This is a genomic window from Ruegeria sp. BHSA118 (assembly GCF_059613405.1).
Window position 1 is genome coordinate 1 of record NZ_JBXWSM010000028.1, and the last position, 48,618, is coordinate 48,618.

The 48,618-nt window shown below is 59.6% G+C and carries 39 protein-coding genes and 1 pseudogene; 25 read left to right on the plus strand and 15 right to left on the minus strand.

Annotation, left to right across the window (positions count from 1 at the left end; translation table 11 throughout):
- Positions 1–138: pseudogene (locus AC2FNN_RS10465) on the minus strand (MFS transporter); the annotation flags it as partial.
- 128 nt (positions 139–266) lie between these two features.
- On the opposite strand from AC2FNN_RS10465, the gene AC2FNN_RS10470 reads away from it, so the two are divergent.
- The 3 genes from AC2FNN_RS10470 to yaaA all read left to right on the plus strand — a co-directional run bounded on the left by AC2FNN_RS10470 (position 267) and on the right by yaaA (position 3,474).
- Positions 267–554, plus strand: a complete 288-nt coding sequence (locus AC2FNN_RS10470) for a YggT family protein (RefSeq protein ID WP_005980077.1) — start codon at positions 267–269, stop codon at positions 552–554.
- 76 nt (positions 555–630) lie between these two features.
- Complete coding sequence (gene recQ, locus AC2FNN_RS10475; protein WP_496758422.1) at positions 631–2,670, plus strand: DNA helicase RecQ; 2,040 nt, start codon at positions 631–633, stop codon at positions 2,668–2,670.
- A gap of 33 nt (positions 2,671–2,703) precedes the next feature.
- Positions 2,704–3,474, plus strand: a complete 771-nt coding sequence (gene yaaA, locus AC2FNN_RS10480) for a peroxide stress protein YaaA (protein ID WP_496758423.1) — start codon at positions 2,704–2,706, stop codon at positions 3,472–3,474.
- Between the two features lie 90 nt (positions 3,475–3,564).
- Here the strand turns inward: yaaA and AC2FNN_RS10485 are convergent, their stop codons facing one another.
- Positions 3,565–5,823 (minus strand): response regulator, encoded by a 2,259-nt coding sequence (locus AC2FNN_RS10485; protein ID WP_496758424.1) that lies wholly within the window; start codon positions 5,821–5,823, stop codon positions 3,565–3,567.
- Positions 5,824–5,939: 116 nt separating this feature from the next.
- Between AC2FNN_RS10485 and AC2FNN_RS10490 the strand changes: the two genes are divergently transcribed.
- Together AC2FNN_RS10490 and pbpC are read left to right on the plus strand one after the other, a co-directional pair.
- Positions 5,940–11,366, plus strand: coding sequence for an alpha-2-macroglobulin family protein (locus tag AC2FNN_RS10490; protein WP_496758426.1), 5,427 nt, complete (start codon positions 5,940–5,942; stop codon positions 11,364–11,366).
- 36 nt (positions 11,367–11,402) lie between these two features.
- Positions 11,403–13,439 carry a penicillin-binding protein 1C gene (gene pbpC, locus AC2FNN_RS10495; protein ID WP_496758427.1) on the plus strand — a complete coding sequence of 679 codons (2,037 nt, stop codon included), beginning with the start codon at positions 11,403–11,405 and terminating at the stop codon, positions 13,437–13,439.
- On the opposite strand, the gene AC2FNN_RS10500 is transcribed toward pbpC, so the two are convergent.
- From AC2FNN_RS10500 to AC2FNN_RS10515, 4 genes are read right to left on the minus strand one after another with little or no spacing between them, the layout of a single operon-like run.
- The gene (locus tag AC2FNN_RS10500; protein WP_496758429.1) at positions 13,436–15,478 is read right to left on the minus strand and encodes a hypothetical protein; all 2,043 of its coding nucleotides are present in this window, start codon (positions 15,476–15,478) and stop codon (positions 13,436–13,438) included. The two genes, pbpC and AC2FNN_RS10500, sit on opposite strands and share 4 nt — an antisense overlap.
- The gene (locus tag AC2FNN_RS10505; RefSeq protein WP_496758431.1) at positions 15,475–18,237 is read right to left on the minus strand and encodes a DUF4159 domain-containing protein; all 2,763 of its coding nucleotides are present in this window, start codon (positions 18,235–18,237) and stop codon (positions 15,475–15,477) included. The genes AC2FNN_RS10500 and AC2FNN_RS10505 overlap by 4 nt, the downstream gene beginning before the upstream one ends.
- Complete coding sequence (locus AC2FNN_RS10510; protein WP_496758433.1) at positions 18,234–19,109, minus strand: DUF58 domain-containing protein; 876 nt, start codon at positions 19,107–19,109, stop codon at positions 18,234–18,236. The genes AC2FNN_RS10505 and AC2FNN_RS10510 overlap by 4 nt, the downstream gene beginning before the upstream one ends.
- Positions 19,106–20,113: an AAA family ATPase gene (locus tag AC2FNN_RS10515; RefSeq protein ID WP_496758434.1), complete on the minus strand. Its 1,008-nt coding sequence runs from the start codon at positions 20,111–20,113 to the stop codon at positions 19,106–19,108. The genes AC2FNN_RS10510 and AC2FNN_RS10515 overlap by 4 nt, the downstream gene beginning before the upstream one ends.
- A gap of 64 nt (positions 20,114–20,177) precedes the next feature.
- Between AC2FNN_RS10515 and AC2FNN_RS10520 the strand changes: the two genes are divergently transcribed.
- Positions 20,178–20,753: a DUF1285 domain-containing protein gene (locus AC2FNN_RS10520; protein WP_496758436.1), complete on the plus strand. Its 576-nt coding sequence runs from the start codon at positions 20,178–20,180 to the stop codon at positions 20,751–20,753.
- Here the strand turns inward: AC2FNN_RS10520 and AC2FNN_RS10525 are convergent.
- Positions 20,736–21,704, minus strand: coding sequence for a DMT family transporter (locus AC2FNN_RS10525; RefSeq protein ID WP_496758437.1), 969 nt, complete (start codon positions 21,702–21,704; stop codon positions 20,736–20,738). The genes AC2FNN_RS10520 and AC2FNN_RS10525 overlap by 18 nt on opposite strands.
- Before the next feature lie 158 nt (positions 21,705–21,862).
- Here AC2FNN_RS10525 and AC2FNN_RS10530 point away from each other — a divergent pair, with 158 nt between their 5' ends.
- A complete protein-coding gene (locus AC2FNN_RS10530; RefSeq protein ID WP_496758439.1) occupies positions 21,863–22,618 on the plus strand; it encodes a hydroxypyruvate isomerase family protein in 756 nt (251 codons plus the stop codon).
- 74 nt (positions 22,619–22,692) lie between these two features.
- Entirely contained in the window at positions 22,693–22,923 is a 231-nt protein-coding gene (locus AC2FNN_RS10535) for a DUF2798 domain-containing protein (protein ID WP_496758440.1), read from the plus strand.
- A 20-nt stretch (positions 22,924–22,943) separates the two neighbouring features.
- Here AC2FNN_RS10535 and polA read toward each other — a convergent pair whose 3' ends face one another.
- From polA to AC2FNN_RS10550, 3 genes are all read right to left on the minus strand, one after another.
- Positions 22,944–25,742 (minus strand): DNA polymerase I, encoded by a 2,799-nt coding sequence (polA, locus tag AC2FNN_RS10540; protein WP_496758441.1) that lies wholly within the window; start codon positions 25,740–25,742, stop codon positions 22,944–22,946.
- Between the two features lie 70 nt (positions 25,743–25,812).
- Positions 25,813–26,283: a hypothetical protein gene (locus AC2FNN_RS10545; protein ID WP_496758442.1), complete on the minus strand. Its 471-nt coding sequence runs from the start codon at positions 26,281–26,283 to the stop codon at positions 25,813–25,815.
- A gap of 82 nt (positions 26,284–26,365) precedes the next feature.
- Positions 26,366–26,542: a zinc-finger domain-containing protein gene (locus AC2FNN_RS10550; RefSeq protein ID WP_496758443.1), complete on the minus strand. Its 177-nt coding sequence runs from the start codon at positions 26,540–26,542 to the stop codon at positions 26,366–26,368.
- Between the two features lie 87 nt (positions 26,543–26,629).
- On the opposite strand from AC2FNN_RS10550, the gene AC2FNN_RS10555 reads away from it, so the two are divergent.
- Entirely contained in the window at positions 26,630–27,622 is a 993-nt protein-coding gene (locus AC2FNN_RS10555) for an ABC transporter ATP-binding protein (protein WP_496758480.1), read from the plus strand.
- Here the strand turns inward: AC2FNN_RS10555 and AC2FNN_RS10560 are convergent.
- Positions 27,619–28,083 carry a DUF1203 domain-containing protein gene (locus AC2FNN_RS10560; RefSeq protein WP_496758445.1) on the minus strand — a complete coding sequence of 155 codons (465 nt, stop codon included), beginning with the start codon at positions 28,081–28,083 and terminating at the stop codon, positions 27,619–27,621. The two genes, AC2FNN_RS10555 and AC2FNN_RS10560, sit on opposite strands and share 4 nt — an antisense overlap.
- 110 nt (positions 28,084–28,193) lie before the next feature.
- On the opposite strand from AC2FNN_RS10560, the gene AC2FNN_RS10565 reads away from it, so the two are divergent.
- The 3 genes from AC2FNN_RS10565 to AC2FNN_RS10575 all read left to right on the plus strand — a co-directional run bounded on the left by AC2FNN_RS10565 (position 28,194) and on the right by AC2FNN_RS10575 (position 32,645).
- Entirely contained in the window at positions 28,194–31,112 is a 2,919-nt protein-coding gene (locus tag AC2FNN_RS10565) for an error-prone DNA polymerase (RefSeq protein ID WP_496758447.1), read from the plus strand.
- A gap of 46 nt (positions 31,113–31,158) precedes the next feature.
- Positions 31,159–31,572, plus strand: a complete 414-nt coding sequence (locus tag AC2FNN_RS10570; protein ID WP_496758449.1) for a group III truncated hemoglobin — start codon at positions 31,159–31,161, stop codon at positions 31,570–31,572.
- 134 nt (positions 31,573–31,706) lie between these two features.
- A complete protein-coding gene (locus AC2FNN_RS10575; protein ID WP_496758450.1) occupies positions 31,707–32,645 on the plus strand; it encodes a DMT family transporter in 939 nt (312 codons plus the stop codon).
- A gap of 8 nt (positions 32,646–32,653) precedes the next feature.
- On the opposite strand, the gene AC2FNN_RS10580 is transcribed toward AC2FNN_RS10575, so the two are convergent.
- Both AC2FNN_RS10580 and AC2FNN_RS10585 read right to left on the minus strand, forming a co-directional pair.
- The gene (locus AC2FNN_RS10580; protein ID WP_496758482.1) at positions 32,654–33,370 is read right to left on the minus strand and encodes an NYN domain-containing protein; all 717 of its coding nucleotides are present in this window, start codon (positions 33,368–33,370) and stop codon (positions 32,654–32,656) included.
- Between the two features lie 92 nt (positions 33,371–33,462).
- Positions 33,463–34,575, minus strand: coding sequence for an S-(hydroxymethyl)glutathione dehydrogenase/class III alcohol dehydrogenase (locus AC2FNN_RS10585; RefSeq protein ID WP_496758451.1), 1,113 nt, complete (start codon positions 34,573–34,575; stop codon positions 33,463–33,465).
- Between the two features lie 130 nt (positions 34,576–34,705).
- On the opposite strand from AC2FNN_RS10585, the gene AC2FNN_RS10590 reads away from it, so the two are divergent.
- Positions 34,706–34,996, plus strand: coding sequence for an I78 family peptidase inhibitor (locus AC2FNN_RS10590; protein WP_496758453.1), 291 nt, complete (start codon positions 34,706–34,708; stop codon positions 34,994–34,996).
- A gap of 66 nt (positions 34,997–35,062) precedes the next feature.
- A complete protein-coding gene (locus tag AC2FNN_RS10595; protein ID WP_496758455.1) occupies positions 35,063–36,715 on the plus strand; it encodes a Y-family DNA polymerase in 1,653 nt (550 codons plus the stop codon).
- 3 nt (positions 36,716–36,718) lie between these two features.
- Here the strand turns inward: AC2FNN_RS10595 and AC2FNN_RS10600 are convergent, their stop codons facing one another.
- Positions 36,719–37,444 carry an SDR family NAD(P)-dependent oxidoreductase gene (locus tag AC2FNN_RS10600; protein WP_496758457.1) on the minus strand — a complete coding sequence of 242 codons (726 nt, stop codon included), beginning with the start codon at positions 37,442–37,444 and terminating at the stop codon, positions 36,719–36,721.
- A gap of 193 nt (positions 37,445–37,637) precedes the next feature.
- Here AC2FNN_RS10600 and AC2FNN_RS10605 point away from each other — a divergent pair, with 193 nt between their 5' ends.
- Genes AC2FNN_RS10605 through AC2FNN_RS10625 form a run of 5 tightly spaced genes read left to right on the plus strand, consistent with a single transcriptional unit; the run spans position 37,638 to position 41,844 of the window.
- Positions 37,638–38,969, plus strand: a complete 1,332-nt coding sequence (locus tag AC2FNN_RS10605) for an NAD(P)/FAD-dependent oxidoreductase (RefSeq protein ID WP_496758459.1) — start codon at positions 37,638–37,640, stop codon at positions 38,967–38,969.
- Positions 38,923–39,468 (plus strand): hypothetical protein, encoded by a 546-nt coding sequence (locus AC2FNN_RS10610; protein WP_496758461.1) that lies wholly within the window; start codon positions 38,923–38,925, stop codon positions 39,466–39,468. The genes AC2FNN_RS10605 and AC2FNN_RS10610 overlap by 47 nt, the downstream gene beginning before the upstream one ends.
- On the plus strand, positions 39,468–40,691 hold the full coding sequence (locus AC2FNN_RS10615; RefSeq protein WP_496758463.1) for an MFS transporter: 1,224 nt from the start codon (positions 39,468–39,470) through the stop codon (positions 40,689–40,691). The genes AC2FNN_RS10610 and AC2FNN_RS10615 overlap by 1 nt, the downstream gene beginning before the upstream one ends.
- Positions 40,688–41,305, plus strand: a complete 618-nt coding sequence (locus AC2FNN_RS10620) for a DUF3833 domain-containing protein (RefSeq protein ID WP_496758464.1) — start codon at positions 40,688–40,690, stop codon at positions 41,303–41,305. The genes AC2FNN_RS10615 and AC2FNN_RS10620 overlap by 4 nt, the downstream gene beginning before the upstream one ends.
- Positions 41,302–41,844, plus strand: coding sequence for a DUF3833 family protein (locus AC2FNN_RS10625; RefSeq protein WP_496758466.1), 543 nt, complete (start codon positions 41,302–41,304; stop codon positions 41,842–41,844). The genes AC2FNN_RS10620 and AC2FNN_RS10625 overlap by 4 nt, the downstream gene beginning before the upstream one ends.
- Before the next feature lie 29 nt (positions 41,845–41,873).
- On the opposite strand, the gene AC2FNN_RS10630 is transcribed toward AC2FNN_RS10625, so the two are convergent.
- Positions 41,874–42,098: a hypothetical protein gene (locus AC2FNN_RS10630; RefSeq protein WP_496758468.1), complete on the minus strand. Its 225-nt coding sequence runs from the start codon at positions 42,096–42,098 to the stop codon at positions 41,874–41,876.
- Between the two features lie 815 nt (positions 42,099–42,913).
- On the opposite strand from AC2FNN_RS10630, the gene AC2FNN_RS10635 reads away from it, so the two are divergent.
- The 6 genes from AC2FNN_RS10635 to AC2FNN_RS10660 all read left to right on the plus strand — a co-directional run bounded on the left by AC2FNN_RS10635 (position 42,914) and on the right by AC2FNN_RS10660 (position 48,398).
- Complete coding sequence (locus AC2FNN_RS10635) at positions 42,914–44,047, plus strand: Fic family protein (protein ID WP_496758470.1); 1,134 nt, start codon at positions 42,914–42,916, stop codon at positions 44,045–44,047.
- Positions 44,048–44,418: 371 nt separating this feature from the next.
- Positions 44,419–45,603 (plus strand): site-specific integrase, encoded by a 1,185-nt coding sequence (locus AC2FNN_RS10640; RefSeq protein WP_496758472.1) that lies wholly within the window; start codon positions 44,419–44,421, stop codon positions 45,601–45,603.
- Positions 45,604–45,711: 108 nt separating this feature from the next.
- On the plus strand, positions 45,712–46,380 hold the full coding sequence (locus AC2FNN_RS10645; protein ID WP_496758474.1) for a hypothetical protein: 669 nt from the start codon (positions 45,712–45,714) through the stop codon (positions 46,378–46,380).
- Positions 46,381–46,482: 102 nt separating this feature from the next.
- Positions 46,483–46,707: a helix-turn-helix transcriptional regulator gene (locus AC2FNN_RS10650; protein ID WP_171116851.1), complete on the plus strand. Its 225-nt coding sequence runs from the start codon at positions 46,483–46,485 to the stop codon at positions 46,705–46,707.
- 133 nt (positions 46,708–46,840) lie between these two features.
- Positions 46,841–47,065, plus strand: a complete 225-nt coding sequence (locus AC2FNN_RS10655; protein WP_496758476.1) for a hypothetical protein — start codon at positions 46,841–46,843, stop codon at positions 47,063–47,065.
- Between the two features lie 181 nt (positions 47,066–47,246).
- Positions 47,247–48,398 carry a hypothetical protein gene (locus tag AC2FNN_RS10660; RefSeq protein ID WP_496758478.1) on the plus strand — a complete coding sequence of 384 codons (1,152 nt, stop codon included), beginning with the start codon at positions 47,247–47,249 and terminating at the stop codon, positions 48,396–48,398.
- Positions 48,399–48,618: the final 220 nt, after the last annotated feature.

Consider the following 48,618-nt stretch of genomic DNA (forward strand, 5'->3'; position numbering starts at 1 on the left):
AGTGGTGAAATACCCGGCGGCGACGCCAGCGAAGTAGGGGCCAAAGACAAAGGTGACCAGAAGGGTGTGATAGGGCTGGCTGGCCCAGTCAAAGAACCACCAGCCCCAGATGCGCCTGCGCTTGGATATTTCTGCCATCTCTGCCCCTGTTTATCGTTGCGATTATATGACTGGGCTTTAATTCAAATCGCAAGCGTTGAGTGCCAGACACTTGCTCTTTGTCGCTATGGTGCTTAGGTCTCGGCCAACAAGAATACGGAGAACCCATGCTGTCGCTGATCCAAATCCTGCTGCTGATCCTGGACATTGTCTGGTTCATCATCCTGGCCCATGTGATCATGAGCTGGCTGATCAACTTTCAGGTGCTCAACCTGCACCAACAGCTGGTCGCGCAAATCTGGTACGGGCTGAACCGCCTGTTAGAGCCTATTTATGGCCCGATCCGGCGTATCCTGCCCAATATGGGCGGTCTGGACCTGACGCCGCTGGTGGTGCTGATCGGGGTCTATGCGCTGCGGATCATCCTGATCAACAACGCGGTCTATTTCTACTGACCTCTTGTTCCCCGATTCCGACTGTGTGATTGTCCTTTCAAGAGCAGTCAAATCTTGAAACAGGGCACCCCCGCACATGTTCGACGCCGCGCCTCTGCTGCGAGATGTCTTTGGATTCGATGAATTCCGCCCCGGGCAGGAAGAGATCGTCGATGCCGTAACCGCCGACCAGAACGTGCTGGCCATCATGCCCACGGGCGGCGGCAAATCCCTGTGCTATCAACTGCCTGCATTGCTGCGCGACGGGGTCACCGTGGTGATCTCGCCGCTGATCGCCCTGATGCGCGATCAGGTGCGGGGGCTGCAAGAAGCCGGGGTCGAGGCTGGTGCGCTGACCTCGGGCAACACCACCGAGGAAACCGACGCCGTGTGGGAGGCGCTCGAAGCCGGGCGGCTGAAACTGCTGTATATGGCGCCCGAACGGCTGGCGGCGGGCTCGGCGCTGGGCATGCTGCGGCGGATCAATGTCAGCCTGATCGCAGTGGACGAGGCCCATTGCGTCAGCCAGTGGGGCCATGATTTCCGCCCCGACTATCTGCGGATTGGAGAGCTGCGGCGCGCCCTGAATGTGCCCCTGGCCGCCTTCACCGCCACGGCAGATGCGGAAACCCAGGACGAAATCGTCGAGAAACTGTTCGACGGCACACCCCCGCGCAAGTTTCTGCGCGGGTTCGACCGGCCGAACATCCATCTTGCCTTTGCCGCCAAGGACAGCCCGCGCAGGCAGATTCTGGATTTCGCCGACGCCCGCCGAGGCCAGTCGGGCATCATCTATTGCGGCACCCGCAACAAGACCGAAGTGCTGGCGCAGGCGCTTCGCGAACAGGGCCACAGCGCCTGCCACTATCACGGCGGGATGGAAGCCGAAGACCGCCGCATCGTCGAAACCCGTTTCGCGCGCGAGGACGGGCTGATCGTGGTGGCCACCGTGGCCTTTGGCATGGGCATCGACAAGCCCGACATCCGCTGGGTCGCGCATGCGGACCTGCCGAAATCCATCGAAGCCTATTATCAGGAAATCGGCCGCGCCGGCCGCGACGGCGGGCCAGCCGAAACTCTGACCCTGTTCGGCCCGGACGATATCCGCCTGCGCCGCTCGCAGATTGACGAGGGGCTGGCACCACCCGAGCGCCGCATGGCGGATCATGCGCGGCTGAACGCGCTGCTGGGGTTGGCTGAGGCACTGGAATGCCGCCGCCAGACCCTGCTGGTCTATTTCGGGGAACAGGCTGCACCCTGCGGCAAATGCGACCTGTGCGATACACCGCCCGAGGTATTTGATGGCACAACACCCGTCCGAATGGCCTTGTCCGCGATTCTTCGCACCGAGGAATGGTTTGGCAGCGGTCATTTGATCGACATCCTTCTGGGGAATGAGACCGACAAGATCCGCGCGCGCGGTCATGATGGTTTGTCCACCTGGGGCATCGGCAAGGACTGGTCGCGCGCGCAATGGCAGGCGATATTCCGCCAGATGATGGGGCACGATCTGGTGCGCCCCGACCCCGAACGCCACGGGGCCTTGCGCATGACCGAGGCCGCCAAACCTATTCTCAAGGGCGAGGCAAAGATCAACCTGCGCAAGGACGCCCTGCGCAAGGCAACCCGTCGCCCCGCCGTGAAAGCCATGGTGTCGGATGAAGATGCGCCCTTGCTGTCGGCTCTCAAAGCCAAAAGACGCGCATTGGCAGAATCCGCCCGGGTCCCGGCCTATGTCATTTTCCCGGATCGCACCCTGATTGAAATGGCAGAAAAACGCCCCATGACGCTGGACAATATGGCCCGGATCGGCGGCGTCGGCGCCAAGAAGCTGGAACGGTATGGCGACACCTTCCTTGAAGTGATCGCGGGCGAAGCCCAGGTGTTGCACCCGGCGCGCCGCAAGCTGGCCGGTCGCGATCAGGGCGACATCTATGACCGCTTGCTGGAAGTGCAGTCCCAATTGTCCCGCGGTCCCGACGGTATAGACAAGCCCCTGACCTGCTCGGCCTCGCAACTGGCAAAGGTGGCACAGATGCGCCCGGATGACCTGCGCGGGCTTGAACAGGTGCTGGGCGACCGACGTCACGAAAGGTTTGGCACCGCCTTTCTGGACGTGCTGCGTGAGGCGGGCTAGATACGCCGGGACAGGCAAGGAAAGAGGGCAGATATGCTGGTAGTGATTTCCCCGGCCAAACGGCTGGACTGGACAGAGCGGGACGTTGAAGTCACACAGCCCGATTTTCAGGATGATGCGATCAGACTGTCCAAAACCGCGCGCAACCTGACCCTTGGCGATCTGAAAAAGCTGATGGGTCTGAGCGATGATCTGGCGCGCCTGAACCGCGATCGCTATCGTGCTTTTTCCGGTATGCCAGACGATGATGCAACGCGCCCGGCCGCGCTGGCCTTTGCGGGGGACACCTATCAGGGTCTGGAGGCAGCTTCGCTCGATTCTGACGAACTGGCATGGGCACAGGATCATCTGCGCATCCTCTCAGGTCTCTATGGTGTCTTGCGGCCACTCGATGCGATACAGCCCTACAGGCTGGAGATGGGCAGCAAGCTGAAAACACGGCGCGGCAAGACCCTGTATGAGTATTGGCGCGACCAGCTGAGCAAAGCTCTGAACGCACAAGGCAACGTGATCGGCAGCGACGTTCTGATCAACTGCGCCAGTCAGGAGTATTTCGGCGCCGTGGATCCGAACGCTCTGAAATTGCGCGTCATCTCGCCGGTGTTCATGGAAGACAGGAACGGCACTCCGAAGATCGTGAGTTTCTTTGCCAAAAAAGCGCGTGGTGCAATGGCGCGATATGTCATTCAGCACCGGCTGACCGACCCCGATGCCCTGCTGGATTTCGATACGGGCGGTTACGCGTATCGTGCTGACCTGTCGGAAAAGGATAAACCTGTCTTTGTTCGACCTTATTCGGCCTGAGATCCTGACAGCCTGATCGATATTTCCTTCCACGGTTCTGGGCCGTGGGTCCGGGCGAGGGGCCAGCCCCTCGCGCTCCCCGGGATATTTTCAGCCAGATGAAGTGGGATCCTGATTGCGGTCACACATGGGTGCTTGTTCCTGGGCGAGGTGATTGTCAATGACTTCGCTTACGCCATCCGGTTGGTGTTGCAGGATCATTTGATGAATATGATTTTTGCGCAGCGGTTTCGTCATGTAGTGATCCAACCCCGCGGACAGGATGCCCTGATCGTCACCGGCCATTGCATGAGCCGTCAAGGCGACGATCGGGACATGACGCCCTGTTTCGACCTCAAGCCTGCGGATTTCAGCGGTGGCCTGTTTGCCGTCCATTTTTGGCATCGATATGTCCATGAAGATCAAGTCCGGGTCAAATTCCTGAAAGATCTTGACGGCTTCTATTCCATTGGACGCAAATCGCAGGTCTATATGCAGGTCTTTGACCATCTTTTTCAGGATCAGCTGGTTGGTAAGATTGTCCTCGGCCGCAAGTACCTTCATGCGCCTTGTTTCCGGGACATTGGTTTCTTTGTTGTCAGAGGCGGATTTTCGCTGCGTTGAACGACGTTCTGGCGGCGGGGTGTCCTTGAGAGCCACGAGTCTGGAATACAACTCGGCCCTGGGGATCGGCTTCTGCAACACACCGTCGATCAGTTCGCGGGCTGGGTGCGTGTGGATCAAAGATGGATTTGCAGACATCACGATGACCGAGGCGTCGCCCCATCCACGGTCTTTGAGGGTAACGGCAAGATCCAAGCCATCCATATCCGGCAGAACATGATCGCACAGGACAAGTTCAATTGCGTCATGCATTTCAGCCAGCGCCTCGGCCCCTGACGCGCAAACCGTCACTTCGGCCCCTAAACGGCCAAGTTGTTTCGCCAGAATGGCCCGGTTTACGGCCAGATCCTCGACCACCATGACGTGTTTCACGCAATCCGCCAGTTTCGGAGGTTCGGGCTGCGGGCCTTCTGCCGTGGGCAGCGACACCCTGAACCCGAAACAGGATCCCCGACCCGGTTCGCTTTCGACCCAGACTGAACCGCCCATCATGGTGATCAGGCGCCTGGTGATCGCAAGACCCAATCCGGTACCTTCAAATTGGCGATTGCGTTCATCTTCGACCTGGTTGAACTCACCAAAAACGTGGTTGATCTTGTCCGCATCGATACCGATGCCGGTATCTTCGATTGCAACATGGATGTCGCATGTCTGAGCCTGGGTATGCGGAACGCCTGTCACACGGACCAGGACATGCCCTTCCGTGGTGAACTTGACTGCGTTGCCGACCAGATTGGTCAGAACCTGCCGTATTCGGCCGGGATCGCCCACAAAAAGGGTGGGCAGGAACAGGTCGTAATCCACAAGCAACGTGAGCCCCTTGTCGCGCACGCTTGGCTGCAACAGCATCGCGACTTCAAGAATGCAGCGCTCCAGATCAAAGGGTTCAGGGTGCAGAACCAGTTTGTCCGCCTCGATCTTGGAGTAATCAAGCACGTCGTTGATGATAACCAACAATGCCTCACCCGAATTGCGGATCGTGTTGACATAGAGCCGCTGTTCTTCGTCCAGCGGAGATTCATCAAGCAGTTCGGCCATACCCACGATACCATTCATCGGCGTGCGTATTTCGTGACTCATATTGGCGAGAAAGGCTGATTTGGCCCTGTTGGCCGCTTCCGCCCGTTCGCGGGCAGCCTTCAGTTCTGTTTCGTGCCGGACCGACGCGGTGATGTTGAGCGCCAGGCTGACCACGTCACCGCCGCTGCCACGTTGATCTATCAGGCGGATGTAATGGCCGTTCCACAATTGCATGACGATCGGGGGTGGATTGACCCGATTCCAGCGAGCCTGCATTCTGGCCTGCCATTCCTCGGCAGTTTCGTCACCGATATCGACAATTCCTTCGGTGGTCAGCAATTGCAGAATGCGCTGGTAGGAAATCCCTGGCGCGACCTCATCCAGCCCTTCAAATACGCTGAGATATGCAGCGTTTGCGCTGATGAGCCTGCTGTCGCCGTCAAAGAAAGCAAACCCGTCCTGAATGGTCTGGATCGAATGCCAAAGGCGGCGTTCGGCGATCTCGATCTTGGCATGAGCGACGGTGAGATCGGATTTGACCTTTTCGTTTTCGCCGCGAACAGTTTCAACTTCGGCCTGTGTTTCACCAATACGCCTGGTCAGCGCCATGGCGTGTTGGCCCATTTTGCGATTGGCAGCCGAAAGCTCGGCCTGTTTCAAGGCAAGCATTCGTTCGGCCGCCAGACGCGCACGCCGTTCCTGTGCCAGTTTGTTTGCAAGACTCATATTGATCGATTCCGGAACGTTCGGATTTCAGCATCGCGACAGAGAGTGAAAAACTGTTTAAGCCGTTGCGCTACAGGCGCGCGCCATGCAAGGTTGAGCCCAAAGAGGAGAGCACGATGCACCGCTTTGTTTTTATTTCAATAACTTACGTAATTTGCCTTCTGATCCTTCCCGCTGCCGTTCTGGCGCAGAGTGCGGTGCCCGAGTTCCGCTATGTCACCTCTCGGGATACGGACTTTTACGGGTCGGATCTGGATGCGTTGTTCGACACCGATCTGAAGTCCTGTATTCAGGCCTGCTCGGCCAACGGACAATGTACGGCGTTCACCTATAACACCCAGTCCGATGCCTGCTTTCCCAAAAGTGGCGTGAACCGACAAGAGGCGTATCAAGGCGCATTGTCCGCGCAAAAGGTGCCAAGCAGCGAACAGACCCTAACCTTGGGAAAAACGCGCGCACAAGCACTGAGCGTCCTGAGTTCTGACGATCTGGGGCACGCAAGAAAACAAGCCCGCGATCTGGGATTCCTGCACCCGGCAGGGGGGTATGACCTTCAGGCCGTTCTGGATGCGGCGCGCGACGCAGGCAGTGTCGCACAAACTATGCAGTGGACCGGTGTCGCCGTATCGCTCAGCGACCGCGCGGATCTTTGGGTGGAATATGCGCGCCTGTTGCTGGCCATGAACCCTTCGGGTTGGAACGAGCGGCGCGACCTGCGCGGCCGCGCACTGAATGCGGCGATCAATGGCTATCTGCGCGCCGATGCTCCCGGCACCCAGATCGCTGCCCTGATGACCCTTGCGGAAGCCCTGGAAGAGGTTGAGCGCGGGCGCGACATGATTCCTGTTCTTCGGCTGGCCGAGCAGGTGCAACCGCGCGAAGACGTGCTGACCGCATTGGACAAAGCCATCGGCAAATACGGTTTCCGCGTGGTCGACAGCTCGGTCGAAAGCGATGCGGCAGCCCCCAGGATCTGTATCGAATTCTCGGAATCGCTGGTCAAAGCCGGGGTAGACTATGACCCCTTCGTTCAACGTGACGCTGACGGGCTGGTCGTGCAGGCCGAAGGCAGGCAGCTTTGCGTCGATGGAGTTGCGCATGGCCAGCGCTATCGCCTGACATTGCGCGAAGGCTTGCCTGCCGCCTCGGGCGAAGCACTGAACCGCAGCATCGAACTGACCCATTATGTACGCGACCGGACGCCTTCGGTTCGGTTTCCCGGGCGCAGCTATGTCCTTCCGAAATCTGCCGACGCGGCCTTGCCCGTCGAAACGGTCAATGTCACCGAACTTGACCTGACCCTGCGGCGGGTCAGCGACCGGAACCTGTTGCGTGCCGTGCAACAGGATTTTTTCAGCCGCCCGCTCAGCGAATGGCAGGAGGAAGAGTTCTCGGACCAGATTGCCCAGGACATCTGGATGGGTACTGCCGAGGTTTCAAACCAGTTGAACCAGACCATGACGGCACGTCTTCCCATGGCCGAAGCGATCTCGGATCAACCTGCCGGTATCTATGCACTGACCGCCCGCGTTCCGGGGGCCGATCCCTATGACGATCCTGGCGCAACGCAATGGTTTGTTCTTTCTGATCTGGGGATCAGCACCGCCCTGGGCACTGACGGGCTGCACGTGACCGTGCGCGGGCTAAGCGACGCCGCACCGCGCAAAGGTGTCAAAGTTTCGCTGGTCTCAGGGGCGAACGCCGTCATCGCATCGGCACAGACCGATGAAACCGGCTATGTAAGGTTCGATCCGGGCCTGACACGCGGCAAAGGCGCCAGTGCGCCTGCTCTGGTGACGGCAGCAATCGATGATAGCGATTTCAGCTTTCTCTCGCTGACCGATCCTGCCTTTGACCTGTCGGATCGCGGCGTTGAAGGGCGCGCGCCGGCGGGGCCGGTCGATGTCTTTCTGACCACCGACCGAGGTGCTTACAGGGCCGGCGAAGTGATCCATGTCACCGCCCTGTCCCGCGATGGCAAGGCGCAGGCCATCGAGGGCCTGCCTCTGACTGCGATCCTGTATCGCCCGGACGGGGTGGAATACCGCCGGTCTGTCTCGGATGGCGGTGTTGCCGGGGGCCATGTCTTTGCCCTGTCCGTGGCCGCAGACGTACCGCGTGGCGCATGGAAGATTGAAATCAAATCCGACCCAAAAGGCGATGCGTTGGCGCGTCAGACCGTTCTTGTCGAGGATTTCCTGCCCGAACGTATCGATTTCGAACTGACCCTGCCCGACGCACCCTTGCGCCCCGGCGACAGTCCACCGCTCTCGATCGACGCGCGCTATCTGTTTGGAGCGCCGGGGTCAGACCTGAGCATTGACGGGCAGGTCATCGCCCGCCCGGCGGACACGGTCCCGGGCTATGACGGGTATCGCTTTGGCCGCTATGATGCAGAAACCTCGATCAAGAGCACCTATTTCGGAGACATGCGCACAGACGCGACGGGGCACGCGACCGTGGCGGTCAAAGTCCCCGTGTTAGAGACTGAAGGAAAGCCAATCGAGGTCGAACTCATCGCCCGGCTGGCCGATGGCTCGGGCCGCCCGGTCGAGCGTCGCCTGACCGCGCCTGTCCTGCCGCCGCACCCTGTTATTGGTGTCAAACCCCTGTTCGACGAAGTCATCCCGGAAAGCACCGAGGCGGCGTTCGAGATCGTTGGCCTCTCGCCTGAGCTGACGCTCATTCCGATGCGTCTCCGCTGGACGCTGAACAAGATAGAAACGCGCTATCAATGGTACCAGCTTCACGGTGACTGGAACTGGGAACCGACAACGCGCCGCAGCCGTGTCGCCACTGGCGAGGTGGACGTCTCCTCTGACCCTCTGACGTTGACCCAGCCTGTGGAATGGGGGCGCTATGAACTGGTGGTGCAACGAGTTGACGGAACATTTACCGAAACCGCCATCGATTTCTATGCGGGCTGGTATCAGGCCGCCGATGCATCGACCACGCCGGACCGGCTTGAAATGTCGTTGGATCGCGACAGCTATCGCATCGGGGATACGGCGCAGTTGCGCATCGTGCCACGCATGGCCGGTGTCGCTCAGATCGAAGTCCTTTCGAACCGTCTGATCCACCGCCAGATCGTGGAGGTGCCCGAAGGGGAAGCTTTGATCCCGATTGAGGTGACCCAGGATTGGGGCGCCGGGGCATATGTCACCGCAACCGTGATCCGCCCAATGGATGTTGCAGCCGGGCGGAACCCCGCGCGGGCGATGGGCGTGGCCCATGCCAGTATCGATCCAGGGGACCGTAGACTTTCCGTGACTGTCGATGTGCCCGAGGCCACCGCACCCCGTCAGACGCAAAAAGCCCGCATCAGGGTCAAAAACACCGTGGACAATGAACCGGTCTGGCTGACGCTGGCCGCCGTCGATGTGGGCATCCTGAACCTCACCGGGTTCAACAGCCCGGACCCACAAGGATACTATTTCGGGCAGCGCCGCCTGGGTGTTGATCTGCGGGATGTCTACGGGCGACTGATCGACGGCATGAACGGAGCCATGGGCACAGTGCGCTCGGGCGGCGACAATGACAGCGGGATGCGTCGCCAGTCTCCGCCGCCGACACAAGACCTGATGGCCGTGTTCAGTGGCCCGGTCGAGATCGGCGCGGATGGTGAGGTTGAGATCGACATTCCCCTTCCCGCCTTCAACGGAACCGTCCGGCTGATGGCCGTCGCGTGGTCGCGCAAAGCCGTCGGTCAGGCCGAAGCTGAAATGATCGTCCGCGACCCTGTGGTCGTCACCGCCAGCCTTCCGCGCTTCCTTGCCCCGGGCGATCAAAGCCGGATGCGTCTTGAAATCATCCATGCGGATGGCACACCCGGGGAAATGGCACTTGGCCTGACCGCCTCCAATGGTTTGGAACTGGGCGCGGCACCGGCCAGCTTTGTGCTGGAGGACGGTGGCAAGGCGGTTTTCGAGATCCCGATCACGGCCAGCGCCATCGGCGATCCTGAAATCAGCGTTTCGATCACCACACCTGATGGGCGTGACCTGTCGCAAACCCTGCGAATGCCGGTACGGGCCAATGATCCGGTGATTGCACAGACGCGGCGTTTTGCCTTGGGCGCAGGCGATAGCTTCCTGTTTTCGCAGGATGTGTTTGACGGGTTCCAGCCGGGTTCGGCCAAGGCCATCCTGTCCGCCGGAGCGTTTGCCAAATTCGACACGCCCGGACTGCTGGATCAGCTGAACCGTTACCCCTATGGCTGCACCGAACAGATCACCAGCAAAGCGCTGCCGTTGCTGTACCTATCATCCGTTGCGCAAGCCACGGGGCTGGGGGATGGCCCGATTGTGGATCAACGCATCGCCGATTCGATCCGCAGTATCCTGACCCGTCAGGCCGCAAACGGCGCCTTTGGCCTGTGGCGCGCAGACAGCGGGGATTTCTGGCTGGACGCCTATGTGACCGATTTCCTGTCCCGTGCCCGCATTCAGGGGCATCCCGTGCCGGACCGGGCGTTCGCTCAGGCGATGGACAATCTTCGGAACAGGGTCAATTACGCGCCTGATTTCGACGAAGGCGGTCAGGACATCGCCTATGCCCTGATGGTTCTTGCGCGGGAAGGCGCGGCCTCGATGGGCGATCTGCGCTATTACGCGGATGTCAAAGGGGATGCCTTCGACACCCCTCTGGCAGCGGCGCAACTGGGTGCTGCTCTGGCCTCTTACGGCGACCAGACCCGAGCGGATGCGATGTTCAACCGCGCCGCGCGGATGCTGGATCGGCAACAGAACCAGCAACAGAACGTCTGGCGCGCTGACTACGGCACCCGCCTGCGGGATGCGGCCGGTCTGTTGACCCTTGCCGTAGACGCGGGCAGCGAGGCGATCGACCGCGATGCTTTGATCCAACGGCTGAGCACAGCTCGCACGCCGCTGTCCACTCAGGAGGCCACGTGGTCATTGCTGGCGGCGCACGCGCTTGTGTCTGACCCAAGGGGATCGGGCTTGATGGTGAACGGGGCGCCGGTTTCCGGTCCGTTTGTGAAAGTTCTGCAATCCGGACAGGCGGATGAGATAAACATCACGGCCGCCGACGGTCAGGCGACGGATATCACCTTGACGGTCACAGGCATCCCGGAGGTTCCGCCCGAGGCGGGCGGCACCGGCTATGCAATCGAACGGCGGTATTACTCGATGGATGGCGATCTGATCGATTCAGACAGCTTTTCCGTGGGTGATCGGTTCGTCACCGTACTGCAAGTTACACCGTTCGAAAGCGGCGGTGCGCGGCTGATGGTGAACGATCCACTGGCCGCCGGGATCGAGATCGACAACCCGAGCCTGCTGCGCTCGGGCGATGTCCGATCGCTGGACTGGCTGGACCTGTCCGACGCCACCCATACCGAGTTCCGCTCGGACCGGTTCCTGGCCGCCGTTGATTTGTCTGGTCGTGAAACCGTGACGCTGGCCTACGTGGCGCGCGCCGTAACACCTGGTGTGTTCCATCATCCGGCGGCCTCGGTCGAGGACATGTACCGCCCACAGAACCGGGCGCGGACATCTACCGGACGGGTCGATATCCAGTGACCGGCCTTGCGCCATACCCTTGTTTGGGTGGCCGTCATGCCTAAGCGGACGAAGCTCTTGTTTGCGCTGGCCGGAGCACTCTACCTGACGGCACTGGCACGGGATGGCGTTGACCGCTGGGTCGATGCCACAACCCTGCCTTCCGTTCTGGCTGAAACTTCGGTCGAGATACGGGACCGGAATGGCGAGTTTCTGCGTGCGTTTCCAGTCGAGGATGGCATCTGGAGGCTGCGGCCCGGCGCAGTTGACCCGGATTTCATCACCATGCTGATCCGGTACGAGGATAAACGGTTCTGGACCCACGCCGGAGTGGACCCCATCGCGATGCTGCGTGCCGCAGGGCAAAGCCTGTGGAACGGGCGTAACGTGTCGGGTGGGTCCACCCTGACCATGCAGGTGGCGCGGTTGATCGAAGATGGCCCAACCGGGCGCTGGAGCGGGAAATTTCGCCAGATCAGAGTCGCATTGGCGTTGGAGCGGCGTCTGAGCAAACAGCAAATCCTGAACCTTTATCTGACCCATGCCCCCTATGGTGGCAATCTGGAAGGGCTCCGTGCCGGCGCCCGCGCGTGGTTTGGAAAGGACGCCACGCGGCTGACGCCCGCGCAAAGCGCCCTGTTGGTTGCGTTGCCGCAATCCCCCGAGGCCCGGCGCCCGGATCGCAAGCCAGAGGCTGCCCGGCAGGCCCGCGACCGGGTTCTGAACAGGCTGGTGCGTCACACCGTCCTGACCGATGCCCAAGCGCGTGCGGCCATGACCGAACCCCTTCCGGATCGGATGAATCCGTTTCCGCGCCTTGCACCCCATCTGACTGACCGCGTGAGGCGGCAAGCACCCGCAATCCAGGCCTTCGATCTGACACTGGATGCCGGATTGCAGGCCCGGCTGGAAACCTTGGTGGCCCAGGCCGCCAACCGCGTCGGACCGCGCGTTTCCGGGGCTCTGATCGTGGCCGATCATCGCAGCGGCGAGGTTCTGGCATCGGTTGGATCTGCCGGGTACCAAGATGCCCGTCAGGGGTTCGTGGACATGACCCGGGCCATACGATCGCCCGGATCGACCCTGAAACCTCTGGTCTACGGGCTGGCTTTCGATCAGGGGCTGGCCCATCCCGAGACCCTGATCAGCGATAGCCCCGTGATGTTTGGCCGATACGCACCGCGCAATTTCGACGGCGTTTTCCGTGGCGATGTCCGGGTTCGGGACGCCCTACAGTTGTCGCTGAACATCCCCGTAGTACGCCTGACGAATGAGTTGGGCCCCGCTCGGTTGATGACGGCATTGCGGTTGGCCGGGTCAGAGCCACGTCTGAATGGCGCAACACCCGGATTGGCGATTTCTTTGGGTGGCGTGGGGTTGAGCCTGCACGATCTGGTACAGGTTTACGCCACTCTGGCAGCTGGTGGCACAGGCCCGATCCTGCATCATGACGTTCTGGCAGACGCCCAGCGCACCCGGCGCGTTCTGTCGGAAACCTCGGCCTGGCAGGTTTCGGACATTCTGGCCGGGCTTGCGCCACCGGCAGGCGGTGCAACAGGGTCGCTGGCCTACAAGACCGGCACGTCTTATGGCCACCGCGATGCCTGGGCTATCGGCTTTGACGGGCAGCATGTCATAGGCGTCTGGCTGGGCCGCGCCGATGGAACGCCTGTTCCCGGTGCATTTGGGGGCGACGTTGCCGCGCCCCTGTTGGCCGAGGCTTTCAACCTGTTTAAACCCGAGCTCACGCCCCTGCGCCCACCGCCGCCTTCGACCTTGCTTGTGGGCGCGGCCCAATTGCCTCAGCCGTTGCAGCGATTTCGCCCCCGCACGACAGCTTTCAAGGATGATCCCTCGGCGCCGGACCTGCTGTTCCCGCCCGATAACGCCGTGTTAGAAACGTCAGGAGCACCTCTGACGGTCAAACTGCGTGGCGGCGTCGGGCCGTTTTCCGTACTGGCGGATGGCGTGCCGGTGCTGACCGGGCAGCGGCGACGAGAGTTCGAAATCCCCAATCCGGGGACCGGCTTCACCTCACTTGTCGTGGTGGATGCGCAAGGTCAATCCGACAGGGCGTCAATCAGGATCGATTAGCGCCGCCCCTCACGCAGCCAACCGCCCAACAGGAAACCACCTGCCAACAGCAAAACCAGCCAAGGTGGCAGCAGGCCCGCCTGGGTGACATCCCGTGTCTCGTAGGCATCGCGCGGGGTCAGACCGATCCAGCCCCGACCAGCCGCCGGGCGCCCGGCGCGCACGTTGCGGATCGACGGCAATCCATCTTCCACCCGGATCACGCCGCCCCGCATGCCGGCCAGAACCGGTTCAAGAACATCCCCCGTTGCGATGGTGCGTTCGAACTCCTTCGGCGCGGCGGGACCAAGCCCGATCACGGCCATGTGGCCACCTTCCTGCAAACGGTAAAGACCAATCTCGGGCCCATAGTATTGCGCTTCGAACCGCCCCGGAGAGACCTCCTGCAAGGTGATTTCCAGCGTTTCGCCGTTCGGGCGCGTCACAGTCACCGGACCCACATCATCCCCAAGCGTCTGTCGAATGATGCGCATGGATTGTCCGTTGGCTTCAGCCCACAGCGCCTCTTCCTCGAGTTCGGGTTCCTTCATCATCCAATGGGCCAGCCTGCGCAAAAGCTCCAGTTGCGGGCCGCCGCCTTCAAAGCCACGGCTCCACAGCCAGGCGTGGTCCGAGGCCAGCATCGCGACACGCCCTTCGCCCACTCGGTCCAGAACCAGCAGGGGGCGTTCGTCAATGCCCGTCATCAGAACCTCGCCCGAGCGATGGTTCACGTCGATCTGGCGCAACCAAGCTCCCCAATCTTCGGAAGCGCCAAGATTTGTTGTGACCGGATGGCGCTGACCCAAGTCGCTGACCTTCGGAACAAAGCGTTCCTCGAAGACACGCGCGGACGGTTGCGCTGGCAGGATCGGCGCCAGCGGCGACCGGAAAATGCTGTCAGCTCCGGCGAAATCGGGACCGGCCGCAATCAGAACCGCGCCGCCGTCATTGATATAACTGGTGACGTTGTCCAGATAGATTGCAGGCAGGATGCCGCGCCGCTTGTAGCGGTCAAAGATGATCAGATCGAAATCGTTGATCTTTTCCAGAAACAACTCGCGGGTCGGGAAGGCGATCAAAGACAATTCGTCCACCGGCACACCGTCTTGCTTCTCGGGCGGGCGCAGGATGGTGAAATGCACCAGATCGACCGAGCTGTCGGATTTCAGCAGGTTGCGCCATGTGCGCCCGCCCGGATGCGGTTCACCCGAGACCAGCAGAACGCGCAGGCGATCCCGAACGCCGTTCATCTGGATCAACGCGGTGTTGTTGCGGTCGGTTAACTCGCCTTCGGCCAGGGGCACGGAAAACTGGATCACGTTACGCCCGCCATGAGGCAGGGTGACAGGCAGTTCGACATCCCGGCCGATTGGAATACTCAGCTGCTGAGGCTCACCACCATCCACGGAAATCTCCAGCGACGCTGTCGCGGCACCCGCGGGGGCTGCTCCGCTGTCTTCGACACGCAGGGTCAAAGTGACCGATTCACCGATGATGGCAAAGGCAGGCGCATTTCGGACGATAAGCCGGCGATCCCAGTCGTCCGCACGCCCGGTTTGCAACAGATGCATCGGCGCCGGCAACTCCGGGGCCTGATCGGCATCGTGCACGATCCCGTCCGATACCACCAGAATGCCTGCGATGCGCGCACGCGGTTCTTCGGCCAGGGCCTCATTCAGGGCGGCCATGACCTGCGTGCCCTCATCCCCATCCCCGTCGCCGACCCGAATGCGGCGCAGTTCCGTATTGTCCCGCGCCTCGATCTCGGCGGCCAGATCTTCGGCAGCCTGCGCAGTTTGTTCGGCCCGGTCCGAAAGTGTCTGGCTGGCGCTTTCATCCTCGATCATCAAAACGATATCCGTCAGCGGCGCGCGGTCCTCGACTTGATAGACCGGACCGGACAGTGCCGCGATGACAACCAGGGCCGCCAACCCCCGCAGGGCCCAGCCCGACAAACCGCGCCACAAGGCCAGAGCTACTCCGACAGCAGCAATACCCCCCACAACAGCCAAAAGCGGCCACGGGACCAGCGGGTCGAAAATGACGGTTCCGGTCATTGTCCCAACCTGTCCAGAAGGGCGGGCACGTGGACCTGATCGGATTTGTAGTTCCCGGTCAGCACGTGCATCACCAGATTGACACCAAAACGATTGGCCAATTCGCGTTGCCGTTCCCCGGCATACCCACGACCGACAGGCAAAAGAGCCTGGCCGTTGCGATCCACGGCCCAGGCGCCGGCCCAGTCATTGCCGCCGATAACCACCGGTGTCACGTTGTCATTGAGGTTTCGGAATGGCATCCCTTCGATCTGTTCTGCATCCCCGGGCGCAGCTTCGACCCAAACTTCTGCGCCGGAATAGCGGCCCGGGAAATCCTGGAGCAAATAGAATGTCCTGGTCAGGACGTGATCGCGGGGAATCGGCTCTAATGCAGGGATATTCAGCGGTCCGGCCAGTTGCTGCAACTTGCGGCCATTCGGACTGGATGCGCCGAAACCTGCAATATCCGCGTCGCGCGTGTCAAACAGGATCATCCCACCCGAACGCAAATAGGCGTTCAGTTTGATATACGCCTCGGCCGAAGGTTGCGGCTGGTTCGGCGTAATGGGCCAGTAGAGAAGCGGAAAGAATGCCAGCTCGTCTCGTTCCAGATCAACGCCGATTGGGTCCGCCGGTTCGACAGAGGTGCGAAAGAACAGGGTTTGCGCCAAGCCCCGCAATCCGGCCTCGGCAATATCGTCTACCTGCGCCTCACCCGTCAGCACATGCGCCAGCACAAGCTCTTGCGTTGCGGCAAGGGCAAATTCGGTATCCTCCGGCGTCTGCGCCTGTACGTCCGGCACCAGCAGAAAAGCGGCCAGCACGGCAGCCGCCGTTCGCGCCAGTCCCAGCCTGCCCGACAAGGCCAGCGAGGCAATCACGTCAACCGTCAACAAGATCAGTGCGAGGCTGAGCAACAGGCCACCAAGTGGGGTTTCTGTGCTGACCTCCTGCCCTTTGATCGGCACATTGGCAGGCCAGGTCACCGGGCGCAGTTCGGTTTCCTCCGAGACCACGTTCAATGCCAGCTTCTGCTTTCCGCTTTCATAGAGACCCGGACGCAAATCTGGCCCGATCCGGCCCGAGATCAGCTGAACACCGTCGACACCGGCCAGGGTTCCGGCATCTGACAGGGCGCCAAACCCGTCCATGATCTGAACCGGCTCCCACGTGGTGCCTTGCAGTTGCGATTCTTGCCGCGACTTGGCTGCTGAAGCGACGGCCAAACGATCCAACATCTCGACGAACAGGCCCGACAGCGGCAGGCTGGACCATTCAGCATCCGCGGTGACGTGAAACAGCACCACCTGCCCCAATCCCAGCGCCTTGCGCGTCACCAAAGGCGTGCCGTCGGACAGCGAGGCAATCACGCGATCCGCCAAGTTAGGGTCTGGTTGGGCCATGACTTGGGTCGAAACAACCACGTCCTTTGGGATATCCAGGCCAAAAAACGGAGAGCTTTCGGGGAATGGAGCCAGCGTCTTGGCTTCGCCCCAGCTCATCGCACCGCCGACGGATCGCCCACCGCTGCGCAGCCGCGCCGGTAACAGGGTGTCTTCGGTGTCCCTGCCCAGATCGCTGGCCGCCATGCGCGGGCCGGCAAAACGCAGCAAAAGCCCGCCCTGTTCGACCCATTCAATCAAAGCGGCCTCTTCCGGCTCCGACATCTGCGCCACGTCCGACAGGACGATCACATCCGGGTTGGCGGGCAGAACCTCAAGCAGGCCGCCATCGACAAAATCCGCGGTCGGGACCAGGACTTGCGTCAGGTAATGCAGGGGTGACAACAGCTCCAGCCCTTCGCGGTTGCGGGTTCCGGCAATCAGCGCAACCTCGCGCCGGCGCAGACTGTCATCGGTCAAAGTCACGGCCCCTGCGGACCTTTGGCCCTGAATTTCAAACCGCGTGATCCGGGCGCGCAATTCCGACGGCAGCGCCAGATCGGCCTGCGCCGTGGTTTCGCCGGCTTCAAGGGTCAGCTCAACGGAATGCAGCACCCGGGCCGTGCCCGCCGGATCACGGCCTTGCGCCAGAACCGTCACACGGTCTTCCGGTCCAGGGCCCGCGCGCTGGACCGTCAATTGGATCAGCCCGTCCTGATAGGCCGCAGGCCGGATCGCAACGGGCCGGGAGGCCGCCTGATAGACCGTCACATCTCCGCGCGCCTGAAGGCTGGACACCAGTTCAGCGTGGTCTGCATAATCCAGCCTGTCACTGAACCAATGGGTATCAAACCCGCCGTCAACGGCGTTCAACGCGGCAATGGTCTGAGCAATCTGATCCGCATTCGGCTGCCAGGGGTTCGGGTTCAGCCCCGGCAAACGCCCGCGCCACGCTTCCGCAGCCTGAAATACCGGTGTTTCCGGCTCTGTCAGGCGCAAAATCGCGACCGTTCGGCCCGCACGCCCGGCTTCCGACAGTTGCGTGTCGATTTGGTCAAGTGTCGCCGGCCAGCGTGCGGCTCCGGCCCAACTGGCGTCCAGCACCAGCAGCAGCGGCCCGGTTCCGGTTTCATCTCGTGACGGGTTAAGAACCGGCCCTGCCAGCCCGATGATGATCGCAGCCGCCGCCAGCATCCGCAGCAGCAACAGCCACCATGGGGTGCGGTCGGATACGCTTTCGTCATCCTTCAGGCCCAACAGCAGCGTGACGGCCGGGAACACGCGGCGGATCGGTGCGGGCGGCACCGCGCGCAGGATCAACCACAGGATCGGCAGGGTCAAAAGACCCATCAACACCCATGGCGCGGTAAAGCCGATGCCCGCAAGAACCGTCATCGCGTGCCCCCATCCAAGGCCCGATAAAGCCATAACAGAGCCGCTTGTGCGCTGTCGCCCGTGTGGTGCAGGCCCAGTTGCCAGCCCGTCGCTCGGCACAGCTCCTTCAGCGCGTCCTTGCGGCGCGCAAGGCGTTCCAGATAACGTTCCCGCAGCTCAGCAGCCTTGAGCGTTTCGTGTCGGACGGACCCTCCGACGCTTTCGAAAATGGTGCGCCCGCGATAGGGAAACGACTCCTCACCCGGATCCAGCACTTGCAGAACCACACCACGCACGCCACGGTCGGCGGCTTTGGTCAGGGCAAGTTCAACCTCATCCATGGGGCCCAGAAAATCAGATATGAACACGGCGCGGGCATGAGGGATCATGGCGCGGTGTTCGGGCGGGGCGTAATCCGCTTGATCATCCTCGGACCAGGCCTGCGCCAGCCGGATGATCTGCGCATTGCCGCGCCGGGGCGGCAAGGTGGTGCCGGTCAGGCCAACGCGTTCACCGCCGCGCACCAGAAGGATGGATGTCGCCAGCCCCAACAGCCGGGCGCGATCCGCTTTGGTCGGCAGGGTCTTGTCGGACGCAAACCGCATCGAAGCCCCCTGATCGACCCAAAGCATAACCGATTGCGCGATCTGCCATTCCCGTTCACGTACAAACTGCTGATCCCCCCGCGCCGAGCGGCGGTGATCAATCATGCGACGGCTGTCGCCGACCTGCGCCGGACGGTATTGCCAGAAATCATCCCCCATCCCGGACTGCCGTCGACCGTGGTCGCCCAGCAGAACGGTTCCGGCCAAGTGCTCGGCCCGCGCCAAAAGGGGCGGCAGCCGCGATGCCTCGGCTTCGGATCTTTCGCGAAGGGTCAGCTCGGCATTCACGCCGCGGCCTCGGTCCGGATCAGCCCGACAGCGGTCGAGTCAATCAGCTCTGCAAGGCTGTCACCACGCGCCCGTGCCGCAAAGTTCAGTGCCATCCGGTGGCTGAGCACCGGGCGCGCCATATCCAGAACATCCTCGGCATTTGGCGCCAGGCGCCCCTGCAACATGGCCCGCGCCCGCACCGTCATCATCAGCGCCTGCGCAGCGCGTGGCCCGGGACCCCACGCGACAGTTTCGGCAACCCTTTCCGAGACACCCGCTTCTTCCGGGCGGAAGGCCCGCACCAGATCAAGGATCAGTTCAACGACGGATTCTCCGACCGGCATCCGGCGTAACAAGACCTGCGCGGCCAGCAAGTCTTCCTTGCTGAAAATCTGATGCGCTTCCTCTTCTTCAACCCCGGTCGTGGCAAGCAGAATATCCCGCTCGGTCTGACGGTCGGGGTATTCTACATCGATCTGCACAAGAAACCTGTCAAGCTGGGCTTCGGGCAGCGGATAGGTGCCTTCCTGCTCGATCGGGTTTTGCGTTGCCAGCACGTGGAACGGCGTACCCAATGAACGATCCTCGCCTGCCACGGTAACGGTGCGTTCCTGCATCGCCTGCAACAGTGCCGATTGTGTCCGCGGGCTGGCGCGGTTGATTTCATCCGCCATCAACAACTGACAGAAGATCGGGCCGGGAATGAACCGGAAATGCCGGCTGCCATCGTCGGCAGTGTCCAAAACCTCGGAACCAAGAATATCGGCGGGCATCAGGTCGGGTGTGAACTGAATGCGGCTGCCATGCAGGCCCATCACCGTCGACAACGTCTCGACCAGGCGTGTCTTGCCCAAACCCGGCAGACCGATCAACAGGGCATGGCCGCCGCACAATAGCGCGGTCAGCGTCAGGTCCACGACCCACTCCTGCCCGATGAAGCGGCGGGTGATCGAGGCCTTGGCCTCTTGCAGCTTGTTTTCCAGCGCTTCGATCTCGGCTACGAGGTCGGCAGGTTCGGTCATGACTTTCCCTTCCGTGGACTATTATGATTGAAGTGTATCGCGCTGAGAGGAAATGGCAAAAGCAATGAGCGGACAAAAACCTGTGAAACCGTCGCCAGATGGTCTGGCGGCATCGGTCAAGGCGGCCAAAACCAACGGTTTACCACCCGTTCACCTCTGGAATCCTCCGTTTTGCGGCGATCTGGACATCAAGATCGCAAAAGATGGCACATGGAGTTATTTAGGCTCACCCATCAACCGTTTCGAGCTTGTGAAGCTTTTTTCCTCAATTCTTAAGAAGGAAGACGGCAAATACTACCTTGTCACGCCGGTGGAGAAGGTGGGAATCACTGTCGAAGACGCGCCGTTTGTCGCTGTGGATTTCGACCGGGACGGGGATGGAAAGGACCAGTCCTTGACCTTCACAACCCATGTTGGCGACAGGGCCATGGCCGGAGTTGATCATCCGATCCGGATTGTTATCGACCCTGAAACGGACGAACCCTCACCCTACATATTGATCCGCACCAACCTCGAAGCCCGCATAGACCGCAAAAGCTTTTACCGCCTCGTCGAGATAGGAACGCACCATGACGGTTGGTTCGGTGTTTGGTCAGGTGGGCAGTTCTTTGGCCTGATCCCCTCAGCCGACCTGAGCTGACCGGGGCGCGCGATCCTGTGCCAGCACGACAGCCATTGCAACAATGCCCGCACCCAGTGCCCGGGTCCAGTTCCACTCGTCCCCCAGCATCAGCATGATCAGCATCACGTAGAACGGGGCAACATTGATGTGAAAAGAGGCCAGCGCCACGCCCAGCTTGCCGACGGATGTGATGAAAAGGACCTGGCTGAGGCCCATGGAAATAAGCGCATAGATCATCAGCATGCCTGCCTGCTGCATGTCGAATGCAGTTGCAGGCATCACGTCCAAGCCAAACTGCGCCGATCCGAAAACCAGCAGCGACGCCATGGCCAGCCCTCCGACGAAGGTGATCGTGGTGCGCCCGGTCTGGCTCAGTTCGGCGAAATCACGGGCGGTTGCCATGCTGGCCCAGCAAAACAGCACCGTTGATCCAACCGCACAGGCCGCACCCAGACCCAACTGGGCCGGGGCCAAGGCGCTGGTGGCGATCAACCCGCCGACAATCGACACAAGAACGCCCAGCGCAAAATTCCACTTCAACCGGCGTGTGCCAGCAGCCAGTTCAAGCAATGTGGCCGCCAGGGGCGCGCAAGAGACGATGATTGCCACCGTCACCGGGTCGGTCAGCTTTTGCGCCACGATCAACAGGAACATTCCCGACCCGATCCCAAGGCCTCCGACGGTCATTGCATGACCCCAGCGGGCCGAAACAACCCGGCGCGGTCCGTCCAGAATTACCCAGACCGGCACCATCACAAATACGGCAAGCGCCAGTCGCGCGGTCAACAGGGCGACGGGCGGCCATGTTTGCAACAGCACTTCGGCCGCCGGAAACCCGGCCGCCCATGTCAGCATCGAAGCCACCGCCAACCCGTTGCCCGACAAGGCAGAGTGTTGCCCCGCCGGCGCAGAAAGGCTGTTCCCGCGGACGGGGTCTGGGCTCATCGCCATCGTTTTCGAACCTTCCATTGGCACGGCGTCAGAAAAATGATTCGCCGCAATGCAGGAATCGTTTCCGATTTCATTGGGTCGATCTGGTCGAATTTCGACAAACTGTCGTTTTCTGTCACTTTCACAGAAATCAACGCGCGGATAAGGTCGGGCCACCAGATATCCATGGGCCGCCTATGCCAAAATTCGCCGCGAATATCTCTTTGCTCTTTGCCGAACTTCCGTATCTGGACCGGTTTCAGGCAGCGGCAGATGCCGGGTTCCGGGCGGTCGAGATCCTGTTTCCCTACGAACTGGCTGCAAAAGAAACCCGGCGTGCCTTGGTGGCCAACGGGCTCGAACTGGTTCTGATCAACGCGCCTCCGCCGAATTATACCGGTGGCGCACCGGGTTATGCCGCCATCCCCGGCGGTGCGTCCCGGTTTCAGTCTGATATCCGCCGCGTTCTGCGTTACGCTCAGGTGCTGCGGCCGGGTTTCATTCATATCATGTCCGGATACGCAGCCGGGACCGATGCGTTGGACTGCTTCGTGCACAACTTACAGTGGGCCGCCGATTTCGCACCGAAGCAGACTTTCACGATCGAACCCCTCAATCCGATGTCCCAACCCGGCTATTTTTTGAACGACTATGATCTGGCGACCGAGGTACTGGGCCGCGTGGATCGCCCGAATGTCGGTCTGCAATATGACAGTTTTCACGCACATATGATCCACGGCGACGCGCTGGCCGTCTGGGAGCGTTTTCACCCCAGCGTTGTCCACGCCCAGATCGGGGCTGCCCCCGAACGTTCCGAACCGGGGCGCGGGCCCACGGATTTCGCACAGCTTTTCGCGGCAATGGATGATGTTGGTTACACCGGTTGGGTCAGCGCCGAATACGCGCCTTCGACGGCTCGAACGGATGCGACCCTGGCTTGGATGCGACGTTAACGCCTTTCATCGGGCTGGAATTCGCTGCCCGAAAGGCGCACATATCGGGCAACCCGATTTCGAGGATGCCCGATATGATCCCTGCCCGCTTTGCCCATGCCATCTTTGGACTGATCATGTCAGGGCTTATGTCGTGCATTGTCACCGGGATCGCTACGGTCAAGGCAGTGGGGTTCCGTCCCGAAACGCTGGGTGACTGGATGGCGTCCTGGGCCTTTTGCTGGCCCATCGCCTTCACGGTGATCCTGGTCCTTGGACCTTCGGTCAAACGTATGGTCGAAGGGTGGGTCAGGCCACAGGGCTGACCCGTTAGGCTGACCCGGCGCTAGTGCGCCTCGGCCCAGTTCGCACCCTGACCGGCATCCACGCTCAGCTTCACATCCAGTTTCACCGCCGGGTCCGAGGCACCCTCCATCACGTCCCGCGCTACGTCGATCAGCGGATCCACGGAATCCTCGGCGACTTCGAACAACAGTTCGTCATGGACCTGCAACAGCATCCTGGCGGGCAGCCCGTTGATCGCACCCGGCATCCGCACCATCGCGCGCCGGATCACATCCGCCGCCGTACCCTGAATCGGCGCGTTGATCGCCGCCCGACGCGAGAATCCTGCATGCGGCCCCTTGGCGTTGATCTCGGGCGTGTGGATCTTGCGCCCGAACAGGGTTTGGACATAGCCGTGCTCTTTGGCAAATGCGACAGTGTCATCCATATAGGCTCTAATGCCCGGGAAGCGTTCGAAATAGCGGTCGATGAAACCCTGTGCCTCGGCCCGCGGGATGCGCAGGTTGCGCGCCAGGCCGAAGCCCGAGATGCCATAAATCACACCAAAGTTGATCGCCTTGGCCTGACGGCGGATGTCCGGCGTCATCTCGTCCAGCGGCACGTCGAACATTTCCGACGCGGTCATGGCGTGGATGTCCAGCCCGTCGGCAAAGGCCTGTTTCAGCGTCGGAATGTCGGCGATATGCGCCAGGATGCGCAGCTCGATCTGGCTGTAGTCGAGGCTGACCAGAACATTGCCCGGCTCGGCAACAAAAGCCTCGCGGATGCGGCGACCCTCCTCGGTGCGCACGGGGATATTCTGCAAATTGGGGTCGGTCGAGGCCAGACGTCCCGTATTCGCCCCGGTGATGGCATAAGACGTGTGCACCCGGCCCGTGTCGGGGTTGATATGGGTCTGAAGCGCGTCGGTATAGGTCGATTTCAGCTTGGACAGCTGGCGCCAATCCAGCACCCTGCGCGGCAGTTCATGCTCAGTCGCGAGGTCCTCAAGAATATCGGCCCCAGTCGAGTATTTCCCGGTTTTCCCCTTCTTGCCACCTTCCAGGCCCATCTTGTCGAACAGGATCTCGCCCAACTGCGCGGGCGAGCCGACATTGAAATTCTCACCCGCCAGCTCGTGAATTTCAGCCTCTAAACCGGCCATTTTCTGGGCAAAGGCGTTCGACATACGGCTCAGCACATCGCGGTCGACCTTGATGCCATGCATCTCCATCTCGGCCAGAACCGGTACAAGTGGTCGTTCGAGCGTCTCGTAAACAGTCGTCACCTGCACCCGGTGCAATTGTGGTTTGAACAGTTGCCACAGGCGCAGCGTTACATCCGCATCCTCGGCGGCATAGGCGGTGGCCTCGTCGATCGGCACCTTGTCGAAGGTGATCGCCGATTTGCCTGATCCCAGCAGCGGCTTTATCGGGATCGGCGTGTGGCTGAGATACCGTTCTGAAAGCGTATCCATTCCGTGTCCATGCTCTCCGCCATGCATGGCATAGGACATCAGCATCGTATCATCGATGGGGGCCACATCGATGCCGTGACGCCGGAAAATCTTGGCATCGTATTTCATGTTCTGCCCGATTTTGATGATCGACGGATCCTCAAGCACCGGCTTCAGCAGCGTCAGCGCCTCATCCAGAGGTATTTGCCCTTCAGCCAGCGCGTCTGACCCGAACAGATCATCCGCCGCACCATCGCGGTGGGTCAGCGGGATGTAACAGGCTTCGCCGGCCTCGACACACAGCGAAATACCGACCAGATCGGCGATCATTTCATTCAGACCGGTGGTTTCGGTATCAACTGCGATCCAGCCTCGCTCATGGGCCTGGTCGATCCACTTTTGCAAAGCCGATGCATCACGGACACATTCATACTTTGCCGCGTCAAACGGGATCGTCTCGGCCTCAACTTCCTTGGCCGCAGGCGCCGGAGCGTCGGCGATGACCGGTGCTTCGGCCCCCAGCTTGTCGGCGATCCGTTTGGTCAGTGTGCGGAACTCCATATCCGCCAGAAAACCCAGCAGGGTCTCTGCATCGGGCTCCCTTGCTTCAAGGTCATCCAGCGTGAAATCCAGCGGCGTGTTCTCGTCAAGTTGCACCAGTTTCTTTGACAGTTCGATCTGATCGCGCTTTTCGATCAGGGTTTGCCGGCGCTTGGGCTGTTTGATTTCCTCGGCCCGGTCCAGCAGTGTTTCCAGATCACCGTATTCGTTGATCAACAGCGCGGCCGTCTTGACCCCGATTCCCGGAGCGCCCGGCACATTGTCAACGGAATCCCCGGCCAGCGCCTGAACATCCACTACGCGCTCAGGTGCAACTCCAAACTTCTCGATCACCCCGTCCCGATCGATACGCTTGTTCTTCATCGCATCCAGCATCTCGACGCCGTCACCGACCAACTGCATCAGATCCTTGTCAGAACTTACGATGGTCACGCGCGCCCCCGCCTCGCGCGCCTGCACGGTCAAGGTGGCGATGATGTCGTCGGCCTCATAGCCTTCGAGTTCCTTGCAGGCGATATTGAACGCCTTTGTCGCCTCGCGGGTCAGTGGAATTTGCGGGCGCAGGTCTTCGGGCATCGCCTCGCGGTTAGCCTTGTAGAGGTCGTAGAGATCGTTCCGGAAGGTATGGGAACCCTTATCAAAGATCACCGCCACATGGGTCGGCGCATCCGGCCCGGTGTTTCCTTCGACATATTTCTGAAGCATGTTGCAGAACCCGGACACCGCCCCAATCGGCAGACCATCCGACTTGCGGGTCAGCGGAGGCAGCGCGTGATAGGCCCTGAAAATAAAGGCCGATCCGTCGATCAGATGCAGGTGACATCCTTTTCCGAAATTGCTCATGCGCGCGCTCCCTGTCGGTCAGGGATGGTTCTGCCACAGGGTCGCGCGGGTGACCAGCCAAGAACGCAGCCTAACCGCCAAACAATCCCGAGAAGACGTCAGAGAAACTGTTCAGCAAAGCCATGATCACCAACACTCCCAGCAAAGCAAAAAACGCAAAGGCAAAGAACTGGAACAGGATTGCCCCCGTACCGATAACCATTCCGGCGATGGCGGGGCGCCGCTTTTCGTGACGCAGGATGCCAACGGCCGAGATGACGATCGCAAGCCCGCCCAGCATGGCGACACCGACCCGCAGGAAATCATCCAGATCGCGGGCGCGGGCAACAGGCTCGGGGTGTTCCATCCCTGCGGCGGCCCTTAGGGTCGATTTGCCGATCTCGGCCGCCAGTTCGCCCAGCGACACACCCGCAGTCTGCTGAGGTGCAAAGGGCCCCGCCCAAAATACGAACAACGCAGCAAGCAACGCCAAAGACGCGATGCAGAACCCAACCCAGCCGAAAACCGGGTTGACATTGTCAGTGGCCGAAATTCCGATCATCACGTATCCCTGCTTTGGTTGCGCCAAAGCACTAACATGAAAACCACGGCGAGATTTGGGCAAAACCCGGTTGGTCGGGCAATCAGCCCTGTTCACTGCCTTTCAGCACATATTTGCAGTCGCAATATGGGCATTCGACCCAGCCGGTATCTTCGGGGATTTGCAGCCAGACGCGCGGATGGCCCAATGCGCCTTCGCCGCCGTCACAGGCAACACGGGCGGTTTCGACGATCTTGGTTTCCGGCGCTTCGATGGTCACGGCTGGCGATCCTTCTTCGGTTGTCGGCCTCGCGGGCATGCATTAGGTGCGTTTATGAGCGATGAGCAATCCGGGGGCAAGAGCCACATGAGCGATGCGGCAATCAAGATCGAAGGTCTGCGCAAGACCTATCGTGGCGGCAAGGGTCAGCCTGAGAAACACGCGTTGAAAGGCATTGATTTGACTGTTCCCAGGGGTTCGGTTTTCGGGCTGCTGGGTCCGAATGGCGCCGGGAAATCGACCCTGATCAATATTCTCGCCGGGTTGGTGGTGAAGTCCTCGGGCCGTGTATCGATCTGGGGCTTCGATCAGGATCAGAATCCGCGACAGTCCCGTGCCGCCATCGGGGTGATGCCGCAAGAACTGAACCTTGACCCGTTTTTCACCCCGCGGGGTGCCTTGGAAGTACAGGCAGGCCTGTACGGCGTTCCGAAATTCGAACGTCGCAGCGATGAAATCCTTGAACTGGTCGGCCTCGGCGACAAGGCCGAGGCCTATGCCCGCACGCTGTCGGGCGGGATGCGGCGGCGGCTGCTGCTGGCCAAGGCGCTGGTGCACCACCCCAAAATCCTGGTGTTGGACGAACCCACGGCAGGCGTGGATATTGAGCTGCGCCAGATGCTGTGGGCCAATGTGCGCAAGCTGAACCAGCAGGGTATGACCATCATCCTGACCACCCACTATCTGGAAGAAGCGCAGGAGATGTGCGACGAAATCGCCATCATCAACCACGGTGAAAAGATCGCGCAGGACAGTACCGCCAACCTGCTGGGCCGCATGGACAGCCGGACCATGGTCATTGCTCCCGACACCCCGGTGGTCGACCTGCCGGTGACCGAAGGCGTCGAGGCCAGCTTACGTGAAGACGGCAGCCTGATACTGCAATACCGAAGCGCCCGGACCAGCGCCGAGCAGGTTCTGGAATCCGTCCGGGCGGCGGGCATCCGCATCCGCGACGTGCGCACCGAAGAGGCCGATCTCGAGGACGTGTTCCTTTCCCTGACCTCCTCGCGCGCCGACGATGCCCCGGCCGACGATCAGGACCAGCCGCGCCGGGGCCTGCACCGGGTCAAGCTCTAAACCCGGTCGATCCGTGCTTGGTAGCAGTTGTTCCGTGCCGATCTGATGTGAATATAGGCCACGTCCGGGCGGGCAAAAATGTCGCTGACTTTTGCGTCGATCTGATCTTTGGGCGTGATTGCCCCGGTGCCATAAACGATCCGGTCATCTGGTCCATACCCCTTGATCAGATAGTCGGGTGCAGTGGTCAAAATCTCGGGCAGGGCGTCGCCTTCATAGCGCTCGCAAGGCGTTGCGCACAGAAAGATCGGTCCTGTTTCAGCGTAGGGATGCGGCTCTAAAAAGGGGCGATGCGCCAAAATTAGCATCTCTGCGCCTTCGGGAATGTTCTTCAGGCAGTGGCGACAGGGGTTGCCGGCCCCCGACGAAACGGCGCGCTCGGGCGCGGCACCATATGCATCGGGCTGACCTGCCTGAAGGTCGCGGACTTCGTCAGTGGGCAGAGCGGTGATCTTGAACATATCGGGTCTCCTTTTTCTGCAACCATGCGCGCCTGGTCAGGTTCAAGCGACCCGTTTCCTGCGCAAAGGACTCGAAAAAGAACAAAACGTGAATATAATGTGGAATCGCCATGTATGCCGAGCTGTCGATCACGTCGAACTTCACCTTCCTCACCGGGGCTTCGCACCCCGAGGAGTACATGGAGCGCGCCGTCACCCTGGGCCTGCCCGCCATCGCCATCGCCGATGATAACTCGGTGGCCGGCATCGTCCGCGCCCATACCCAGGCGCGCGAGATCGCCCGCAAGGTTCGCGAACGCCGCGCGTGGGACGAGCAGAACACGCCCATCGGCCCGCCCTGCCCCGATCACATCCCGAAACCGCCCTCGTTCCCGGTGCATGCGGTGCCGCGGCTGATCCCGGCGGCGCGGCTGATTTTTACCGATGCGCCCACTGTCACCGCCCTGCCCATCAACCGGCAGGGCTGGGCCAGCCTGTGCCGCATCCTGTCCTCCGGGCGGCTGCGCGCGGCCAAGGGCGACTGCATCCTGCACCTGTCTGACCTTTTGGAATTTTCCGACGGCCTCCACCTGCTGCTCTGGCCACAGGCGACCCGCTCCCAGGGCGGCGCGAGCAGATGGCGGACACAGGCGCAACAGCTGACGCGCCGCTTTGGTGGGCGGATGCACCTGCTGATGCATCCCCGGTATGATGGTGCGGATAGTGCGTATTTCTCATTATTAGAGACTGAGTCAAAGCAGCTTGGCATTCCAACCCTCGCCAGCGCCGCGCCGATGATGCATCACGGGAGCCGCCGCAAGCTGGGCGATGTGCTGACTGCCATCCGCCTGCGCCGTAAGGTCGACGATCTGGGCCGCGACGCGCTAGCCAATGGTGAACAGCGCCTGCGATCCGAGATCGAGATGCTGCGGATATTCAAAAACCATGAGGGGGCCGTCGCCCGTACGCATGAGCTCAGCGAACAGCTCACATTCTCGCTGGACGAGCTGCGCTATGAATACCCCAGCGAGGGCAGCGAACAGGAAACCCCGACCCAGCGCCTGCACCGTCTGGCGCATGAAGGGTTGAAATGGCGCTATCCCGCCGGGGCGTCCAAAAAGGCGAAAAAAATGCTGGCGCATGAGCTGACGCTGATCGGCAAGCTGAAATACGAACCCTACTTCCTGACCGTCCGCGATATCGTCCATTTTGCCCGTTCGCGCAGCATCCTATGCCAGGGGCGCGGGTCAGCGGCGAATTCTGTCGTCTGTTTCTGTCTTGGCATCACCGAGGTCAGCCCCGAGATGGGCACCATGGTGTTTGAACGCTTCGTCTCCGAGGCGCGCGATGAACCGCCAGACATAGACGTGGATTTCGAACATGAACGCCGCGAAGAGGTGATCCAGCACATCTATGACCGCTATGGCCGCGAACGCGCGGGCCTTTGCGCCACTGTCGTGCATTATCGCGGCAAGCGCGCCATCCGCGAGGTCGGCCGCGCGATGGGCCTGACCGAAGATACGATCTCGGCGCTTTCCTCACAGCTTTGGGGGTTTTTCTCGGCCTCGGGGCTTGAGGCACAACGGATGCGCGAAATTGGCCTCGACCCCGAAGATCGACGCCTGAAACAGACTCTAATGCTGGTTTATGAGATCGACGGCTTTCCCCGTCACCTCTCGCAGCATGTGGGAGGATTTATCATCACCGAGGGTCGGCTGGATGAGCTTGTCCCCATCGAAAACGCCACGATGGAGGATCGCACGGTCATCTGCTGGGACAAGGATGACATCGACTCGCTTGGTATCCTCAAGGTCGATGTGCTCAGCCTCGGCATGCTCACCTGCATCCGTAAGGCGTTCGACCTGATCGGACAGCACCACCAAACCGGCTATACGCTGGCCACCCTGCCGCCCGAGGACCCGGCGGTCTATGACATGCTGTGCAAAGCGGACTCGGTCGGCGTGTTTCAGGTGGAATCACGTGCACAGATGAATTTCCTGCCCCGGATGCGGCCACGCAATTTCTATGATCTGGTGATCGAGGTCGCCATCATCCGCCCCGGTCCCATTCAGGGCGACATGGTCCACCCCTATATCCGCCGCCGGAACGGAGAGGAGGAGGTCAGCTTTCCCTCGGACGAATTGGGCGAGGTGCTGGGTAAAACGCTGGGCGTACCGCTGTTTCAGGAACAGGCAATGCAGATCGCCATTGTCGGCGCGGGTTTCACCCCGGAACAGGCCGATCGGCTGCGCCGCTCGCTGGCAACCTTCAAGAAACATGGCAATGTCAGCGAATTCCGCGCGCTCTTTTTGCGCGGGATGAAACGCAACGGGTATGAACAGGATTTCGCCGAACGTTGCTTTTCCCAGATCGAAGGCTTCGGCTCGTACGGTTTCCCCGAAAGCCACGCGGCCAGCTTTGCGCTGCTGGTCTATGCCTCGGCCTGGATCAAATGCCACCACCCCGGCATCTTCGCCTGCGCGCTGCTGAATTCTCAGCCGATGGGGTTCTATGCGCCCGCCCAGATCGTGCGCGACGCGCGCGAGCACGGCGTGCAAGTGCGCCCGGTCTGCATCAATGCAAGCTTCTGGGACAATGTGATGGAGCCGGATGGCCAGGGCGGGCTGGCCCTACGGCTGGGCTTCCGTCAGATCAAGGGGCTCAGCGAGGAAGGTGCCAGCTGGCTGACCGCCGCGCGGGGCAACGGCTACCATCAGGTGAATGACGTCTGGCGCCGCGCGGGTCTCGGCCCGTCGGTGATCGAGCGGCTTGCCGAGGCCGACGCCTTCGCCGCCTGCGACCTGACCCGGCGCGAGGCGTTGTGGCAGGCCAAGGCGATTGCCACCGCCAAACCTCTGCCCCTGTTCCCGCAGGATCTGGAGGGTGAGGCGCTGGAGGAACCCGAAGCCTATCTGCCGCAAATGACGCTGGGCGAGCAGGTGGTCGAGGATTACGTCGCCACCCGCCTCAGCCTGCGGGCGCATCCGGTAGCCTTGCTGCGGCACCTGCTGACGCCCGAGCTGCGCGACAAAACCACGCCTGTTGCTTGACGGCTGAACGCGATATTGGCCCAAACAGAGTCGAATTCGGTACCTCATGACCAGACCCACCCTGCCGCCGCGCTTTCCGGCAACGCCCGATCAGATCAACGCGCAAGTCCGCGCCTTCTATGCCCGCGTCCGCGAGGATGCTGTGCTGGGTCCTGTTTTCAACAAGCACGTCACTGACTGGCCCAGGCACGAAGACAAGATCGCATCCTTCTGGCGCAACGCCATCCTGTTCGAGCGCAGCTATGACGGCAACCCGCAGCGGGTCCATATCGAACGGCCCGACGTGAAGCCCGAGATGTTCGCCCATTGGCTGGACCTGTTCGAAGAGGTCGCCACCCAGACCCTGCCCCCGGAAACCGCCGCACCATGGGTCGCTCTGGCGCGCCGCATCGGTGTTGGGATGAAGGCCGGGGTGCAATCGGCCCGCCAGCCCAAGGACGCGCCACCGATCCTGCGTTGAGCTCACGTCATGGCTGCCTTGCGATGTTAGCGGTAAATTAGGGGCTATGCGGGTCGAGGAAATAGGGTTAGTCAGAGACAAGACAGCCCCTCTGCGCTGCCCCTTCACATCGACACATCACCCGAGGCCGACCCATGAGCACTCAGAACACCACCCTCCGGGGTCTTGGCTATGCATTCGCGGGCTTTGCGGTCTTCGCCACCCATGACGCGCTGATCAAGGTGCTGGGCGGCACCTACTCGGTGATGCAGATCATCTTTTTTGCCACGCTGTTTTCCTTTGTCCCTATGGCGGTGACGATCTTGACGGACCGGACCACGGGCAACTTCCTGCCGCATCACCCCTGGTTGGTGTTGCTGCGTTCAGGCCTGATGGTCACGGCCATGTCCTGCGCGTTCTATGCCTTTTCGGTCCTGCCTCTGGCCGAGGTCTATTCGTTGCTGTTTTCTTTCCCGCTGATCGTCACGGTCTTGTCGATTCCGATACTGGGCGAAGTCGTCCGGGCTCAACGCTGGGCTGCGGTTGGCGTGGGCCTGATCGGGGTGCTGATCGTTCTGCGCCCTGGCGCAACGGATATCACGCTCGGCCATCTGGCCGCCCTGATGGCCGCATTCTGCAGCGCCTTTGCATCGGTGCTGGTGCGCAAGATCGGGAATGAGGAACGCTCGGCCGTCCTGATCCTGTATCCGATGCTGCTGGCGATCGTGGTCATGAGCCTGGCCCAACCGGCCGTTTATCAGCCGCCGTCCCTGTTGCATCTGGCCATGATGGCGCTGGTCGGCGTGTTTTCGGTGATCGCCCAGCACCTGATCATTCTGGCCTATCGGGCTGCGCCCGCCGGCGTCATCGCGCCCAGCCAGTACAGCCAGATCATCTGGGCCACGATCTTTGGTATGGTCTTCTTTGGCGAACGCCCGGATGTCTGGGTCGCAGTCGGGGCCAGTATCATCATCGCGTCCGGCGTGTTCGTTGTCTGGCGCGAGAGCCGGACGAACGTATCGCCGAACAAGCCTGTTCTGCGCGTCCGCTCGCCGCGCTCTGACACAGGCGCCTCTGCGCGGCCAGAGTCATAGTGCCGCTGCTACTGATCTTTCAGTCTGATCTTCAGGCCGCCGTTTTCGCCTGTTTCCTCGAATTTCCCGGTGGCTCGCACCAAGTCGCTCAGGCGCTTGAAGCCATAGGTTCGCGTATCAAAATCCGGATAGTTCATGCTGAGCTGGCTGCCTACCCAGCCAAGGCCCGCCCATCCGTCCGGTTCCTCGGACTTGAGCACGACATTCCGGATTAACTGAAAAGCATGATTCAGCTCTTTTTTAGGCTGAACTGCCTTTACCTTCTCGCCGGCATTCATCTCTTCCTTTTTGATGTTCTCAATTAGAATGAAGCGGTTGCAGGCTTTCTTGAAGGCGTTGGGCGTCTTTTCCTCGCCGATCCCGAACACGCTCAACCCTTGTTCGCGGATCCGGCTGGCAAGTCGGGTAAAGTCGCTGTCTGACGACACCAGTACAAACCCACCGAACCGGCCGGAATGCAATATGTCCATGGCATCAATCACAAGGGCGATGTCGCCCGCGTTCTTGCCGGTGGTATTGGCGAATTGCTGGTGCGGTACAATGGCGTATTCAGCCAGTTTCTCGGCGCTCCAGCCCTGCGGGATACCGCCGGAAAAATCGCCGTAGATCCGGCGCATACCGGCCTCACCCAGTGTGGCAACTTCTTCAAATATCTCGGCAACATGCTTTGCCGGTACATTCTCGGCGTCAATCAGAACGGCTAGGCGCTCCGTTGCTTCAGTGATCAATTTAGTCCCTCTATTCAGATATTTATCAATATTCTGAAGATAGGAAACAAGAAGGGCGGGTTAAACCCCGCCCTTGCAATTTCTGGTAGTCAGTAAATCACCACAGACCGGATGCTTTCACCCTTGTGCATCAGGTCAAAGCCCTTGTTGATGTCGTCCAGACCCATGGTGTGGGTGATCATCGGGTCGATCTCGATCTTGCCTTCCATGTACCAGTCGACGATCTTGGGCACATCCGTGCGCCCACGCGCGCCACCGAACGCGGTGCCGCGCCACGACCGGCCGGTGACCAGCTGGAACGGACGGGTCGAGATTTCGGCCCCCGCAGGCGCCACGCCGATGATGATGGATTCGCCCCAGCCCTTATGCGCCGACTCCAGCGCTGCGCGCATCACCTGCACGTTGCCGGTGGCATCAAAGGTGTAATCCGCACCGCCCTTGGTCAGGTTGACGAGATACGGCACCAGATCGCCTTCAACTTCGGACGGATTGACGAAATCGGTCATGCCGAACTTGGTGGCCATCTCCACTTTGGCGGGGTTCAGGTCAACGCCCACGATCTGATCTGCCCCGGCCAGACGCAGGCCCTGAATGACGTTCAGGCCGATCCCACCCAGACCAAACACGATGGCGCGGCTGCCGATTTCCACCTTGGCGGTGTTGATCACCGCGCCGATACCGGTGGTCACGCCGCAGCCGATATAGCAGATCTTGTCGAACGGCGCGTCCTCGCGCACCTTGGCCAGCGCGATTTCCGGCAGGACCGTATGGTTCGAGAAGGTCGAGCAGCCCATGTAATGCAGGATCGGATCGCCATCCAAGGTCGAGAACCGCGATGTGCCATCGGGCATCAGCCCCTGGCCCTGCGTCTCGCGGATGGCCTGGCACAGGTTGGTCTTGGGGTGCAGACAGTATTCACACTCGCGACATTCGGGGGTGTAGAGTGGGATCACGTGATCGCCGGGCTTCAGGCTTGTTACGCCCGGACCGACCTCGACCACGACACCTGCGCCTTCATGGCCCAGAATGGCCGGGAACAGGCCTTCGGGGTCGGCACCCGACAGGGTGAATTCATCCGTATGACAGATGCCGGTGGCCTTGATTTCAACCAGAACCTCACCCGCCTTGGGGCCTTCGAGGTTCACATCCATCACTTCCAAAGGTTTGCCCGCCTGAACGGCGACGGCGGCACGGGTACGCATGCTACTTATCTCCCTGTCACTTTTGCCCCGACCCTGCGTCAATTACAGGGTGTTTTCAACCGTGCTTTCATGGCAGGTTGGCTAATTATTTGATATTGCAGAAACGACATTGCCAGAATGAGGAACGCCAATGTACCGATTTTTCCCGATCCTGATCTTTCTGGCGGCCTGCGCTGAGACTCCGCCCGCGCCCGAAGACGCTTTGCTGCCGCCGGAACCTGACCCGGTCGATCTGGCCTTTTGTCAGGGAGAGGATTTTTCCGATACCGTTGGCCAGCCGGTTTCGAACATTCAGGCAAACCTGCCCGCGCGGTCGCGCGTGCTGGGCCCGGATGGCATCGCCACACAGGATTACCGCATCGACCGGCTGAACGTGTATGTGAATGGCGACGGGATCATCCAGCGGCTGACCTGCGGGTAAGGGCGGACTCGACTCAGGCATCGATTCTCACTTAAGAACAAAGTAAGAACATTGTGATGCCTGCAAATGCCCAAACGCCGAATACTTTCGCTATGGTTCCCCCGTCTGGGGGCTGAACGGCTGATCCGCGCTGCGCGGGGGCTGCATACCGGACCTTTGGCCATCGTGGCCGAGCAGTCGAACATGCAGGTTATTACCTCAGTGAATGCCGATGCGCAGGCTGCCGGGCTGCGTGTAGGCCAGCCGGTGCGGGATGCTCATGCCATGTGTGCCAACCTGATCACACGCCACCGTAACGCCCCGGCCGAAGCCGCGTTCCTGGCCGCGCTGCGCCGCTGGGCGGGGAAGTTCAGCCCATGGGTGGCCGAAGAGGCCCCGGACGGGCTGATCGTCGATCTGTCAGGTTGCGCCCATCTGTTTGGCGGAGAGGAGGCGTTGCTGAGCGTGCTTGAAACCGACTGCGCCGACATGGGCCTGAGCGTGCAGATGGGCATCGCCGACACGCTGGGCGCAGCCTGGGCTTTGGCGCGCTATGCCGGGCAAGAGGCCACATCCGACCGCAACGGTGATGCCATTGCCCAAGAGGCCCGCGCCACCCGCGCCCGGGCAAGCAAGCGACGGCACTGGACCAGGGGCGGGGCTGCGCCGCAGGTGATGGCCCTGGGCGGTGGCGCACGGATTGCCGCGCCGGGGCAATCCTACGGCGCGCTCAGCCCGCTGCCCATCGCGGCGCTGCGGCTTGAGGATCAGGTGGTCGCACAGCTCAACCGGCTGGGCCTGCGCCGGATTGGCGATCTGCTGGGCCAGCCACGAGCGAGTTTGGCGCGGCGGTTCGGGCGCGGGCTGGTGTTGCGTCTGGATCAGGCCATGGGCAGCGCGCCCGAGCCGGTCTCGCCCGCCCGTCCGCCCCATCACTTTGCGGTGCGGATGACTCTGCCCAACCCGATTGGCCTGGTCGAAGACGTGATGGCCGCTGTCGATCGGATTCTGCCAACGCTCTGCGCCAAGCTGGAAGAGAAGGGGCGCGGGGTGCGAACTTTGCGGCTCGAGGCGCATCGCGCCGATCAAGCAGCCGAGGTCATCGAGGTCGGTCTGGCTCGTCCAACCTATGACAAATACCGCATTCGACCTTTGTTAGAGATGAAAATTGACAAAATCGATGCAGGCTATGGCATCGACATGCTACGGCTTGAGGCGATCCAGACAGAACCCATCCACGCCCGCACCATCGCCGGTCACGCCGAAGCACGCCTCGTGGCCCGCAACCGGCTTGAGGGCAATACAGCCGTGGATGACCTGATTGGGAAGCTGGGCGCGCGGGTGGGGCTGGATGCGATCACCCGGCGGCATCCTGCGGCCTCTCATATCCCCGAGAAAACCGCCCAGACGCTGGCAGCCGCATGGTCGGAACCCGCGCGCGACTGGCCTGCCCCGCCGCGCCCCCGCCCCTTGCAGATGTGGCAGCCCGAACCCGTGATGGCCCCGGAAACCCCGAATGTGCCCTGCACCTTTCGCTGGCGTGGACGAGACTGGCAACTGGCACAGGCCACCGGCCCGGAACGCATCGCGCCGGAATGGTGGCTGGATGACCCCAACTGGCGCAGCGGGGTACGCGATTACTGGGTGGTGGTGACAGAACAAGGGGAGCGCCTGTGGTTGTTCTATGGGCACGGGGGCGCGATGTCCGCAGGCTGGTTCTGTCAGGGGCAGTTTTGTTAGAGTCTATTTCCCGCGATAAACCAGCAGATCCGGCAGACAGTCAATCAGACGAATGAACCAGGAAAACGGTGCCGGAAAATCCGTACGGAAACGGCGACGCGCCATAGCCTTGACCACGCGATCCGCCGCATCCTCGGGCGACATCAGCATCGGCATCTTGAAACCGTTTTTTTCGGTCAGGCGGGTCTTGATGAAGCCCGGATTGACGATACGCACCGTCACGCCGGTACCTGCCAGGTCATGTCGCATCGTCTCGGCCAGAGAAATCAGCGCGGCCTTGCTGGCTCCGTACCCGATAGCGGCGGGCAGCCCGTGATACCCGGCCAGTGACCCGATCAAAGTAACCTCTCCCTGGCCCGCCTGGACAAAACCCGGAACGGTTTCACCCAGAACCCGCAGCGCACCCAGATAGTTCACATCGCTCATCCTGAGCGACGCCTGGGTGTCCCATTCGGCCGAACGCATGGGGTCATAGGCACCCGCATTATAAACCAGCCCATCGACATGCCCCGCCTCGGCAACGGCCGAGCGGACAGAGTCTAAATCGGTCACATCGCACCGGATCGCGCGCGCATCCGGCAGTTCAGAACACAGTTCGGACAACCGCTCAAGATTGCGCGCAGACAGGATCAGGGAAGCACCCTGTTGGCCAAGCGCATGCGCCAAAGCGCGACCCAACCCTTCGCTTGCGCCGATGATCCAGATGGTTTTCCCGTCAAAGCTGCTCATGTGTGGGCCGATTCAGTTGTGTATCACGATAATACGGCCTCGCATCCGCTTCGGATCAAAACGGCGGCGCAGGTCACGGAAGCTCAAACCGGAAAACACAAGGTAGTGCATCTGTTAAAAACTTCTAATCGGATTGATCCACTTATGCCTACCCTGCGTATCTTCTTGTAAACTGTCACTTAAAGAGGCTGGAATGTTCGACGAACCCCGGGGTGTACGGAAGAAAATCGCGATTGTAGGTGCAGGCATTTCGGGTCTTTCCGCCGCTTACTATCTGTCAGAAAACAACGACGTGACAGTCTATGAGGCCGAACCTCGGCTTGGTGGCCATGCCCGCACGGTGATGGCTGGAAAGAACGGGGATCAACCGGTCGATACGGGCTTTATCGTCTTCAACTATGCGACCTATCCCTACCTGACCCGGCTATTTGATGAGCTGGGCGTACCCGTGATCGAAAGCGAGATGAGCTTTGGCGCGACAATCGACAATGGCCGCATCGAATACGGGTTGAACAATCTGCGCACACTGACCGCTCAAAAACGCAATCTGGCGCGTCCGGCTTACTATAAAATGATCGCTGATATTCTGCGGTTTGGCAAAGAAGCCCCCGCAGCGGCCAAGGACGATGACACCACGATTGGTGAGTTGGTGGACCAGCTGCGGCTGGGTCACTGGTTCCGGCACAATTATCTGATGCCGATGTGCGGTGCCATCTGGTCTACGCCGGTCGAGTTCGTGGATCAGTTCCCCGCACGTTCTTTGGTACAGTTTTTCCGTAATCACGCTTTGCTGGCAAGTGGCCGTGCCAACCAGCATCAATGGTACACGGTCAAAGGCGGCAGCATAGAGTATGTCCGCCGGATCGACGCGGCCCTGCGTGCGCGGGGGGCAGAAATACGTCTGGCCAGCCCTGTTCAGAATGTATCCCGTGACCAGATGGGCGTCACCATCCACAGCCAGGGCGCCGTGGATCAGTTCGATGAAATCATTCTGGCCACCCATTCGAACCAGTCGCTTGCCATTTTGGGTGATGGCGCGACCCCCGCAGAAGCCGCTGCATTGGGCGCGATCCGCTACCAGCCCAATACGGCCATATTGCATTGTGACCCAGGTCACATGCCAAAGCGGCGCACCTGCTGGTCAAGCTGGACCTATCGTTCGCAAGCCGGCGATGTGGGCGTGACCTACTGGATGAACCGGCTTCAGAACATTCCGGACAGTGATCCGCTGTTTGTAACGCTGAACGCCTCATCAGAAATTCCCGCGGAAAAGATCTATGACCAGGTCGAATTTGCCCATCCGGTATTCGACAAGGCCGCACTGAAGGCGCAAGGGCAAATCCGCGAGATGCAGGGTCAGAACCGAACCTGGTTTGCCGGCGCTTACAACCGGCACGGATTTCACGAAGACGGGATAGCCAGCGCGATGCATGTCGTTGCTAGAATAAATGGTGCCCCGCAAACCATCGGAGCTGACAATGGCATTCCTGGGAATGACCCGGCCATCTCTGTTGCCGCTGAATAAGGCGATATGGCGCACAGCGTTTCTTGCACTTTCCTTGCTTATCCCCAATGGGCTGGTCGCGTCGCCGGTCACGCAAGAGCTGAACGATGCCCAACTGCGCGGAACCGCGACGTTCCGGTATCTGGGTTTGCCGATCTATGACGCCAAACTGTACACGTCCAAAGGTGCGCCATTCAGTTGGAGCGAAGATATCGCCCTGCAACTGACCTACCGCAAGAACATCAAGAAGAAAGCGCTGGTCAATTCGACACTTGACGAGATGGACCGCATCGGCCGTTCAGCACCCGTTCGCGATCAACTGAACCGGTGTTTCAATGCCGTGGCAAAAGGGGACAGCTATCTGGCGGTTTCTGACGGTCCCGACAAGGTCAGTTTCTGGTTGAACGGGCAGAAAACCTGCACCATGGCCTATCCGGGCATCAAGCGCAGTTTCATGTCTGTGTTTCTGGGAGACAACACCCGGTCCGCGTCCTTCACGCGCAGGCTACAGGGGCGCTGATGCTTTATCCCCGGGTCAGTCTCTATGCGCTGATGCTCGCTGCGGCGGGTATCCCGCTTTACATCCACTTGCCGCGCTTTGCAGCCGTGAACCTGGGTATTGGCCTTGGGGTCATTGGTACCGTTCTGCTGGTGATCCGTTTGGTGGATCTGGTACAGGATCCGTTGATCGGTTGGGCAATCGACCGATGGCCCGGCGGCCAGCTTGCATTTGCGGCGATGGCGGCTTTGGGGCTGGCGATCGGGTTTCCCCTGCTTTTCAATCTGCCGCAGGGTGCCAGCGTGCCGGAACTGGTCACGATCCTGATCTTGCTGTTCTCGGCATACAGCCTGGGAACCATTCTTCTGTATGGGCGCAGCGCAACTCTGGCGAAGCGAACCGATCCGAAAGAGCTGATGACACTGGCCGCCTATCGTGAAGGCGGGCAGTTGACCGGGGTGGTCATCGCAGCCAGCGCTCCGGCCCTGTTGGTTGCTTTCGGGGCACAATCCCAAGGCTACCCCGCATTCGGAGCGTTTCTGGGGCTGCTGTCCGTTTTGACCCTGATACTGACGATCCCGATCTGGCGACGCAGACCGATCACCGGTTCAGGCCTGTCCTTTGCAGGTCTGGGTCAGGCCGGTGGCTTGCGCCTTCTTGCGCTGGCTTTGGTCAACAGCCTCCCGGTTGCCATAACCTCCACCCTGTTTCTGTTTTTTGTGGAAGACCGGCTGCAACTGCCGGGCAAAGCGGGTCCTTTGTTGATCCTGTTCTTCCTGAGCGCAGGCGCGAGCGTCCCGCTCTGGGCAAATCTCAGCAACAGAATTGGTCCGAAACAGACTCTGATAATCGCCATGCCGCTCTCGATCGTCGGCTTTGTCGGCGCCGCCACCTTGAGTGCGGGAAATCTTGCGGGGTTTGCAATGATCTGTCTGGCCTCGGGCGCGGCGCTGGGCGCGGATATGGTCGTGTTGCCGGCCATGTTCTCGGTCGTCCTTACCCGGGCCGGGCTGAACGCATCAGCCGCCTTTGGCATCTGGTCCTTCGCTGGCAAACTGGGCCTCGCCCTGGCGGCTTTTTTCACTCTGCCGCTGCTGGAACGCAGCGGTTTCACCCCCGGTCAAACCAATTCCGCACAGGCATTGGCCACACTCAATCTTGCCTATGCGGTGCTGCCCTGCATCCTCAAGCTCAGCGCGTTTGGAATGGTCTTGACCCTGCCCACCGAGGTCACAAGCAAATGAACGCTATCGCCATCATCCTGCTGGTCCTTCTGATCGCAGTTTTCATCCGCACCCGATTACTGAGCTTTCGCGCGCAATCGCCGTCCGATTACAGCGGCACCGGGCCAAGTTTCTCGCTGAAAAAACACCTGAACGGAGAGATCTTGTCCGAAGGTCTGATCTATGGCCCCAATGGCAAAATGTCGAACAGCTTTGTCGCGCGCATGGCCGGCGAATGGCAAGGCAACTCGGGCACGCTGACCGAATATTTCACCTATTCCAACGGAAGACAGATGACGCGCAAATGGTACCTGACGCTGGGAACTGGCGACACGTTCACGGCAACGGCGGATGATATCGTGGGCGAAAGTCGGGGTGTCATTTCGGGGTCCACGGTAAAACTGACCTATCGCATCATTCTGCCTGATGACGCAGGTGGACATACGCTGGATGTCACCGATTGGATGTACCTGACAGAAACCGGCGTCATCATGAACCGGTCCGAGATGCGCAAGTTTGGCGTCAAGGTCGCAGAGCTGATCGCCACAATGCGTCCAGGCCCCAGATCGAAACCGATGCATCCAAGCGGGTCAAACGGGTATGACGCGACTTCGGAAGGGAAGCCGTTGCAATGATCACTTTTCGCTCTTTCATCGCCGGCGTCGCCATCGCAAGCCTTGCAATTCTGGCGGCCTGCTCCAGCAAACCGAAGGTACCAAAAACGTTTCTGTCGGCCCGACAGCTGAACCTCGAAGAGTTTTTCGACGGCAAAACAGTGGCCTACGGTCAGTTTCAGGATATTCTGGGCAACATCCCCCGCAGGTTCACAGTTAATATCGACGGGACATGGGACGGCGAAACCCTGACCCTGGTCGAAGACTTCGTCTACGACGATGGCGCGAAGGAACAACGCATCTGGACATTGACCAAAACCGGAGAAGATACGTGGACCGGTACGGCTCCTGGCGTGCTGGGCACCGCCAGCGGGATTGAACGCGGGGATACGTTCAACTGGAAATACAAGATCGACCTGCCGATCAAGGACGGGACCATGCGTGTCAAGTTCGACGACTGGATGTGGCTGCTGGATGACGACCGCCTGCTGAACCGCGCGTATGTCTCACGCTATGGCGTCCGTCTGGGTGAAGTCATCCTGTTCTTCGAGAAGAAATAGAGCCGTCAAGCCCGGCTTCATCACAAAAGTCAGTAGAAAATAAACTCGTCCACCAATGCTGTCGTCAATCCCTTGACCTCACCGGCCGTGTTCACCCTTGGCCCGTCCGAGGCTGCGCCTTGGGTGCGTTCGTCGCCCTCGATTTTCAAACGCGCGCGTTCTATCTGCCCCCAGAGGAAAAAAAGGCCATCCCGTTTTCCCATGAGGCGCGAAGGAACTGTTGTCCGCAAAACACCTGTTTTCGCTTTTGGCATCTGCTCTCTTACTGCCTCCGGTGTTTTCCACCATTTTCGGAAAACGTAATGGTTTTTCCCGAAAAAGACAATTTTTTATGGACAAAATGAGGTTTTCTACCGTCCGTTGACAGGATGGACTGGCAACTCTCGCATGACGGATGGTCGTCTTCTTTACCTGCCCCATGGCAAACCAACACTATCCCGGCACGGATCAACATCTCCCAAAAGGGCATTGCTGCAAACCTTGTTCATTTGGCCTGACACTCTCTATTCCAGCCAAGGTCTGCCAACCGGTGCGAAGACCGAGCTATCCAAGATTGTAAACGGGCATGGCGACTGGATGTTCTACGGCCATGCGGGGCCTGACGGACAAGTAATTGATAGCTGGTGGTTGATTGACCTACGAGCATTCAGAGCGGCACTGATCCGGCACAGAACAACAGGGACGCACCTGCTTATGGGCGACAAGTGGAACGCAGATGGCACGTGTTTCAAGTGGTTAGATATTAGGTCGTTTCCGAAGGAGCCGCCGCTTGTTGTTGCCAAAGGCTAGGGCCGCTAGGTGGCTTTCCTTACGCTTTTTCTTCAGGCCAAATTACATCCCACTAATTGTGTTGTGGCATTTGTTTCACCGCAAGTCCTGAGCTTGACGCTCAAATCCTCCACGTTTTGATTCACTAGCTACTTTGAACGCAATCCGTGTCTCTCAAATGGGGTTGATGCTCACATTCTCCTCTTTTTGATTGACAAAGTGGTTTGCGCCTCGCAAATACATGCTAACAAAGCTTCTCAACCAATTTAGGTAGAAGATGAAAAGCAAAACGAGGTTTAGTATGCGACTGCCGTTGGACCGCTATAGCCTTACTAAGAACGTTGACTATCACTACAAACAATTTCCTCCTTTAGACTTAGATTACAAGCGCCTCTTTATGGCGATGGGGGATGCGAGGGCAGCCCTCGCAAGATATGACCAAACCCTACTAAGTCTGCATAACAGTGAGTTCTTGTTAACGCCCCTGAGGGGCCAAGAAGCCGTCGTTTCCTCTCGAATGGAAGGCACAATCTCATCAATCGACGAGGTGCTTCGATACGAAGCCGACAGCGATGACGATGAAGGGCCTAGAGACGTTCGACTAGATACGCTCGAGGTGGCTCTTTATGCATCATCACTAAGAAGTGCACAGCACGCGATGCGAGAAGGGCAACCGATTAGCGAATACCTAATCCGCTCAGCCCACAAGCATCTCCTAGGCTTAGGGCGCGGCGCAAGCAAAAACCCAGGAGAATACAAAACTGAGCAAAACTACATCGGAGATGATTTGCGAAGAGAGGTCTATTTTACGCCCATATCTCCTGAGCAACTTGCTCCGGCGATGGCAAGTCTAGTTTCTTTTATAAACGGAGAAGAGTTTCCTCCACTATTGAGTGTAGCACTTGCTCACGTGGAGTTCGAGGCGTTACACCCATTCAACGATGGGAACGGTAGGATTGGCCGCATGCTAATTACTCTATCCCTATGGAAAAAAGGACTAATTAGCGAACCGCACTTTTACATCAGTGCGTTCTTCGAAGAACGGAAACCTGAATATATTGAGCGAATGAGGCAAGTGTCAGCCAACGGAGATTGGACTGGATGGTGCGAGTTTTTCCTTGAAGCTGTAACAGAACAGGCTGGGAGAAACCTGCAAACAGCAACGTCAATTTCTGAGTTGTACGAAGAAATGAAACCAGTGTTCCGTGAAACACTGAATTCTCAATGGGCAATCGCTGCACAAGACTTCGTTTTCAAAAACCCAGTATTCAGAAATAATCGGTTCACGGGGCGAGCAGGAATCCCGCTGGCTACGGCAACAAGATTGTCCAGGGCTATGGCTGAGGCGGGGTTGTTAGCAGAAATCCAACCCGCCTCTGGTAGGCGTTCTGCGCTGTACGCGTTCGAGCCTTTGATAAAACTTGTAAGGTCTTAAGGGCATATTGCCTTTAGCGCAAAATTAACGTGTTGATCGATTTTTTGTCCCCCATATGTCCCCCAGACTGACAGCGGCGCAAGGTGGCAGCCCGACTACCTTTCGCTGGATTCACAATACCACGTCGCTTTATTTGAAGAAAAAGTGGTGAGCCGTGCAGGATTCGAACCTGCGACCCACTGATTAAAAGAACGGCCAGAGCCATTTCGCTGTATTTCTCCGGATTTCGCCACATTGACAAAAATGAAGCGAAAACAATTATTTACGTTGACCTTCGTTGCGCCTTGAATTCATGAATTACTCCAGAATTCGCCGCCATTTGCTTCCGTATAGCTTCCGGAAGCAGGCCGGAAGCAAGGAGTGTTCTGGATATGTTCAAATTGACCAAACGCGCGGTTGAGGGGCTTGCCGTTGAGGCAAAGGAATACCTTGTCTGGGACCGGGACATGCGCGGCTTTGGGCTGCGGGTCTATCCCTCCGGTAAGAAGGCCTATCTAGTTCAGTACCGAGCCGGTCGCCGAACGCGACGGATCACTATCGGCCAGCATGGTGTTCTGACGGCTGAGGAAGCACGGACACATGCCAAGCAGCTTCTGGGCGACGTTGCGCGCGGATCAGACCCATCTGCCGAAAAGCAGGCCAAGCGGCGCGCACCGACCGTTGCCGGGCTGTGTGACCGGTTCCTTGAGGAATATGTCGATCAACATTGTAAGCCGACCACAGCCCGCGATTATCACAGCGTCATTCGCCGATTCATCCGGCCCAAACTTGGACCTATCCCAATTGCCGAAGTAACCCGTGCCGACGTGGTGGCTTTTCATCACGGTTTGCGCGAGACACCATATCAGGCCAACCGGGCGGCGGCGATGTTGTCAAAGCTGTTCAATCTGGCCGAGGATTGGGGATTGCGGCAACCCGGATCGAACCCCGCCCGTCGGATCAAGAAATTCCGCGAAGAAGAAAAGAAACGCTATCTGTCAGACGCGGAACAGATACGGCTTGGCGAAGTGCTGGCCGAGGCGCTGGAAGACGGCACAGAGACCGTTTACGTGGTGTCGGCCCTGCTACTGCTGATTTACACCGGATGCCGCCTCAGCGAGATTCTGACCCTGCGCTGGGACTATGTAACGTCGCACCATCTGGAATTGCCGGACAGCAAGACCGGACGCCGCCGCATTCCCCTGCCAAGGGAAGCCTATGACATCCTGATGGAATTGCCCCGGCAACCGGGGAACCCTTATGTAATACTAGGAGAGTCAGACACCGGGCCGCTAAACAACCTGCAAAAGCCGTGGCGGCGCATACGTAAGACGGCAGGGTTGGAGGATGTCCGCATTCACGACCTGCGACATACATATGCCTCGGTCGCCATGAAAGACGGAATCGATCCGTTCACTCTGAAAGAGATTATGGGACACAAGAATCTGACAACGACACTACGTTACGCGCACCTTGCCGATGATGCTGTTCAGCGCGCGGCTGGGTCTGTCGCGGCAAGATTGGCACGCGCGGTTCGAAAGGACGTAAGAACCGCACCCCTGCGGGTTGTGCAGTAACGTTACCTTACATAGGGGCATCGGCAAGGATTTGAACGCTCTATGTATAGGTTACGTTACATAGGGCACCACAAAGCGGCCATAAGATATCATACAGGCTTGGAACACATGCTGGACAATCACGATAAGAAGCTTGAACTGGACCTTGAGCATATGTGGAGCCAGATGCAACTACCGTTACCCGTCGCTAAGGGCTTTGCCACGGATATTGAATATATTGCTCGACACTATTGCCCCAAAGACCGGCGAATAAAGCCGCTTCCAGCAAAAGAGCGAAAAGCGATTTATAGCAAGCTAGACAAGACCGTCAGTTCTTTGCTGGACCAGCTTTCAAACCTGCCTCCTTCTATTCAATGGGAAATTGAAGAAGTTGGAATGGCGAATGAGCCGGAAGACTATTTTGAGAACGCGATTGGTGCTGACCACGAAGGGCTGGACTACGGAGAGTATTTGATTGACGTCCTGAAAGGGAATCTCCCCGAGATAGCGTTCCTGATCCAAGAAGGGCTGGAACATCACAAGCGCCCACGCGCCCGCCCTAAACAAAATGAAAGCTTGGAAGATACAATCCAACAGCTTGCGAAAGTGTTCCAACACTACACCGGACGCAATCCAGTGAAGACCTATCGCTATGACGAACTGGACGAAGAACAGCCCTACAAGAGCGACTTCTTCAGTTTCATGTATGCGTTTTTCTGGATCGATCAGAATCACAAATTCCCGACGTCGCACACTCTCGGGAACGCGACATTGCGCGTGTTTGGCCTTAAAAAATAGGGATGTCATAAATGGACAAATTTTGAGCCATATATGACATTAGATTGAGACGGACCTACGCTGCATTCTGGTTGCAATGAAACGCTATGCAGCGAGGCAACCATGCAAACACAGATTGACCCTGACTACTTCGACCGGCTCATCGACGAGAAAGAAGCCGCCAACTATCTCTGTTATTCAGTACGCGCATTGCAAAATTGGCGTGTTCGAGGTGGTGGGCCTATGTTTGTAAAGGTCTCTGGTCGGTCTGTCCGTTACACGCGCAGTGACTTGAAAAAATGGATCGCTGAAAAGCGCGTCGCCAATACCAGCGCCGCACCTTCCTAACATTTGAGTTTTGCCCGTTCAGAGTTGGCAGCGCTGAGCGGGATTTTGGGGCCGGATGGCTCTCAGGGGCGCGGGGTGTCGCCACCCTGCGCCCTTTCTGTACCTGCCAAACAATTCAAACAAGGAGTTCACCATGGCACAGCAACCCGCTTTCAAATTCAAAATCGGGCTGATCACCGCAACAATCTGGGACAACGACGGGTTTTTCTCCGTCGATATTTCACGGTCCTACAAGAACGAGGAAGGTGACTGGCGCACCACCAGCGCGTTCTCTCACAATGACCTTCTGAACGTCGCCAAATGCGCAGAACGTGCAGAGAATTGGATTTCACGCAAGCAGGCAGCAGCCAGCCAATGATATCCGCCGGGCGTCTAGCCCGGCCCCAAAACAATAGCTGCCCCGCCGGAGGCACTATCGAAGGGCGCTTTTGCGCCCGCCCCTTTTCCCAACCTCAACCAAATCGCGCGGCATTCGCCGAAAGAGGGGGGTGATTGTAGCACCCCCCTCTGGAAATACCGGAACCCAAGGAGATTTCAAAATGCACGTAGTACATCGTGGACTCGACACTATCGCTCTTTCGATTCAGGCGAATATTTCTCAGGAGTTGTTCGACCTGCTGAACACCGAACGCGAAAGAGCCGAAGAAGAACGGCACCCCGTTCCTTTCAGTTACGGCGGAGCAGACTTTGACTTGTTGCCCCATGGTGGCAACGGGTATCGCTTTATCCTCAAAGGGGGGCCTTTGGATGTGCATTGGTCCTTCAAGAAACCAAATACACGCGACCCTTGGGGCATTCGGATTTCGGTTGGTTCAACTCTTCTAGCGACACAAGGACTCGGATACGCGCGTTCCTACATCGATAAGACCCTAACTAGGCTTGGAATCCGCTTTGAGTCGCATCAGGTCAGTATCAGTCGTGCCGATTTCTGCGTCGATTTTCTCGCGCCGGAATTCGAACTTGTTCCTGAAAACTTCGTCATTCACAGCCACACCAACCGCGCTGACTATCTTACCGCTCAAGATGACATGCGCAGCAACGGTAAATCTGGTCAGTTCACATCTGTCACGGTTGGCAAAATGCCGGGACGGCAGGTCATCATCTATGACAAGCGTCGCGAAGTGATTGATAAGAAAAAGCCGATCTGGTGGGATGTCTGGAACACCAACCTAGAGCGGGAAGGTTTACCCCCATTAGACCCTTCTGATGCGTCTCAGAGCCGTGTTTGGCGGATTGAGATACGCGCGGGGAAAGACTTGCTCAAGGATCGTTGGCAGATCAGAACGTGGCCCCAATTCGACGCCATGTTCGGCGATGTCATTGCCGAGGCGCTAAAGAAGATACGATACTGCGAACCCGACCCTGACGATGGAAACCGCGCGCGCTGGTCCAATCATAAAATCTGGAACTTGGTTGCCGCGTCATCAGAGGATGACCTGCTGGAAATGCGCAGCCACGTCGATGCCACAGGCATTAAGCACGTGCATCGTACTGAGCAAATTAGGTTGATATCAGCACAAATGGCGGGCCTTGGGATCACGCTGGCCGCACTTGAAGACATTCAGGAAAGTGAGCTGAGTGATTTCATGGAAAGTGTTGGAGGCATGCTCGCAGACAATGTACAGGCTGACCCTGAGCGCGCAGCAAACAAGCTGTATGAAGCGAAGAACAGATATCGATTCATTGCGTAGGTATGTAGCGAAGAACTAGCCGCCGAATGTGCTTACAGCATCGGCGGCAGCTTCGAGCCCGAAGCTGCCGTTGCTTCGATTTCATGCGCTTGCAGTCGCGGCAAGAAGGTCGGCCCAATCCCGACCTTCGCCTCACCTTAACGTTGCTGCAGTCGCAGCCTGCTTACCGGCCATTCGCCGCGCGTGCAAAATCTGGAGATGATCGAACACACACTCTGCG

What these genes read in the sequence shown, in the direction of transcription:
- AC2FNN_RS10470 (WP_005980077.1), top strand. Translation starts at nt 267, where the DNA reads ATGCTGTCGCTGATCCAAATCCTGCTGCTGATCCTGGACATTGTCTGG.
- recQ (WP_496758422.1), top strand. Translation starts at nt 631, where the DNA reads ATGTTCGACGCCGCGCCTCTGCTGCGAGATGTCTTTGGATTCGATGAA.
- yaaA (WP_496758423.1), top strand. Translation starts at nt 2,704, where the DNA reads ATGCTGGTAGTGATTTCCCCGGCCAAACGGCTGGACTGGACAGAGCGG.
- AC2FNN_RS10485 (WP_496758424.1), bottom strand. Translation starts at nt 5,823, where the DNA reads ATGAGTCTTGCAAACAAACTGGCACAGGAACGGCGTGCGCGTCTGGCG.
- AC2FNN_RS10490 (WP_496758426.1), top strand. Translation starts at nt 5,940, where the DNA reads ATGCACCGCTTTGTTTTTATTTCAATAACTTACGTAATTTGCCTTCTG.
- pbpC (WP_496758427.1), top strand. Translation starts at nt 11,403, where the DNA reads ATGCCTAAGCGGACGAAGCTCTTGTTTGCGCTGGCCGGAGCACTCTAC.
- AC2FNN_RS10500 (WP_496758429.1), bottom strand. Translation starts at nt 15,478, where the DNA reads ATGACCGGAACCGTCATTTTCGACCCGCTGGTCCCGTGGCCGCTTTTG.
- AC2FNN_RS10505 (WP_496758431.1), bottom strand. Translation starts at nt 18,237, where the DNA reads ATGACGGTTCTTGCGGGCATCGGCTTTACCGCGCCATGGGTGTTGATG.
- AC2FNN_RS10515 (WP_496758434.1), bottom strand. Translation starts at nt 20,113, where the DNA reads ATGACCGAACCTGCCGACCTCGTAGCCGAGATCGAAGCGCTGGAAAAC.
- AC2FNN_RS10520 (WP_496758436.1), top strand. Translation starts at nt 20,178, where the DNA reads ATGAGCGGACAAAAACCTGTGAAACCGTCGCCAGATGGTCTGGCGGCA.
- AC2FNN_RS10525 (WP_496758437.1), bottom strand. Translation starts at nt 21,704, where the DNA reads ATGGAAGGTTCGAAAACGATGGCGATGAGCCCAGACCCCGTCCGCGGG.
- AC2FNN_RS10530 (WP_496758439.1), top strand. Translation starts at nt 21,863, where the DNA reads ATGCCAAAATTCGCCGCGAATATCTCTTTGCTCTTTGCCGAACTTCCG.
- AC2FNN_RS10535 (WP_496758440.1), top strand. Translation starts at nt 22,693, where the DNA reads ATGATCCCTGCCCGCTTTGCCCATGCCATCTTTGGACTGATCATGTCA.
- polA (WP_496758441.1), bottom strand. Translation starts at nt 25,742, where the DNA reads ATGAGCAATTTCGGAAAAGGATGTCACCTGCATCTGATCGACGGATCG.
- AC2FNN_RS10545 (WP_496758442.1), bottom strand. Translation starts at nt 26,283, where the DNA reads ATGATCGGAATTTCGGCCACTGACAATGTCAACCCGGTTTTCGGCTGG.
- AC2FNN_RS10555 (WP_496758480.1), top strand. Translation starts at nt 26,630, where the DNA reads ATGAGCGATGCGGCAATCAAGATCGAAGGTCTGCGCAAGACCTATCGT.
- AC2FNN_RS10560 (WP_496758445.1), bottom strand. Translation starts at nt 28,083, where the DNA reads ATGTTCAAGATCACCGCTCTGCCCACTGACGAAGTCCGCGACCTTCAG.
- AC2FNN_RS10565 (WP_496758447.1), top strand. Translation starts at nt 28,194, where the DNA reads ATGTATGCCGAGCTGTCGATCACGTCGAACTTCACCTTCCTCACCGGG.
- AC2FNN_RS10570 (WP_496758449.1), top strand. Translation starts at nt 31,159, where the DNA reads ATGACCAGACCCACCCTGCCGCCGCGCTTTCCGGCAACGCCCGATCAG.
- AC2FNN_RS10575 (WP_496758450.1), top strand. Translation starts at nt 31,707, where the DNA reads ATGAGCACTCAGAACACCACCCTCCGGGGTCTTGGCTATGCATTCGCG.
- AC2FNN_RS10585 (WP_496758451.1), bottom strand. Translation starts at nt 34,575, where the DNA reads ATGCGTACCCGTGCCGCCGTCGCCGTTCAGGCGGGCAAACCTTTGGAA.
- AC2FNN_RS10590 (WP_496758453.1), top strand. Translation starts at nt 34,706, where the DNA reads ATGTACCGATTTTTCCCGATCCTGATCTTTCTGGCGGCCTGCGCTGAG.
- AC2FNN_RS10595 (WP_496758455.1), top strand. Translation starts at nt 35,063, where the DNA reads ATGCCCAAACGCCGAATACTTTCGCTATGGTTCCCCCGTCTGGGGGCT.
- AC2FNN_RS10600 (WP_496758457.1), bottom strand. Translation starts at nt 37,444, where the DNA reads ATGAGCAGCTTTGACGGGAAAACCATCTGGATCATCGGCGCAAGCGAA.
- AC2FNN_RS10605 (WP_496758459.1), top strand. Translation starts at nt 37,638, where the DNA reads ATGTTCGACGAACCCCGGGGTGTACGGAAGAAAATCGCGATTGTAGGT.
- AC2FNN_RS10610 (WP_496758461.1), top strand. Translation starts at nt 38,923, where the DNA reads ATGGCATTCCTGGGAATGACCCGGCCATCTCTGTTGCCGCTGAATAAG.
- AC2FNN_RS10615 (WP_496758463.1), top strand. Translation starts at nt 39,468, where the DNA reads ATGCTTTATCCCCGGGTCAGTCTCTATGCGCTGATGCTCGCTGCGGCG.
- AC2FNN_RS10620 (WP_496758464.1), top strand. Translation starts at nt 40,688, where the DNA reads ATGAACGCTATCGCCATCATCCTGCTGGTCCTTCTGATCGCAGTTTTC.
- AC2FNN_RS10625 (WP_496758466.1), top strand. Translation starts at nt 41,302, where the DNA reads ATGATCACTTTTCGCTCTTTCATCGCCGGCGTCGCCATCGCAAGCCTT.
- AC2FNN_RS10630 (WP_496758468.1), bottom strand. Translation starts at nt 42,098, where the DNA reads ATGCCAAAAGCGAAAACAGGTGTTTTGCGGACAACAGTTCCTTCGCGC.
- AC2FNN_RS10635 (WP_496758470.1), top strand. Translation starts at nt 42,914, where the DNA reads ATGCGACTGCCGTTGGACCGCTATAGCCTTACTAAGAACGTTGACTAT.
- AC2FNN_RS10640 (WP_496758472.1), top strand. Translation starts at nt 44,419, where the DNA reads ATGTTCAAATTGACCAAACGCGCGGTTGAGGGGCTTGCCGTTGAGGCA.
- AC2FNN_RS10645 (WP_496758474.1), top strand. Translation starts at nt 45,712, where the DNA reads ATGCTGGACAATCACGATAAGAAGCTTGAACTGGACCTTGAGCATATG.
- AC2FNN_RS10650 (WP_171116851.1), top strand. Translation starts at nt 46,483, where the DNA reads ATGCAAACACAGATTGACCCTGACTACTTCGACCGGCTCATCGACGAG.
- AC2FNN_RS10655 (WP_496758476.1), top strand. Translation starts at nt 46,841, where the DNA reads ATGGCACAGCAACCCGCTTTCAAATTCAAAATCGGGCTGATCACCGCA.
- AC2FNN_RS10660 (WP_496758478.1), top strand. Translation starts at nt 47,247, where the DNA reads ATGCACGTAGTACATCGTGGACTCGACACTATCGCTCTTTCGATTCAG.